The organism is Rhodococcus chondri (genome assembly GCF_036327435.1).
Taxonomy (GTDB): domain Bacteria; phylum Actinomycetota; class Actinomycetes; order Mycobacteriales; family Mycobacteriaceae; genus Rhodococcus; species Rhodococcus chondri.
In genome coordinates, this window is the sequence record NZ_JAUZMZ010000017.1 from 1 (window position 1) to 46859 (window position 46859).

Sequence of the window (46859 nt, forward strand, 5' to 3'; positions counted from 1 at the left end):
TTCATGGTGTGCTCGGCCGCGGTGACCCCGGTGCGGCGGCCCAGGAAACCGAGGATCGTCTCCCCGGCGACGCGTTCGGGTTCCTGCGCGAGGTAACCCACCGTCGCGTCGGGCGGGCTCAGGCTGACGGTGCCGGTGACATCGGCGCTGCCCACGCCGGCCAGGGTCGTGAGGAGCGTCGACTTACCGGCGCCGTTCGCACCCACCAAACCGATGACGTCGCCCGGGGCGACGGTCAGATCGAGGCACTCGAACAGGGTGCGTTCGCCGCGGGACGCGGACAGGCCGCTGATACGTAGTGTTGCGCTCACCTCACGATTATCGCTGTCGTGACGACGTCGCCCTCCGGCCCGGGTCCGTACAGGTCAGGAGGTAGCTGTGAGCGCACCGATTCCCAGCCCTGTATCCACCACCATCCGGATGCCACGCGGATACCCCGGCCACCCGGCGGCCACTACGTCGGCACCTGTTCCACGGTGACGTCGAGGGGATGCTCGAGTTCGTCCCGCGGCATCCGCGCCGCGACGATCGCGGCGGCGGCCAGCACGATCGGGAGTGTCCCGGCAAGCAGGAACGCGGGAGCGAGCCCGACGGCCAGCGCAACCGGTCCTGCGATCGCCATCGACACCGGCATGAACACCAGCGACACGAAGAAGTCCAGGCTCGACACCCGTCCCAGCAGGTGCGGCGGGACACGGCGCTGCAGCAGCGTCCCCCAGATGACGGTGGGTGCCGAGAACAGCGCACCGACGACGAACACGGCTCCCGCCATCACCGCTATCGATCCGGTGACGCCCACGATCGCCAGGGGTGCACACCCGACACCCCACATCAGGATCATCACCGTCAGGTACCGCCTCGGCAGGCGCCGGGAAGCCATCGCCAGCGAACCGACCGCACCTCCCACCCCGAAGGCGGCGAGGACGACAGCGTGATCGGTGGGACCGCCACCGGGGATCTGCTTGATCGCGAAGGGAATCAGAACCTCGATGGGTCCCATCAGAAGGAGCACCGTCATCGATCCGAACAGCAGAGTGGTCAGCAACCACGGTGTGCGCACCATGTACCGGAAGCCCTCGGCAACATCGACTACGGCCGCATGCAACGGGTGACGGCTCTCGACCGTCAGGTCGCGCCGGACCGGGGTGGGTCGCAACGCGAGCAGGCACAGCACCGCTCCCGCTTCGAGCACGGCGACGAGTCCGAGTGCCACGCCGGGGGACCATACGGCGACCACCGCGCCCGCCAGAGCCGGTCCGGCGGCCTGCATGCACATCGGCCGCAGCACGCCTTCGATACCGTTCGCGGCCAGCAGATCCCGCGGCGGCACAATGGACGGAAGCAGCGCGCTGTACGCGGGGTAGTGGAATCCGTTCGCCAGACCCACGGCGCATCCCACGAGCGCGAGATGCCAGAACGCGACGTGCCCGGTCACCGCCAGCAGCGCGGCGAAGGCCACCAGCGCGGCCCGGGCGCCGAACACCACGAGCAGGATGCTGCGCTGCGGAATCCGATCGGCGAGTACGCCCCCCGCCAGGCTCGTGAGCACGATCCCGACCGCCGGACCGGCCGCGACGAGCGACAGTTGTGCCGGACCGCCGCCGATTTCGATGACCTGCCACACGAGCGCGACGAGCCACACCCCGGCGGCGAGCAGCCCGAGGGTCAGCGACCCGGCGAGCAGGCGGTACTGCGCGAACCGGAACGGACGGATCGGTCCGCGCACCCAGCCACGCCGGGCCTCGGACCGTGCGGTCGCGGTGTCGTTCTGCATGATCTCTCCGGTGTCGGTGTCGCCCTGCTGTCATCCGATTGCGATCATCCGACCTCGAGCGGACTCGAGGTCAAGTGTCACGACGGCGAACCGAACCGGCAACCGATTTTCTTCGCGGCGGACTCCGGGCCCGGGTCACCGCGCGGGGCCGGCGCCGAGTGTGACGTCGGCGCCGTGCGACCGGCCGATCCCGTCCCGCCATTCGACGTACACCGTGTCGCCGGGACGCCGGTGCAGCAGCAGCCGTTCCAGCTCGGTGGTCGACTTCACCGGTTGCCGATCGAAAGCGACTACCACGTCACCGATTTCGAGCCCGGCATCGTATGCCGGCGTCCCGTACGACACCCACAGCACCTCCACGCCGCTCTCTACCGCGCCGGAGTCCGCGCCGGACCGGGAGGTGGTGACGCTGACGCCGAGCTGCGGGGTGGGACCGACATGGACCGTGCCGTCACTCACGCCCGTCTCGACCTGTGCGAGCACAGCGAGTGCGTCGACGATCGGTACCGCGTAGGCCTCGGGGCGGCGATCGGCGGCCTGGACGTCTCGGTCGACGGTACCGGCGGTGTTCACTCCCACCACGAGGCCGAACTCGTCGACGAGCGGTCCGCCCGAATCACCCGGCCGGATCGCCGCGTCGGTCTCGAGCATGCCGCTCAGCCGGTCGCGCGAACCGTCGGTGGAGTCGCGCACCACCACATTGCGGTTCACCGCGACAACGGTTCCGGGCGCCGAGACCACCGCGCCCCCACCGTCGGCGTTTCCGAATGCCGTCACCCGAGTGCCCACCGGGGGCGCGGATTCGGCGAGCACTGCGACGGGGAGCTCGCTCGCCGACCCGAGTTGCAGCACCGCGATGTCGCGGGTGCACTGTTCCGTCGGGGGACAGGACGATCCCCGTGCCCGCGACGCCGGTCCACCCGTGCCTGGCATCGATGGTGACGACCACCGGCACCGCCCGGACGGCGAGTTCCTCGGGGGAGAGTGCGGGCGGCGGAGGTGCCACCACGGGTACGACCGGTGGCAGTGCGGAGATGCCGACGGTGACGTCGACGGTGGCAGGGGCCGATACCAGCACGCTCGCGGCCGTGGCGAGCGCAACCAGTAGCAACGATCCGCTGCGCCCCCTCACCTCGAATTTGCCTCCGCGGACAGATAATCGATGATTTCGCGGGCCGCCGCTCGGCCGGCGCGGTTGGCGCCGATCGTGGAGGCGGACGGGCCGTACCCCACGAGGTGGATACGCGGATCGCCCTCCACCTGGGTCGCGAGTCGGCCGGTCAGCGTGATGCCGCCGCCGGCGTTGCGCAGCTCGAGCGGTGCCAGGTGGTCGAGCGAACTGCGGAACCCTGTGCACCACAAGATGACGTCGACGTCGAGGATGGATCCGTCGGCCCACTGCACGCCGGTCTCGGTGATCTCGCTGAACATGGGTAACCGGCGCATCACCCCGCGGTCGCGTGCCGCGCGGATCGCGGGCGTGATCGGCAGTCCGGTCACCGAGGTCACCGAGCCGGGCGGCAGGCCCTGCCGCACCCGCTCTTCGACCTGCGCTACCGCCGAACGTCCGAGTTCCGGCGTGAATTCCTCTTCGCGCCAAGCAGGTTCGCGTCGGGTGACCCAGGTGGTCGCGGTGACCTGTGAGATCTCGTCGAGGAGTTGCACCGCGGAGATGCCACCGCCGACGACGAGGACATGTTGCCCCGCCAGTTCGCCGGCGTTGCGATAGTCTTTCGTGTGCATCTGCCTGCCGCGGAAGCGCACGGTTCCCGGATACCACGGTACGAAGGGGTGCTCCCATGTTCCGGTCGCGTTGATGAGTCCACGTGCCGCGTACACGCCGGCGTCGGATTCGACCCGAAGGTGATCGCCGCGGTCGCATACCACGCTGACCTGTACCGGCCGGTGCACCGGCAACTCGAACCTCTTCTCGTAGTCGGCGTAGTACTCGGGCACGGCCGCTGCCGCGGGCACCTCTCCCGAGGTGGAGCCCACCACCTCCGCGAGCGACGAGCCGGGCAGGTCGTGGATACCGTTGACGGTGCTCAATGTCAGTGAGGGCCACCGGTGCTGCCACGCCCCGCCGGGGCCGAAAGACCGGTCCAGCACCACGAATCCGGCTTCGGGGCGCAGTCCGAATTTGCGCAGGTAGTAGGCGGCGGACAGCCCTGCCTGGCCCGCGCCGATCACCACCACGTCGACGGGCGTCGCGGCGGCGGCTGTGCCGAACCTCGCCATCGTGTACCTCCCGTCGGGCCGATGTAACTCATGATGCCCTGTGGCGGCGGGATGTACGTCGCGAACGGTGTCACGGCTCGCTCCACGGGCGGCAGCCTCAAAAATGTGATATCACTTTAATATCGTATTGGTATCCGACAAGGGTCGGAACCCGGGAGGGGAGTCGTGAACACACCTGAATCGACCACCAGCAGCGAGCGGCCGGGCCGTTCGTTCAACGGATGGGCTGTCCTCGGCGCGGGACTCGTCGTCGAGGTCGCAGCGATTGCGCTGATCGTGTGGGGTGCGCTCGAAATCAACGTGCCGCTGATCGTCGTCGGGGCGGTGGTGTCCGTCATCGCCGCTGTCGGTCTGGCCGGCCTGGTTCTGGTGGAGCCCAACGAAGCCCGCGTGCTGCAACTGCTCGGAGGTTCGTACTCCGGCACCCTCCGCGAACCCGGTCTCCGGTGGATGAACCCGCTCAACTCGCGCCGCAAGATCACCACCCGTATCCGTAACCACGAGACGGGCCGGGCCAAGGTCAACGACGCCGACGGCAATCCCATCGAGATCTCCGCGATCATCGTGTGGCAGGTCGAGGACACCGCCCGTGCGGTGTTCGACGTCGACGACTTCGAAGAGTTCGTGTCCGTGCAGACCGAAGCGGCCGTCCGCCACATTGCCGGCAGTTACCCGTACGACGGCGCTCCGACGGTGATGTCGCTGCGGCAGAACGCCGACGAGATCACCACGAAGCTGTCGGAGGAGGTCCACGATCGAGTGCGGTCGGCCGGGGTGCGGGTGATCGAGACGCGGCTCAACCAGCTGGCCTACGCGCCGGAGATCGCCCAGGCGATGCTGCGGCGTCAGCAGGCCGGCGCCGTCATCGCGGCCCGCGAGCAGATCGTCCAGGGCGCCGTGTCCATGGTCGGCACCGCACTGGAGCGGCTCGAGGCCGAGCACACCGTCGAACTCGACGAGGAACGCAAAGCCGTGATGGTCTCGAATCTCCTGGTCGTCCTGTGTGGCGATCAGAGCGCCCAGCCCGTCCTCAATACGGGCTCGCTCTACCAGTAGGGAACCGATCGGCATGGCCGAACGTAAGAAGGTGCTGCTGCGGCTCGACCCGGCGGTCCACGACGCGCTCGCGCGGTGGGCCGCCGACGAGCTGCGCAGCACGAACGCACAGATCGAGTTCGTGCTGCGGCGCGCGCTGACAGAGGCCGGACGGATGCCGCGGGATGCGGGCCGGATCCGCGGCCCCGGCCGCCCCCGCGTCGACGACGAGTGAGTCGAGGGTCCGGCGCCGGTCCCTCATCGGATCGACGAAGCCCAGCTGTCGATGTCCTGCCAATCCCTGGCGTCGCCGTATTTTCCACCCATCAACCTGAAGACGATTTTCCCCTTGCCGGGCCAGTCTCCCGGAGCGATCGCACCCGCGAAGAAGCGATGGCCCCGCATATCGGCGACGGTCCGCAATATCTCGACCGCTTCGGGCTCGGGAGTCACTTTCCTCAGGAGGCGTGCGATCGCGGGAGATACGATCGCGCTGCTCGCGCCGATCGAGGACACGGAGAAGGTCCACACGGCTTTGCCCGCGAGCCGGGTGCGGCACCGCTCGATCGCCGACACCGCCTCCGGGAGCCACTGCCCGTTGTGGACAGCGCTTCCGATGATCACCGCGTCGTAGGCGCTCGGATCCACGAACTCGTCGACCGGCATCGACTCGACCGTGTCGCCGGAGTTCTTCCGCTGTGCGGCAATGCGTTCGGCGACGCCCCGGGTGGATCCGTGTGCGGTGGCATATGCGACGAGAGTTTTCAAGCGACAACTCCTGTTCGGTCAGCGCTCCGGGATGCCGGGGCGAGGATTTCAGGGCAGGCGCGATTTTCCGGGCGTGCGCGGGTCCACCGACAGCACTGCATCTGTCGGAAGGCGAGGTGTGGCCTGCGGTCTGCCTTCGGACTCCACCTTGCCGATCCGGATCAGCGCCTGCGGGTAGCCCTCCTCGGGCAGCAGGTGGGCGATCATGTTCCGGCTGCTCTTCAGTTCGGTGACGTGTGTGAGCGGGCACGTCGCCAGCCCTTCGACCGTGGCAGCGAGTAGAAGCGCGGACAGCGTTTCGCCGGCGGCCAGCCAATCCGGCCGCTCGTCGGTGTCGGTGCTGATCACCAGAACCGTCGACCGATCGGCGTCCGGCATCGGTGTATCGGCGGCGCCCTTGCTCCCCGCCGGGAAGAGCCGGCCGACATCGACCCGGCGGCGCAGGTCCGCCGGGATCAGGGCTTCGCGTGGAATTCCGGAAGTCGTGGTGGAATGACCTGTCCACCAATGTAATTCATCTTGATATGCGGTGTCGTATCGACGCGACGCCGCGGAGAGTTCGGTTGCCGCTGCGAGAACGGCGCGCCCGTCCTGGGGAACCGTCGTCACCTGCACGTGGGGAGGCGCGACCGCGGCGGCCACGACGCGCTCGATTTCCGCCGCGGGACCGAAGGGACGACGGTCGGAGTAGCGGCGCCTGATCGACGAGAGCAGATCGAAATCGTGCGATGCGGGTCGTGCGTCGCGCCCGAAACCGATCGTCGCGAGAGTCTCCGAATGCAGTCCCTCCGGCAACCGGTCGATCCGCGTGGACCATTTGAGAGCGGTGAAGGCCACGCGGAGATGGTCGAGGGCGGCGCCGCAACTGATCACCAGTTGCCGGCCCGACGGATCCATCATGGGCAGGACCCGGCTGCGGTCGCCGGAGAGCTCGAGCCGGCCGTTGGTGTAGTGCCAGCGCCACGGCTGGCTGTTGTGCACGGACGGCGCCCGGCACGCAAGTGTCACGGCCACCCGCACGGACTCGATGTCGGGATTGCGTGGTGTGCCCATGATCGGTGTGCTCATGATCGCTCCCGGGAGTGGTTCTCGGCCGCCTCGGTGGAGATAGTGATCCGTCCCTCTCATTGTTCGCCGAGTCGATACGCTGTGCCAGTGCCGATGGTCCCATGGGAGGATGGTTCGGGCGGTCCTCTTGCGCGTTCCCGCCGCAGCCGATGGGATGATTCGGCGCAGGGAACGACAGGGAAGGCATTCATGATCGGGATCAGCCGCGACGGGAACGTCGTCACATTGGAATTGCGCCGTGAGGAGCGACGGAACGCGCTCAACTCGCAACTGTGCGTGGAGATTCGTGAGGCGGTCGAGCAGGCCGTGGACGACGATGCGCGCGTAGTGGTGATCACCGGTCGCGGTACCACCTTCTGTGCCGGGGCGGACCTGTCGGGTGACGTGTATGCGGAGGGATTCCTCGACAATCTCGGCGAAATGCTCCTCGCCATCGAGTCCGCACCCCTCCCGGTGATCGCTGCCGTCAACGGCCCGGCGATCGGCGCCGGTACCCAGCTGGCACTTGCCTCGGACCTTCGCGTCGTGGCGCCCGAAGGTAGATTCGGCGTTCCCGCTGCGCGACTTGGGATCTCGGTAGACCGGTGGACCGTCCGCCGGCTTGCCTCGCTTGCCGGAGGCGGTCCTGCCCGAACGGTTCTGCTGGCGGCCGAAGCCATCGAGGCGGACGAAGCGCTGTCACGGGGACTGGCCAACCGGCTCGGCGATCTGGCCACCGCCCAGGAATGGGCGCACGAGATCGCGAAACTCGCACCGCTGTCGCTGTATGCCCACAAACTGTTCCTCAACGACGACGGCACCCGCGACGAACCCGATGCGGCGCAAACGTCTGCGCTCGCCGCGGCGTGGCTCAGTGAGGACGCGCAGGAGGCACGCGCAGCGCGCAGAGAACGCCGCGATCCCGTCTTCCGGGGACGATGAGAGTGACAGTGCGATGGGAGTGACAGAGCCGATGGGAGTGACAGGCCGAATCACCCGGATCACGTCGTCGGCGCTGGCGGGAGCCGGGGCGATGTGGGTCGCGCGGGCTGCGCAGGGACTGCCCACCTCGCTCGGTGCATCGGTGTCCGATATCCGCCCGTACGCGGCCGGGTCACCGCGATACCGCGACGGCCGGTTCCACAACACCGATCCGGCGCACGTGCTCGGACCGGAGAGCGGAGGCGGTCTTTTCAAGGAGATGCTCACGCGCGGCTCCCGCGGAACTCCCCGGGCCGAGGTGCCGTTGGCGCCACACATCGCACCCGTCGACGCCGCCGAACTCGCCGCGACCTGGTACGGGCATTCGAGCGTGCTCGTCGAGATCGACGGCTACCGAGTGCTCGCCGATCCCGTGTGGAGCGAGCGGGTGTCCCCGTCGCGGACGGTGGGCCCCGCGCGCATGCACCCGACACCGGCGGCGCTCGCGGCGCTTCCCCGCATCGATGCCGTCGTGATCTCACACGACCACTACGACCACCTCGATCGCGTCACCGTCGAAACCCTCGCCGCCCTGCAACCGCACGTGCGTTTCCTGGCGCCGATCGGCGTGGGTGCCCACCTGCGGAAGTGGCGGATCGCCGAGGACCGCATCGTCGAACTCGACTGGGATCAGCACACCGAGGTCGGAGCCCTGACCATCACCTGCACCGAGGCCCGGCACTTTTCCGGGCGGGGATTGCAGCGCAACCTCACATTGTGGTCGTCGTGGGTGATCACCGGTCCCACCCGCAACGTGTTCTTCGGTGGTGACAGCGGCTACACCCGGCGCTTCGCCGACCTGGGGGAGAAGTACGGGCCCTTCGACCTGACGCTGCTCCCGGTCGGGGCATACGACCAGCGCTGGCCGGACGTGCACATGAATCCCGAGGAAGCCGTGCGCACCCACCTCGACCTCGGCGGTGTCGAACGCCGCGACAGCCTGCTCGTCCCGGTTCACTGGGGCACCTTCAACCTCGCGTTCCACGCATGGTCCGAACCCATCGCCCGGCTCCTTCCCGCCGCGCAGCACGAGGATGTGACGACCGCGGTTCCCATGCCCGGACAGCGCATCGACGTACTGCGGCCCCCTGCTCTGCAGCCATGGTGGGTACCGCTCGGCTGACGCACCGAACATCCGACGCGGCACTGGCTTAACCTTGTCTCCCATGGCAGTCGAAGAGCCCACCACGGTGGTCGAGACCGTGCCCGGGTTCGTACCCGATCCCGGCTATATCGCAAACGGTTTGTCCACCGATCAGGTGGCCGAACGTGTCGCGCGCGGCGAGACCAACGACGTGCCCGACCGTGCCTCGCGGTCGATCCGAGACATCGTCCGAGCTAACGTGTTCACCAGGATCAATGCGATTCTCAGTGTGCTGCTGCTCATCGTGCTGGCGACCGGCTCGATCGTCGACGGCATCTTCGGCCTGCTGATCATCGCGAACAGCGGGATCGGCATCATCCAGGAGGTCCGCGCCAAACGGACCCTCGACAAACTCGCGATCGTCGGCCAGGCGAAACCGGTGGTGCGCCGCGACGGTACCGGTGCCGAACTGTCACCGAAGAATGTGGTGCTCGACGACATCATCGAACTCGGTCCGGGCGACCAGCTCGTCGTCGACGGCATCGTCCTGGAGTCCGAGGCCCTCGAACTCGACGAATCCCTTCTGACCGGTGAAGCCGATCCGGTCGACAAGTCGCCGGGCACAGCGGTGATGTCGGGGAGCTTCGTGTCGGCAGGCGCCGGGTCCTATCGGGCGACGAAGGTCGGCCGGGACGCGTACGCGGCCCGCCTCGCAGAGGAGGCCAGCAAGTTCACGCTCGTGCATTCGGAACTCAACGCCGGCATCAACAAGATCCTCAGGTTCATCACGTATCTGATGATTCCGGCGGGGCTGCTCATCATCTACAACCAGCTGTTCTCGAGTGGCCAGGCCCTCGGTCCGGCACTGAGCGGCATGGTCGCGGCGCTCGTTCCGATGGTCCCCGAAGGACTCGTGCTGATGACGTCGATCGCGTTCGCGGTCGGTGTGATCCGGCTCGGCCGGCGGCAGTGCCTCGTGCAGGAGCTTCCGGCAATCGAGGGGCTGGCCCGCGTCGACGTGGTCTGCGCCGACAAGACCGGCACGCTCACCGAGAACGGCATGCGATTGGCCGAGCTCGAACTTGTCGGCACCGGGGACGGAGAGCCCGAGCGCGCGGCGCTGGCGACGATGGCCGCCGACGATCCCCGACCGAACGCGAGTGTCGCGGCGATTGCCGAGGCGTTCCCCGGCGTGCCCGGCTGGGGCGAGCCGACCGCGATCGCGCCGTTCTCGTCGGCGAAGAAGTGGAGTGGGCAGTCCTACGGCGAGCACGGCAACTGGTTGCTCGGCGCGCCCGATGTGCTCCTGGATCCGAACTCGGCTACGGCCCGGCGCGCCGAGGAGATCGGTGCCCGCGGCCTGCGGATACTCCTGCTCGCGCGCAGCGACCGCCCCGTCGACGACGCGCTGGCCCCGGGCGTCGTCACACCCGAAGCGCTGGTCGTGCTCGAGCAGCGCATCCGTCCCGACGCGAAACCCACGCTCGAATACTTCGCGAGCCAGAAGGTCGACGTCAAGGTCATTTCCGGGGACAACGCGGTGTCGGTAGGGGCGGTCGCGTCGTCGCTGGGGCTGCCGCGCGGCGACGCGCCGATCGATGCCCGCACATTGCCCGAGGACCTGTCGCAACTCGCCGAGGTGGTCGAATCGTCGACGACGTTCGGCCGGGTGCGTCCCGACCAGAAACGCACGATGGTCGGGGCGCTGCAGTCGCGCGGGCACACGGTGGCGATGACCGGGGACGGCGTCAACGACGTGCTCGCACTCAAGGATGCCGACATCGGTGTCGCTATGGGGTCGGGCAGCCCCGCAACACGATCGGTCGCGCAAATCGTGCTGCTGAACAACACGTTCGCGACTCTTCCGTATGTGGTTGCGGAGGGGCGACGGGTGATCGGCAACATCGAGCGGGTCTCGAACCTGTTTCTCACCAAGACCGTCTACTCGGTGCTGCTCGCATTTCTCGTCGGGATCTCGGGGGTGCTGTCCCAGTTCTTCGACTTCGAGCCGCTGCCCTACCCCTTCCTGCCGCGGCACGTGACGATCGCCGCATGGTTCACCATCGGCATTCCCGCCTTTCTCCTGTCGTTGGCGCCCAACAACGAGCGTGCCCGATCGGGCTTCGTGTCGCGGGTGATGCGTCTGTCGATTCCGTCGGGTGTGATCATCGGTGTCGCCACATTTGTCTGCTACGTGCTGGTCTACGGCGGACCGGATCAGACCGAGGCGCAGAAGGTACAGGCCGGAACATCGGCTCTCATCACGCTCATCATGATCGCGCTTTGGGTGCTGGCGGTAGTGGCACGGCCGTACCAGTGGTGGAAGATCGCGCTGCTCGGCGGCTCGGTGCTGGGGTACGTAATTCTGTTCTCGCTGCCCTTCACCCGCGAGTTCTTCGCGCTCGACCCATCGAATGTCGCGTACTCGACGATCGCGCTGACCTGCGGAGCGATCGGGGTGGTGCTTGTAGAGATCTCATGGTGGGTGACGGGCAGACTGCACGGCGAACACCGCCGGCTCTTCGCTGCTCCGGAAGATCTGCTTCCGGGCGAGCACTGACGGACGTTCGACGCAGGTTTCTATCGGCGGCGCTCCGGGCATCCTGTCGACCGGACCACTCCACTCGAACGGAAGGAGCGGGAGATGGGCTTCATGGATTCGGTGAAGGGCCTCGTTCAAAAGGGTAAGGACTACGCCTCGAAGAATCCCGACAAGGCGAGCGGTGCCATCGACAAGGCCGGCAACGCGGTCGACCAGCGGACGGGCGGCAAGTATTCCCAGCATGTCGACAAAGCTCAGGACGCCGCGCGCCGTCACCTCGGCACCACGCACAATCCGGCACCGGGCGCGCAGCCCGGACCCGGCGGCGCGCCGGGACCGGAAACGAACCCGGGACCCGAGGCTCAGCCCGGTCCACGGACTCCGTGACGCCTGGTAACTCGTAACGCTGGGCACTCTGTAACTCCAGACCCAGAACGCCACGCACCCCGGCAACCCGCCGCGGTGCGTGGCGTCGCGCGTCCATGTTGCTGTGGCAAACTTCGTTCGCTCGATACACGAACGAAAGGACACACAGTGGGCTTCATGGATCAGGTCAAAGGTCTCGTCGACAAGGGCAAGGAACTCGCCGCGGAACATCCGGACCAGGTGAACCAGGCGATCGACAAGGTCGGCGACGTGGCCGACCAGAAGACCGGCGGAAAGTTCTCGGACAAGGTCGATACCGCTCAGGACGCCGCGAAGAACGCGCTCGGCACCAACTGAGTCTTTCTCTCGAGCGCCCGATTTCGGACGCCCGAATGTTCAGGGCACCGGGCGACCGGTGAGCAGCGCGGAGAGCGCCTGGGTTGCCGAGGGGTGTCCCTCGGTCGGTGTGGTGTAGCAGATCCGCCGATGGATCCGGTGTCGCTTCGGCCGGTGTTGCTGTGCTGCCGCGGCGGCTCCGGTGAGCAGCTCGTGCGGGTGGTGCCGGTGGTTGCGGCGCCGGGTGCGGGTCGGGTCGAGCAGGTGCGGCGCGGTCCACCGGGGCCGGCCGCCGTGCGGGTCGGCGGTGGTGGTCCATCCCGCGTCGGTGCCGGTGATGCGGGCGTGGTCGGCGTCGCACACCAGCGCGAGGTTGTCGAGGTCGGTGGCGCCGCCGTCGCGCCACTCACGTAGGTGGTGCACCGCGCAGTGCGCGGCGGGCACGTCGCAGCCCGGTCGGGTGCAGCCGCGCTGCCACGCGGTGAGCAGCAGCCGCTGGTCCCGGCTTGCGAGGCGTTTGCCGCGACCGAGGTGCAGCGGCACACCGGTGTGATCGAACAGTGCGAGCAGCGGATGGATCTTCTCGGCCATCGCCAGGGCATCCGCCACCGGCACGACCCCGCCGGTGGCGGTGGTCGCGACACCGGTGCCGGTTTCGAGTTGCTCGAGGGTCATGGTCACGATCACCGTCACCGGCAGACCACGGTGCTGCCCGAGCGCACCCGACGACAGGGCCAGGGTGCAGAGCGCGTCGAATGCATCGTGCAGACGCTGGTCGGGTGCATGTAGATCCCGCTTCGCGGCCTGCTCGATCGCCATCGGGTCCAACTCGGGCCGATCGATGCTGCCGCGCGGTGAGTCGGGGTCGTCGGGATTGTTCATGCCCGGCCTCGCCCATTTGGCCAGGATCGCCTCGAGTTTCGCGCGGGTGGCCGGGTGCAGATCCCCGCGCAACGACGACATCAGATCCGCCCCCTGCGGTCCCACCCGCAGTGATCGGCGCGCCTTTCGATCCCGCTCGTCCGGGAGCGCCCCGTCCGGATCCAACCGCGCCAGCAACGCGATCCCTGCGGTGGTGATGTCTTCGGGGGTCGACGACCGCGCGAGGATGCCCAGAATTTCGTCGATCTGCTCGCGCGCGTCGGAGTCGAACCGGCCCGGGATCTTCTCGACGACTTTGCGCACCGCCTCCCCGTGCGCGGCCGACGCCCGCCCGTCGGCGAGGGCGCGGGCGGTGACCGGCAGGATCGGGTCGAGCCTCGCGCCGCTGGGCACGATCCGCGGCGCGAGCACCCGGGCGGCGTGCACCCGCCGGGTCGCCTCACCCCGCGACAGGCGCAGCAGATCGATCAGATACTTCTGCGGAGTGGACAGTGTCACCGCCTCGTGCAGGCCCCGCTCCTGCACCTGGGCCACGACACGGGCATCGAGGCCGTCCAACCGGCGCCGCACCGTCTCGGCGGTCTGCAGCACCCGCGTGATCTGCTCGTCGGACAGCGCGGTGAGATCGAGGGCGCAGAATGCGTCGGTGGCCGCGACGATGCCGTCGACCTGCTCGAACCCCCCAGTCGAACTCATATTCGAATGATAGTCGGAATCGAACGTATGTGCGGTAAAATGGAGATCTTCGTAGCCTTACCCCCTCAGCCGGTACAGCCCGAGATGTCCAGGGCGCGAACGCGAGCGACAACTACCTCGCGGTATCGTCCGAGGAGTTCGGTGACGATCTCATCACCCTCATGTCCGCTCCCGCGTGTTCTTCCCCGCGTGTTCGGCGGTGGACGTCCCGACACACCAATCCGTCGAGGATCGAGGACGTCTCGTGGAACTGATCGCTTCCCTACCTGCCGACACACCGTTGAAAGATGTGGCTGGGCACGCGCGCCGCGCGGAGACACTCGGGTTCGACGTGCTGCACGTGCCGGAGACGATTCACGACCCGTTCGTGACGAGCGTGCTCGCTCTCGAGCACACCACGACGCTGGCCGTGCGCACCAGCATGGTGGTGGCCTTCCCTCGAAGTCCCATGGTCACCGCGTACGCCGCATGGGATCTGTCCCGGTACTCGAACGGGCGCTTCCAACTCGGCCTCGCCTCGCAGGTCAGGGGCAACATCGTGGGCCGCTATTCGACGGCGTGGACCGACCCGGTCGGTCGGCTCCGGGACTACATCGGATCGGTTCGCGCGATCTTCCGTGCCTTCCAGGAAGGCTCCGGCCTCCATCACGAAGGACCGCACTACCGATTCGACCGGCTCCAGCCGTATTTCGATCCCGGGCCGATCGATTGTGCGCCACCGAGCTTCTGGACCGGCGGTGTGAATCGCGGGATGTGTGAACTCGCCGGCGAGGTGTCGGACGGCTTCGTCTGCCACCCCGCAGCTTCGCACCCGCGGTACCTGGAGGCCCGGATTCGTCCTGCCCTCCAGGCCGGGGCGGCCGCAGCCGGGCGCACGGACAGCGGGCCCCGAATCGTGGTCAACGTTCGGCCACTGGTCGGCCGGACTCGCGATGAAGTGGATGCGTGCCGCGACGAGCGTCGCCGCGAACTCGCCTTCCTCTACAGCACACCCGCGTACCACCGCCAGCTCGAACTCCTGGACCTGCCCGATCTCGGACCGGAACTCACCGAAATGGTCGCGGCCGGAGAATGGTCCTCGCTGCCAAGTCTTCTCACGAACGACGTGCTCGACCGTCTCCTACCGGCGGGCACCTGGGACGAGCTTCCCGGCCTACTCGGCGAGTGGTACGCAAACCACTGCGACGGAATAAGTCTCGGCCTCTCCGGTGATCCCGCCGAAGACGGCAGGATGGAACGCTTCGTACACGAGGCGAAAACGATTCCGCCGCTCCACAGCCCGTAGACGAACATTCCCCGCGGCGACCCGGCCGATGCCGGGCGCCGCGGGGAATGCCGGGCGCCGCGGGGAATGCCGGGGTGGTTCGGGTCAGGCGGCGCCGAGAATCAGGCCGCTCGTGGGAACCGCGGTTCCCGCCGTGACGATGACGTTGTCGACACCCTCGGGCTGGTTGGTGGAGGTGCCGCGCAGCAGGCGGACGGCTTCGGCGATGCCGTTGACGCCGTGCAGATACGCCTCACCGACCTGGCCGCCGTGCGTGTTGCTCGGAAGCTTGCCGCCGATCTCCAGGTTGCCCTCGCGGATGAAGTCCTTGGCCTCGCCCGGGCGGCAGAAACCGAGTTCCTCGAGCTGCGGGAGCACCAGCGGAGTGAAGTGGTCGTAGAGGATCGCGGCGTTGATGTCGTCCGGCGTCAGGCCCGCCTGCGCGTAGAGCTGACGACCGACCAGCCCCATCTCCGGGATGCCGGAGATGTCGGGGCGGTAGTAGCTCGTCATCATGTGCTGGTCCTTGCCGCTGCCCTGTGCGGCGCCCTTGATGATCGCGGGCTTGTTGCGCAGGTCCTTGGCGCGCTCGGCCGAGACGATGACGAGGGCCTGGCCACCGTCGGTCTCCTGGCAGCAGTCGAGCAGGTGCAGCGGCTCGGCGATCCACCGGGAGTTCTGGTGGTCCTCGAGCGTGATGGGCTTGCCGTAGAACCATGCGGCGGGATTGTTGGCGGCGTGCTTACGCGCCACGACCGCAACCCGGCCGAAATCCTCACTCGTCGCGCCGTATTGGTGCATGTACCGCCGGGCGAACATCGCGACCCACTGGGCGGGTGTCGACAGGCCCTGCGGGGTCAGCCACGCGTAGGCCGCACGGTCCGCGGTGGAGTCCATCGGACGGTCGTGCTGCCCGGCACCGAAGCGCATCCCGGAGCGTTCGTTGAACGCACGGTAGACCACCACGACGTCGGCGATGCCGGTCGCCACGGCCATCGCGGCCTGCTGCACCGATGCGCACGCCGCACCGCCGCCGTAGCCGACCCGGGAGAAGAACTTCAGTTCCCCGAGCCCGCAATTGCGGGCGACGAGGATTTCACCGTTGGTCTCCATCGTGAAGGTCGTCAGACCGTCGACCTCGGACGGGTCGATGCCGGCGTCGGCGAGGGCCGCGGTCACGGCCTCACACGCGAGCTGCAGTTCCGAGCGGCCGGACTTCTTCGAGAACTCGGTGGCGCCGATGCCGACGATCGCGGCGGCGCCCGAGAGCGGGCTGACAGCCATCAGGCGTCCTTCCCTTCACTTGCGGCGGGGTACGCGACGGTGACGGTGCCGGAGAGATGGTTGCCGAGGCTGTTCGCGCCCTGCACCTTCACCTCGACGAGACCGTTCTCCTTGGAAACCACCTCGCCGGTCATCGTCATGGTGTCGCCCGGGTAGTTGGGGGCACCGAGGCGGATCTTCACGCGGCGCACCGACACGGCAGGCCCGGCCCAGTCCGTCACGAATCGTCCGGCCAGGCCGTTGCTGGTGAGGATGTTCATGAACACGTCCTCGGACCCGCGCTCCCGCGCCAGATCGGGATCGTGATGCACGTCCTGGAAGTCGCGTGTCGCGAGCGCGGTGGCCACGATCAGCGTGCGGGTCAACGGGATCGCCAGTTCGGGAAGCACCTCGCCGACCGCGATGTCGTCGTAGCTGCGCCCGTTCAGCGCAGGCGTGGTGGCGGTGGCGGTCATGCGACCACCTCGACACCGGCGGCGAGCTGTGCACCCAGGCGGGCGAGGTCGGACGCCGAGCCGCCGAGGGTTGCGCCGATCTGCTTGCCCCACAGTAGGTGCCGGTGTACGGGGTAGTCGGTGTCGACTCCCATGCCGCCGTGGACGTGCGTGGTGCGGTGGACGACGCGCTGGCCGCCGTCGGTGGCCCACCACTTCGCGACGAGCACCGACGTGCCCGGCTCCTGCCCTTCGGCGAGCAGCCACGCGGCCTGCCAGAGCGTCACACGCATCGCCTGGAGGTCGATGTAGCAGTCGGCCAGTTGGTGGTTGACCGCCTGGAACGTCGCGAGGGGGCGCCCGAACTGGTGTCGGCCGTTGAGGTAGGTGACGGCGTGTTGCACGGCGCCGTCTCCGACACCGAGCGCCATCGCGGCGAGCGCGAGTTCGACCCGGTCCAGCAGCCACTGCGCCGTGGTGCCGTCGGCGGGGCCGAGCAGCTCCGCGGGAGCGGACTCCAACGTGACGTTGCCGCAGATCTCCCAGTTGGTCGACTGCGTCTGCTCCACCGACACGCCGTCGGCGGCGAGGTCGACGAGGAACAGCGCTGCGCCGGTCGGTGTGGTCGCCGAGACGATCGCGCGGTCCGCGACGTGGGTGATCGGGACGACGGCCTTGGCTCCGGTCAGAGTCCACCGGCCACCGGCTTCGACGGCCGCGGTCTGCGGGTCGCCCGCGGCGTACGGGCCGAACTCTTCGAGTCCGATCGTCAGGAACCGGCTGCCGTCGGCGACGCCCGGGACCAGCGCGGTGCGCTGCTCGTCGGTGCCGAACTCGGCGATCGTGAGTGCGGCGAGCGTTGCCTGCCAGATCGGCACGGGTGCGACGTGGCGACCCTGCTGCTCGAGCAATACGTACAGCTCGGACAGGCCCAGTCCCCCGCCGCCGAGGTTCTCCGGCAGCGCGATGCCGAGCAGTCCCGTGGTCGCGAGTTCACGCCACAGGTCGCGGTCGATGCGCTCGTCGCTCAGCTCGACCTGCTTGATCCGATCGATGTCGGCCCTGCTGGTGAAAACCTCGTCGGCGAGAGTGCGGATCGCCTCTTGCTCTTCGCTGAAGTTGAAGTCCATCAGTGTTCCTCCCGTGCAGCCGGCCGGAACGCGGGCAGCGTCAGATCCGGGTCGGCATCGATCCAGTCCAGTTCCACCGGCATGTCGATCTCGACCTCGTCCGGCGTCACGCCGGTCATGTTCGCGACCAGTCGGGTGCCCTCTTCGAGTTCGATGGTCGCCACGACGAGCGGGTAGTCGAATCCGGGGATCCGAGGATGGTGGTTGACGACAAAGCTGTAGACGGTGCCGCGGCCCGAGGCTTCGACGGTGTCCCATTCGAGCGACCGGCACGCCCCGCACATGGGCCCGGTGGGATGACGCAGCGTGCCGCAGGTGCTGCACCGCTGGATCACGAGTCGATGTTCCTTGGCAGCTTCGAACCAGAAGGCGTTGTCGGCGTTGAGCGCCGGACGCGGACGCAGGCCCTTCGGCTTCTCCGCAGGCTTGGGGGCGAAACGCAGCGTGCGCCACCGTTGGGTCGCGACGACCTCGTCGTCACCGTTGCGGTACGTCTTCAGAGTCGTGACGAAGTGCCCGACGCCGAGGCCGGTCTTCTTCTCTTCCGAGATCGACTCGATCACCTCGGTGAGCGACACCCGGTCGCCCGGACGCAGCTCCACGAAGAACTCGAAATCCGAGTCGGTGGCGACGACCGACGTGAAACCCTCACCGTCGAGCGTCGCGATCAGGTCCGTCCACACCTGCGACGGATCGTTGTTCGCCATCTTGTCGGTGAAGGTGCGCATGGTCCACACCTGCGCCATCAACGCGGGGGCCACTGCGCCGTCGCGCCCGGTGGCACGGGCGGCCTCGTCGTCGAGGTAGACGGGATTGGTGTCCCCCATCGTCTCGACCCAGTGCCGGATCATCGGGATGTTGACCTCGTCCGGTCCCCACGTGGTGGGAGTCAGCGTCCGGCCTTCGAATGCCTTCAGTTCGGTGAGGAATGCGCTCACTTGACCCTCTTCTCACGCACGAGACCCAGGCCCATCGTGCCGACCATGTCGCGCAGCACCTCGTTGACACCGCCACCGAACGTGTTGACCATTCCCTGGCGGGAGATCTGCTCGATCTGGCCTGCCAGCAGCGCGCCCGGCGACTCGGGACGAATCCGGCCGGAGGCGCCGAGGATCGCGAGCAGCGTGCGGTAGACGTCGATGTGGGTCTCGGTGCCGTACGCCTTGGTGGCGCCGGCATCCGCCCCGGACAGCGTGTCCGCGGCGACAGCCGCCGTCATCTTCCAGTTCAGCAGACGCATCGCCTCGAGCTTCGCGTGCGTACGGGCGAATTCCTGTTGCACCCATGGGATTTCGATTGCGCCGTTGTCCTTGGCCCAATCCAGAACCTGATGCCACAGGCCGTACGTGCGGCCGCCGATCGCGGCGAGGCCGACGCGCTCGTGGTTGAGCTGGGCTGCGATCAGCTGCCAGCCGCCGTTGACGTCACCGATGACGTTTTCCTGCGGAACCCGGATGCCGCTGTAGTACGTCGAGGTCACCATCAGGCCACCGACGGTATTGATCGGGGACCACGAGAAGCCGGGATCGTCGGTGGGCACGACCAGGATGGAGATGCCCTTGTGCTTGGGCGCCTCGGGGTCGGTGCGGCACGCGAGCCAGACGTAGTCGGCGGTGTTGGCGCCGGAGGTGAAGATCTTGTTGCCGTCGACCACCCACTCATCGCCATCGGCAACCGCGCGGGTCTTGAGCGACGCGAGGTCGGTACCGGCCTCGGGTTCGGTGTAGCCGATCGCGAAGACGATGTCGCCCGCGAGTATGCCCGGCAGGTAGCGTTCCTTCTGCTCCTGCGTGCCGTACTTCATCAGCGTCGGACCGACCGTGTTCACGGTGACGAACGGGAACGGGAGACCCGCGCGCTGCACCTCGTCGAAGAACACGAACTGCTCTTCGATGGAGCGGCCCTGACCGCCGTACTCCTCGGGCCATCCGATGCCGAGCCAGCCGTCCTGGCCGAGAAGCTTGACGACCTCACGGAAGTGCTCGCCGCCCACGCCCTGCTCGCCCGCTCTGCGGCGCTTCTCCTCCGGCAGCAGGCTCGCGAAGTACGCGCGCAGTTCCCTTCGCAGCTCCAGCTGCGCCGGCGACTCCCTCAACTCCATCGTTGCTCTCCCATTCGTCGCTATACGCGAATTCGGACGCTACGGACCGATTCGCATCCAGGCTTGTCCGGTCTCGCTGAGCGGTAGTTTTCGCGCTACGACCCTGTCGCGCGAATGAAATGCCGGATTCCGCTCAGCGGGCTTTCGTGGTCGACGGCAGTCCTGCCGACCGCATACTCGTGGCCATGAATGATCCTTCCGACCTTGCGGCCCGGTACGCGGTCGCGGTGGACTTACGAGACCCTGCTGCCTTGGCCGCCCTGTTCACGGCCGATGCCGAATTCGTGCAGCCACCCGCCGTGACCCGCGGAACCGAGAAGGTGGTCACGGTCGGTGGGGACGCGATCGTCACGGTCGTGCTGGGCGGCACCGCGCACCTGCACGCGACGCATCACGCCGTGCACCAGCAGGTGATCGATATCGACGGTGACGGTGACACTGCCGGCGGGTGGGTGTACTGCCTTGCCCATCACCTGTACCGGAGCCGCGACGGGATGCGCGACAACGCGATCACCATCCGCTACCGCGACGGCTACCGGCGTGTGGACGGCAGCTGGCTGATCGCACGCCGGGAACTGATCGTCGACTTCATCGAGGACAGCGCCGTCACGGTGCCTGGCGCCTGACCACGCGAGTGCCGCCGGTTCGACGGAGCTAGACCAGAGACATACGTTCCGAGCACGCCGCCATCTCGTCGAGGACGGCCTCGAAGGTGGTGGCGTGTCGGGACGCGGACAGCAGAATCCGGTCCGAACCGAGCGAGCGCGCCCATTCGACCTTCGACTCGTCCATCTTCGGCAGGATGTGACCCAGTACCAGTGCCACGTCGGACGGGTCGCGGTCGGCATCCGATGCCGCGGACCGCATCGTCGCGATCGCCCCGGCCAGATCCTCACCGCCGAGTCCGAGGGGCTGGAACCCGTCGCCGAGTCGCCCGGCCCGCCGCGCGGCGGCCTTGCTATGACCACCGATGTAGAGCGGAACTCCGCTTTCGCGGAACGGTTTCGGGAACGAGTACGCACCGGCGAAGGAGTTGAACTCGCCATCGAAGTCGACGCCGTCGGACCCTCCGGCCCACAACGCGCGCATCACGGCGATCGCCTCGTCGGTCGCCTTGCCGCGACGGGTGAAGTCACCGCCGCAGGCCTCGATCTCCTCGCGCATCCAGCCGACGCCGAGGCAGATGCGAGCACGGCCACCGGACAGCGAATCGAGGGTGGCGAGCCGCTTGGCCAGCACAACCGGATTGTGATTGGGCGCCACCAGGACTCCGGTGGACAACCCGAGACGGGTGGTGGCTCCGGCCACGAACGACAGCAGCTCGAGCGGATCCGGCAGCGGGCAGTCGTCGGGCAGATGCGACTTTCCGGTCGGCGAGTACGGGTACTCGCTCGCGGTATTCGCGATCACCACCGCGTGCTCGACAGCGGAGATCTCATCGAACCCGAGGGATTCTGCGGCCTGTGCGAACTCCAGGACCGACTTCGGATCGCCGGCCGTACCCAGTTCGACCGGCATAACCACACCGAGCTTCACACGCCACCCGCTTCCTGTCGTCCCGCAGCCCGTTGTTCCACAGCCTGTTGTTCCGCAGCGCGGATCACGCTGTGATTGCCTCTACCAGTTTCGGGGCCCACACGACTTTGCCGAGGAACCGGTCGGCTCCCGGATCGGTCGCCAGCCAGACCGCGGCGTCCGCGGGAACCGTCGCGGGCACGGCGTCGAATCCCTGGCCGACGATCTTGTCGGTGCCGCCGCGGGCCGCACCCGACTCGGTGACCACGAACCCGGGGCTGAGGTTGAACGCCCGCAATCCCCGCGGCCGATACTCCGCGTTGACCGCGCCTGCGAGCCTGCTGAACGCCGCCTTCGATGCCGCGTACGACAGTCCCCAGCCGCCCTCACCGGGCGCGGCGGGCGGGTCCGTCGTCGCCGAACCCGACACCATGTTGATGAGAACCCCGGCGCCTCGCTCGACCATCGTGGGCGCCACCCGCTGGATCAGCGCGAGCTGATGCAGGTAGTTGCCACGCAACATCGCGGTGGCGTCGTCGAGGTCGATGTCGAGCACCCGGTCCATGTTGCCGGCGGTCTGCGCGTAGGCATTGTTGACGAGAACATCGACCCGGCCCCAGGTTTCGAGTACCTGATCCGCTGCGGACAGCACCGAGGCCGCGTCGAGCAGGTCCATCGGGACGGGCAAGGCCTCGACACCGAGCGCTCGGACCTCCCCGGCAGTGGTCTCCAGGCTGCCCGGCACGGGAATCGGCTCACCGTGGGTGCGCGGCGCCACGCGTCCGTCACCCTCCCGCACTGTCCTGGCGGTGAGGGCGACGTCGAATCCGCTTCGCGCGAATGCGAGCGCGATCTCCCGGCCGATGCCTCGGCTCGCACCGGTCACGAGGGCGACCGGGCGACCACTGGGCAGTCCCGTGTCAGACATCGAGGAACCGCTGCCGGCCCGACGCCACGAACTGCGCCTCGAGCTCACGCTTGTCCTCGTCGGACATCAGGACGTACTCCGGCGCGCCGCGTCCCTCCCAGCGGTACACCGGCTCGTCGCACCGCCACAGCTGGGCCTGCAGTTCCCGCTTGAGCACCTTGTTCGATCCCGTGACCGGGAGGTTGGTCGACACCCGAACGAAGCGCGGTGCGGACTTGGTACCCAGATCGCCCTGGACGGCGAGGAAACCCGCGAACTCCTCGGGATCGAAATCGGTCAGGTCGGATACCTCGATCGCGGCCATCACCTGATCGCCCGAGCGCGGGTCCGGCACGGCGTACACCCCGGTGGCGATGACCTTCGGGTGCCGGCGCACGATCCGCTCGATCATCAGGGCAGAGGTGTTTTCACCGTCGACGCGGATCCAGTCGCCCTTGCGGCCCGCGAAGTAGATGAACCCGTCCTCGTCGATGTAGCCGAGGTCGCCGGTCCAGTACCAGCCGTGCTTGATCCGGTCGGCGATGGCCTGTTCGTTCTTGTAGTACCCCTCGAACCGCTTCGCGCCACCCTTGTCGATCATCTCGCCGATGGCCTCGTCCGGGTTCAGGACGCGGCCGTGCTCGTCGAGCTTCGCTCGCGCGCACTCGACCAGGGTGTCCGGGTCGACGACGGCGATCTCGTCATGGGCGGGCCGACCGAGCGCCCCCGCGGGAGCCTCGGGATCGAGCTTCACCGAACCGGCGCCCTCCGAGGAGCCGTAGCCCTCGAACAATTCGGCGCCGAAGCGGCGGACGAATTCGGCCTTGTCCTCCGGAGACGCTTCGGTGCCGAATCCGCGGACCAGGGAGTTGTCGATGTCGCCCGGCTGCTCGGGCGTCGCCATCAGGTACGACAGCGCCTTTCCGACGTACGTGAAGAACGTCGCGCCGAAGAACTTCACGTCCGGCAGGAATCCGGACGCGGAGAACTTGCGTGCCTCCGGCAGGCAGACGGTGGCGCCGTTCGCCAGCGCGGGTGCCCACAGCGCCATGAGCGCATTGCCGTGGAACAGCGGCATGCAGCAGTAGTCGACGTCTTCGCGGACGTGCCCGTACTTCACCGTATTCGCGTACGCCAGCCGGGCGAGCCGTCCCTGGCTGCAGCGCACCGCCTTCGACATACCGGTGGTACCGGAGGTGAACAGCAGGAGGAACAGCGAGGAGTCGTCGATCGCCGGGTCCATGGCGGGCTCGGCGACAGCGTGCTCGGCGACCCGGTCCGCGTAGGACGGATCGTCGACGAGCACGAACCGATCCTCGGCCAGACCGAGGTCGAGTCCCCGCAACTTCTCCATGCCCTCCGCATCGGTGACGATGAGCTGGCAGTCCACGTATCGGAGCTCGGCCTCGAGTTCGGCGCCGCGACGCGTCGGGTTGATACCGACGATCGTCGCCCCGTTCAGTGCGGCACCACCGAGCCAGAACAGGAACTCGGGAACATTTTCGAGCAGCACGCCGATGTGGAACGGGCCGTCCTGCCGCAGCGAGGTGGCCAGCGCCCCGCGCGCGGCACTTTCACGGACCGTTTCGTCCCATGTCCAGTCCCTGTCCCGGGTCCGGGTGCCGGGGTGCACATCCCCGAGCCGGTCGAGCAACATCTCGGCGATCGTGGCGCGTTCCAACTTCACTCCTGAGTTCGAATTCCGTAACCGCGGCGGTCACAACGCATCCACCTGCGGGATCTCGGGATGCAGACCCGGCACCCGGCGAGTGTCACCGTTGATACGGCATGCGCACTGGCTGCGCAAAAGGGTTGTGCCGCACACTAACCAGGACGCCCGATACACACGGGGCGAGTCCCGGTCAGTGGAAGAACCCGCGTCTTCAGCGACTGGCCGCCAGCACCACGTCGACGAGTGCCCGGACCGCCCGGTCACAGTCCTGACGGTCGTATCCCAGGAGCCGCACCTGCTCGGCGACAGGCTCGTACGCCAGCGTGTTGCCACGCCCCTGGACGATAGCGGCGTCCGACAACAGCGGGTGCTGTTCGTCCCGCGCCTCGATGACGCGCGTACCACCTGCGGCGTCGACCATCATCTGGAAGAACTCCTTGTACTGCAGGTTCTGATCGCCGACCATGTAGGCCGTCCCGGATTCGGCGTTCTGCAGGGCGCCACGGATCGCCTGGGCAAGTGACTGGGCGGACATGTAGTTGGTGCCGCCGGTCGGGGCGAAGTCCCGAATGGAGGGTTCGTTCCCGGCAGCCCACGAGACCATCTTCCGGTAGCGGCGGGCAGATGCGCCGGGCACGGCACCGATGATCGACGGCGGGTTGAGCGTGCAGACGTTGAACGACTCGTCGGCCAGTGCGCGGGCGCCCTCGTCCGCGGCCTTCCGGGCTGCGATATACGCGTTGCCGGCCGCGAGCTCCGGACGCAGCTGGTGGTAGTAGCTTCCGACCTGCACGAAGCGGCCCACACCGGCCTGCTTGGCGAGCTCGGCGAATCGGGGCACGCCGACGATCTGCGTCTTCTCCCAGAATGCCTGATCCTCGTCGCCGGGCTTCTTGTGTCGCGGGTCCTGTCCGGCGGCGAAGACGATGCCGTCGAAGCGCGACAGCTCCTCGCGAGTGAAGGACGGAACTGTGTAATCGCCTGCCAGAACAGGGAAGTCGGCGACCGGCGAATCCTCCGGCATCTCGCCGCGAGCGGCCACGGTGACGTCGTCGCCCTGCTCGCGCAGGAGCAGTGCGGCGTGAGCGCCGATCATGCCGGTACCGCCGATGATCAAGACCTTCATAACTGTGCGCCCTTCGTTATGTCGTGGATCGGTATGTGGCAGATCTGTATGTCGCAGATCAGGGATTGCGGGGACGGTTGGTCCAGCCGCCGGTGCGGCGAGGTACCCAGCCGCCCGAAGAGTGGGTGCCGCCGTCGACGTGGATGGTGCCGCCGGTGACGAATCGGGACAGGTCGGACGCCAGGAACAGCGCTGCACCTGCCACGTCCTCCGGTTGTCCGGGACCTCCGAGCGGCGACCAGTTCGGCCACAGCGGCAGGTCTTCCTCGGGGACGAGCGTCGCGTAGGGCACCTGGACCGACTCGATGAGGTCCGGGGCGATGGCGTTCACTCGTATGCCGGACGGGCCGACCTCCGCGGCCAGCGATCGCGTGAACTGGGTCAGCGCCGCTTTGTATGCGGAATAGACGGTGTGGCCGGGAATCGCGCGGTGCGCTTCGACCGTCGTGAGGTTGATGATCGAACCGGTGCGGCGCTCGGCCATGCCCGGCACGAGCGTCTGCGTCAGCCGCAGGACGTGCGCGAAGTTGATCTCGTGCAACTCGTCCCACAGGGACGGCGCGTTGGTCTCGAACGTGTGCGGAGGCTGCACGTAGTGTCCGACGTTGTTGACCAGGATGTCCGGCCGGTGCTCGACGAGGTCGGACGGGCACGCCGTCTCGCGCACATCCCATTCGATCGATGTGATCGAGCCGCCTGCGGTCGCGTCGAATTCGAGAGCGCCGATCGTTTCGTTGTCCGCGACAAGGACGTCGGCGCCGTGCACGGCGAATGCACGCGCTACGGCGGCACCGATACCCTGAGCCCCGCCGGTGACCACCGCGCGGCGGCCGGTGAGCATCGCGCCGGGGGCGGAAGCAAATAGATCTGGCATGTACGCAGTACACCGCACACCCGCGTCCACCGACAGCCGTGTTTCCGGTGGGCGGAACTATCGCCGGCAGCGCCGATACGGTGTGTTACCTATTGCAGGAGACGAGGGAGAGGCCAACAGATGCAGCTGCACAGCTCTGCCGAGAGTCCGACGGGAACCCTGCAACGCGTGGCACTGATCCTCGACGCGTTCACCGGCGCGGAGACATTGAACCTGTCGCAGATCGTCGCCGCCACCGGACTGCCTCGAACGTCCGTGCACCGCGCGTTGGAGCAGCTGGTCCTGCTTCGATGGGTGCACCGTCACGGCATGGACTACCAGCTCGGGATGCGCATGATCGAGTTGGGTGCCGTGGCCGCGCAACAGAATTCACTTCGCAGAATCGCGCTTCCCAGCTTGCGTCGGCTGCACCGGGAAACCGGATGCATCGTGCACCTGGGCGTGCTCGACGGGCCGGACGCGGTGTACCTCGAAAAGGTCGGTGGAGATCTCGTTCCCAGCATCCGATCCGGGGCCGGTTACCGTCTGCCTGCGAAGTCGTCGACGATCGGGAAGGCGCTCCTGGCCGTCGAGGGATCCGGAGGCGTGGACACACCGGACACCGACCGAGTGCGTGAACTGCGAATCGCGTACGGCCAGGAGCGATGCATGAAGGGCTTCAGCTGCGTGGCGGTACCCATCGGCCCGATGGAGCGCACCGAATCTGCCGCTGCACTATCGGTGTTCGGCCCGGCCGGAAAGATCGCCGACAAACATCTTCGAGTATCGGCGCAGCTCGCGGCGACCGAAATCTGCCGGCGGATGAGGGATCGGCACCAGCGGGTGGGTGCGTAGCGGCGGCCTGTTCCCGGCCGCGGCGAGTCAGCCCCCGGCAGCCATGCGCGCCCGGACCTCGGGTCGTCTGAGCGGCGGGACCGTCGGCGGCGGTTGCCGGCGTTGTGGCAGTTCGGCGAGCAGCCGGGCGGTCGTCTCGGTGACCTCCGCGACCGCGCGTTCGAACGGTTCCCGGTTGGCGTCGGACAGTTTGTGGATTCCGCTGACCTTACGGACGTACTGGCGGGCGGCCGCCTCGATCTCCTCGGCGGTCGCTGCCGGTTCGAGTCCGCGCAGCTCTGTGATGTTCCGGCACATGATTCGAAGGGTAGTCCCCAACGGCCCAGCCGACCGGTCCGCCCAAGATACGGACGTATGCCGCACATCCCCGTAGGGTCGGTCCATCCCACTGCGATCCATCCGCACTGCAAGGAGCCGAATGAGAGTCCGTTACGTGAGCGCTGCCGCGGCCGTGTTGTCCACCGCGGCCGTCTTCCTGACCATTCCCGGTGTCGCAGGTGCCGCGGCGACGGCGGATGTCGTCCCGGGACGTACTCGGGTGATGGTGACCGTGCACGGCGTGCCGGTTCATCCGGAAAGCTGCCGGGTCGACCCTGATGTAGAAGGCAATACCCGGAGTCTGCCGTTGGAGCCGTCGGGCACGATGGTCGCGCACAACGTCGCGCCCGGTCCCCGCCGGGTTCGGGTGTGGTGCCCCGACGGCGGCGTCATCTTCGAGCGCATCGTCGACGTGCTTCCCGCGGACCCGCTGGCGGACGCGGCCGACACCGTGTTCCGGACTGCCGGCAGCAGCGACCGCGTCACCGATCCGACGCTTCGGTAGTGCCGCATGCGGTATCCGTCCCGGCCACGTCCGGGACGGATACCGGTGTCGTCAGGCTTCGATGCGCTCGATGATCGTCACGTTCGCGGTGCCGCCACCTTCGCAGATGGTGAGCAGGCCGTAGCGGCCACCGGTGCGCTCGAGTTCGTTGAGCAGCGTGGCCATCAGCTTCGTGCCGGTCGCGCCCAGCGGATGACCGAGTGCGATGGCGCCGCCGTTGACGTTGACCTTGGCCGGGTCGGCGCCGATCTCCTTGATCCAGGCGAGCACGACCGGCGCGAAGGCCTCGTTGATCTCGACCAGGTCGATATCGTCGATGGTCAGGCCGGCCTTCTCGAGCGCGTACTGCGTCGCCGGGATGGGTGCGGTGAGCATGAAGATCGGATCGTCGCCGCGGGCACTGAGGTGATGGATGCGGGCGCGCGGCTTCAGGCCGTGCTTCTTCACGGCTTCGCCGGAGGCCAGCAGCACCGCAGACGCGCCGTCGGAGATCTGGCTCGCGACCGCGGCGGTGATACGACCACCCTCGACGAGCGGCTGCAGCGTCGCCATCTTCTCGAGGCTGGTGTCCCGGGGGCCCTCGTCGACGGTCGCGTCGCCGAGCGGCACGATCTCGTTGTCGAAGCGGCCCGCGGCGATCGCGGCCTTGGCGCGCTCGTGGCTCTGCAGCGCCCACTTCTCGAGTTCCTCGCGGCTGACGTCCCACTTCTCGGCGATCATCTCGGCGCCCTTGAACTGCGACACCTCGTCGCTGCCGTAGCGCTCGGTCCAGCCCTTCGACCCGCCGAACGGGGAGTCGAAGCCGTACTGCTGTCCGACGATCATCGCGGCCGAGATCGGGATCTGCGACATGTTCTGCACGCCGCCGGCGACGATGAGGTCGGCGGTGCCGGACAGGATCGCCTGCGCGCCGAAGTGGATCGCCTGCTGGCTCGACCCGCACTGCCGGTCGACGGTGACGCCGGGAACATGCTGCGGGTAGCCGGCGGCCAGCCACGCGGTGCGGGCGATGTTGCCGGCCTGACCACCGATGGCGTCGACACATCCGAAGATCACGTCGTCGACGTCGGCGGGGTCGATGGCGGTGCGGCCGACGACGGCCTTGATGACGTGCGCTCCGAGATCAGCGGGGTGGACGTCGGACAGCCCGCCCTTCTTCTTCCCGATGGGTGTGCGCACCGCGTCGATGATGTAGGCCTCGGTCATGTTTACTCCTCAATCAGTTTCGGGGCTGGAGAGCCCGTCGAGAACGATGGAAAGATACTGCTGCGCAACGTGTTCTGCGGTGATGGTGCCGCCGGGGCGGTACCAGCGCACGGCAACCCACACGGTGTCGCGCAGGAACCGGAAGGCGAGTTCGACGTCGATGTCGGGCCGGAAACTGCCGTCGCCGACCCCGCGTTCGATCACGCCGACCCACAATTGACGGAATTCGATGTTGAGCTCGCCGATGTACGAGAAGCGGCCGCTGCCGTCGAGGTGCTTGGCCTCGTCCTGATAGATCGCGACGGCCGCGTGGGATCGGTCGATCGACTCGTACGATGCGGTGACGAGCGCCTCGAGTGTGGCGCGCGAGTCGAGGCCGGACGCGACGATCTTGCGGTAGCGGTCGAACAGATCGTCGAGGAATCCGTGCAGGATTTCGTCGACCATCGACTCCTTGGAGTCGAAGTGGTGGTAGAGGCTGCCCGACAGGATTCCGGCGGCGTCGGCGATGTCGCGGACGGTGGTTGCCCGCACACCGCGCGACGCGAACAGCTCGGCAGCGATGCCGAGCAGCTCGGCCCGCCGGCCGGACTTTCCGGCAGAGTCGTCACGAGACGGAGACATGCACAAGCCTTTCGAGTACTACGCCCGCTGGGAGGAAACCGACACGACTTCGCCGGTCAGGTAGGTGGTGTAGTCGCTCGCCAGCATTGCGATGGTCGCTGCGACCTCCCACACTTCGGCAGCTCGACCGTACGCCTCGCCGGACGCGAGCCGGTCGAGCAAGTCCTCGCTCGTGACCTTGGCGAGGAACGCGTGCCGCGCGATCGACGGAGCAACGGCGTTGATGCGCACCCCGTACTCGGCGGCCTCGATCGCGGAGCAGCGGGTCAGTGCCATGACGCCGGCCTTCGCCGCCGCATAATGGGCCTGGGAGTGCTGTGCGCGCCATCCGAGCACCGAGGCGTTGTTGACGAGCACGCCGCCGTGATCGACCGACCGGAAGTACCGAAGCGCCGCGCGAGTGGCCCGGAAGGTGCTGGTGAGCGTGATGTCGAGGACACGGTCCCACTGCTCGTCGGTCATCTCCACGACGGGGGTTTCGCCACCGAGGCCGGCGTTGTTGATCAGCACGTCGATGCGGCCGAGCTGCTCGGCGGCACCGGCGATGAGTGCGTCGACCTGTTCGGTGGACGACACGTCGCAGACGATCGACGCGACCCGCTGCTCCGGGAACTCCGCGGCGAGCTTGTCCGCCGCCTCGCCGAGCCGTCGTTCGTGGAAGTCGGAGAGCAATACGTCGGCGCCTTCGAGCAGGGAGCGGCGGGCCGACGAGAAGCCGATTCCGGTGCCGGCCGCCGCCGTGACGACGACCTTCTTACCCGTGAGCAGCCCGTGGCCGGGTGTTTCGACGGGCGGGGTGGCGAGCGGTGATGGGGTCTGGGGTGTAGCGGTCACGGACGTGCCTCCCGGGGAAGGCCGAGCACACGCTCGGCGATGATGTTGCGCTGGATCTCGTTGGATCCGCCGTAGATGGTGTCGGCGCGGGTGAACAGGAACAGTCGCTGCCACTCGGCGAGCTCGAGGTGTTCGGGGTCGGTGATCTGCGACGGCGTTCCGGCGTGGTCGTGGTCGGGTCCGACCAGTGATGCGGCTCCCTGCACTTCCATCGCCAGCTTGCCGAGATCGCGATGCCAGTTGGCCCACAACAGCTTCGCGACCGAGGCCTGGCCGGGGTCGGCGTCGTCGAGGGTACGGACGGCGTGCGCGCGCATGACCCGCAGCCCGATGCGCGCACGGGCGATCTTCTCCGCGATGTTCGGGTCTTCGAGGGCACCGTTGGCGGCGGCGAGGTCGACGACCTCCTGCAACTCGCGCGCGAATCCGATCTGCTGCCCGAGGGTGGACACGCCACGCTCGAAGGTCAGCAGGCCCATGGCGACCTTCCATCCGTCGCCCGGCGCACCGACGACGAGGTCGGCGTCGGTGACCGCGTCGTCGAAGAACACCTCGTTGAATTCCGATGTGCCGGTGAGCTGCTGGATGGGCCGCACCGTGACACCGGGCTGATCGAGCGGGACCAGCAGGAAGCTCAGGCCGTGGTGCCGGGACGAGCCGGGTTCGGTCCGCGCGACGACGAACGCCCACTGCGCCACGTGCGCGAGCGACGTCCACACCTTCTGTCCGTTGATGATCCACTTGTCGCCGTCGAGACGCGCGGTGGTCGAGACGTTGGCGAGGTCCGATCCGGCGCCCGGTTCGGAATAGCCCTGCGCCCACAGTTCGGTGACGTTGCGGATACCGGGCAGGAAGCGCCGCTTCTGCTCCTCGGTTCCGAACGCGATGAGGGTGGGGCCCAGGAGCTCCTCACCGAGGTGGTTGACGCGGGCAGGCGCGTCGGCCTTCGCGTATTCCTCGTGGAAGATCACCCGTTGTTCGAGGGTGGCGCCGCGGCCGCCGTGTTCGGTGGGCCAGCCGATGCAGGTCCAGCCGGAGGCAGCGAGGTGCCGGTCCCATTCCAGGCGCTGCTCGAAGAATTCGTGCTCGCTGCCGGGCCCACCTTTACCCCTGAGCTCGGCAAATTCGCCGGTCAGGTTCTCGTCGAGCCACTGCCGGACGGTGGCTGCAAACTCGGCATTGTTCAGGCTCTCGCTCTCATGCACATCTGTACGATAACCTACCAAGCAATTGCTAGGTAGGGAGCTCCGTGAACACGCAACAGAGAACCACCCCGGCCGCCGTCGTCCATGCCGCAGAGAGCTGGAGCGACCGGCTCGCAGTCGCCGACGGCGACACCCGACTGACCTTCGCACAACTTCACACACGTGTCCGGGACTTCGCCGCCGCACTCGTCGGACGCGGCATCGAACCGGGCGCGCGAGTCGCGATCTGGTCGCCGAACACCTTCCACTGGGAAATCGCTGCTCTCGGCGTGCATTGGGCCGGCGGCACCGTCGTCCCGGTGAACACCCGATACACCGGCACCGAGGCCGCGGACATCGTCGAGCGGGTACACGCGGCGGCGCTCGTCGTCGCCGGCGACTTTCTCGGCAGCGACCGCTATGCGGATCTGTGCGCGGCCGCACCGGACCTCGAGATTTCGACTGTCATCCGAATCCCACTGGGCGGGAACGACACCGATCTCGACAACGTGATCGGCTGGGACGAGTTCCTCGCCGGCGCAACCGACGACCTGCGGAACGAGGCGGACGCCCGCGCGGAGGCGGTCGGGCCCGACGACGTCGCCGACATCCTCTTCACCTCCGGCACCACGGGCCGCAGTAAAGGCGTGCTCAGCGCCCAGCGACAGCTCATCGGCGTCGCACAGGCATGGGCCGACTGCGCCGACCTCTCGGTCGACGACAACTACCTGATCATCAACCCGTTCTTCCACAGCTTCGGCTACAAGGCCGGGTTCGTCGCCGCACTGCTCGCCGGTTCCACCGTGGTGCCGATGGCCGTGTTCGACGTCGAAAAGGTCATGGCGATCGTGTCCGAGGAGAAGATCAGCGTGCTGCCCGGCCCGCCGACGATCTACCAGAGCATCCTCGACCACCCCCGTCGCGACGCGTACGACCTGTCCAACCTGCGCATCGCGGTCACCGGTGCCGCCCCCGTGCCCGTGTCACTGGTCGAACGGATGCAGAGCGAACTCAACTTCGACGCCGTGCTCACCGCGTACGGGCAGACCGAGGCCGTGGTCGCGACCATGTGCCGCACCGACGACGATCCCGTCACCGTGTCCAAGTCGTCCGGTCGCGCGACGGCAGAGTTCGAGGTCCGCATCGGCGAGAAGGACGAGATCCTGCTGCGCGGGCCGAACGTCATGCTCGGTTACCTCGACGATCCCGAAGCCACCGCGAAGACCATCGACGCGGACGGGTGGCTCCACACCGGCGACGTCGGTGTCCTCGACGACCGCGGCTACCTCGACATCACCGACCGCCTCAAGGACATGTACATCAGCGGAGGCTTCAACGTGTATCCCGCCGAGGTCGAGGCGGCACTGTTGCGCGTACCCGGCGTCCACGAGGTCGCGGTGATCGGTGTTCCCGACGACCGGATGGGCGAAGTGGGGCGCGCGTTCATCGTTCCACTGGACGGGAGCGGCCTCACCGAGGACGACGTCGTCGCGTATGCCATAGAGAAGCTGGCCAAATTCAAGGTTCCCCGGTCGGTGCGGTTCGTCGACTCGCTGCCCCGTAACCCTTCCGGCAAAGTTTTGAAAAACGTTCTGCGTGAGGAGAAGTCATGACCGTACCGTTCGAGCCCGATGTCGTCACCTACGAGGTGCGTGACGGTGTCGCAATCGTCACCCTCAATCGACCCGATTACCGCAACGCCCAGAACTCGGTGATGACCTACGCCCTCGACGCAGCGTTCGAGAAGGCCGTCGAGGACGACGAGGTGAAGGTGATCGTGCTCGCCGGCAACGGCAAGCACTTCTCCGCGGGCCACGATCTCGGCACCCCGGGCCGCGACCACCACGTGCACTACGACAACAAGGCCGTCATGTGGTGGGACCACGTGGACAAGCCGGGCGGCGACCAGCGCTACGCGCGTGAGATGGAGGTGTACCTGGGGATGTGCCGCCGCTGGCGCGAGATCCCCAAGCCCACCATCGCGTCGGTGCAGGGCGCCTGCATCGCCGGCGGTCTCATGCTCGCATGGGTGTGCGATCTCATCGTCGCCTCCGACGACGCGTTCTTCTCCGACCCGGTGGTGCGCATGGGCATCCCGGGCGTCGAGTACTTCGCCCATCCGTGGATTCTCGGAACCCGCTTCGCGAAGGAAATCCTCTACACCGGCGACCGGTTCAGCGCACAGCGTGCGTACGAGGTGGGCATGGTCAGCCGCGTGGTCGCGCGCGACGATCTCGAGTCCGAAACGCTTGCTCTCGCAGGACGGATCGCCGAGATGCCCCGCTTCGGCCTGGCGCTCACCAAGCGCGCGGTCAACCAGTGCGAAGATCAGATGGGTATGCGCAACGGCATGGACTCGGTGTTCGGCCTGCACCACTTCGCGCACGCACACAACGCGGAGGTCGGCACCGACTCGCTCGGTGGCATGAACGCCAAGTCGATGGCCGCGAGCGCGCGACCCGCCGAAGGTGGTGCGAAGTAGTGGATCTCGCACTCGACGACGCCACCCTCGCATTCCGCGACGAGGTACGCGCCTTCCTCGCGGAGAACGTCCCCCGCACCCCACTGAAGTCGATGGACACCGCCGAGGGCTTCGAGGAACACCGGCAGTGGGAACGGCTGATGGCCGACGCACGCATGTCGGTGGTCTCGTGGCCGGCCGAACTCGGTGGCCGCGACGCCACGCTGCAGCAGTGGGTGGTGTTCGAGGAGGAGTACTACCGGTCCGGTGCGCCCGGTCGCGTGAGCCAGAACGGCATCTTCCTGCTCGCCCCGACCCTGTTCGAGCACGCGCACCCCGAGCAGCTCGCCCGCATCATGCCGCGGATGGCCCGCTCCGAAGACATCTGGGCGCAGGCGTGGTCGGAACCCGAATCCGGCAGCGACCTCGCTTCGCTGCGCTCGACGGCCACGAAGGTCGACGGCGGCTGGCTGCTCAACGGCCAGAAGACCTGGAGCTCGCGCGCGAGCTTCGCCGACTGCGGCTTCGGGCTCTTCCGCAGCGACCCGGATGCCCAGCGGCACAAGGGAATCACCTACTTCATGTTCGACCTGCGGGCGAACGGCGTCACGGTGCGCCCGATTGCGCAGCTCGACGGCGAACCCGGATTCGCGGAGATCTTCCTCGAAGACGTGTTCGTCCCCGACGATCCCGACCATCCCGGCGATTCGGGAGTCATCGGTGCCGTGAACGAGGGCTGGCGGGTCGCGATGAGCACCGCCTCGAACGAGCGTGGCCTGTCGCTGCGCGCCCCCGGCCGCTTCCTCGCGACCACCGACCGGCTGCTGCGCGCGTACCGCGAGTCCGACCGCCGCGACGATGCCACCATGCGCAACCGGGTCGCCGACGCCTGGATCGGTGCCCGCGCCTACGAACTCTCGACGTGGGGCACCGTCACACGGCTGCAGAACGGCGGACAGCTCGGCGCCGAATCGTCGATCAACAAGGTCTTCTGGTCCGAATGGGACATCGCCACGCACGAGACGGCACTGGAGCTGCAGGGACCGGAGGCCGAGCTCGTCGACTCGTGGACGGACGGTTACCTGTTCTCACTGTCGGGCCCGATCTACGCCGGCACCAACGAGATCCAGAAGAACGTCATCGCCGAGCGTCTGCTCGGCCTACCGAAGGGCGACCGATGAGATTCGCGCTCGATTCGTCCCACGAGGACTTCGCGTCCAGCATCGACGCGCTGCTCACCAAATCCGACATGCCGGCCGTGATCCGCGCCTGGAACTCCGGTGACACCGGACCCGGCCTGAAAGTGTGGCAGCGACTCGCCGAGACCGGCGTCAACGGGCTCCTCATCGCCGAGGAACACGACGGCCTCGGCGCCGACGCGGTGGACCTCGTCGTCGCCGTCGAACAACTCGGTCGCCACGCCGTGCCGGGACCGGTCGTCGAGACCGTGGCCGTCGCACCCGCCTTGCTGTCCGCAGTGGCCCCGGAGCGGCTCGCCGCACTCGCGGAAGGGTCGCTGGCTACGGTCGCGGCGACCCCGCACGCACCGTTCGCTGTCGACGCCGACGCGGCCGACCTGGTGCTGCTCGTCGACGGCGACACCGTGTCGCTGGGCACCGCCGGAGAGGCGCGCAACTCGGTGGACCAGTCGCGCCGGCTGTACCCGGTGACGGCCGCCGAGCAGCTCGGCACCGTCGGCTTCGAGGCGGCCTTCGATCTCGGCGCCCTCGCGACCGCGGCGCAACTGCAGGGGCTCGGCCGGACACTGCTCGACAGCACCGTCGAATATGCCCAGCAGCGCAAGCAGTTCGGTCGGGCGATCGGTTCGTTCCAGGCGATCAAGCACCACCTCGCCGAGGTGGCCGTGGCACTCGAAATGGCGCGGCCGTTGCTGCACGGAGCCGCACTGTCCGTGCGGGACGGGTCGCCGACGGCATCGCGTGACGTGTCGGCGGCGCAGGTGGCGTGCGGCGACGCCGCATACCTGGCCGCCCGGGTCGCGCTGCAGGTCCACGGGGCGATCGGATACACCCAGGAACACGACCTGTCGCTGTGGCTGACGAAGGTGCGTGCACTCGTCACCGCGTGGGGCACGCCGGATGTCCACCGCGCCCGGGTGGTCGCCTCTCTCGAAAGCGGGGCAGCGTCGTGACGTTCGAGAACGAAGACCGCGCGGCACTGCGCGAATCGGTGCGCAACCTCCTCGCGAAGCATTCCGATTCGGCCGCGGTCCGCAAGGCCATCTCCTCCCCCGACGGCTACGACCGCGAACTGTGGTCGCGGCTCGTCGAACAGGTCGGAGTCGCGGCGCTCGCCGTCCCCGAGGAGTACGACGGCGTCGGCGCATCGCTGGCCGAAACCCATGTGGTGCTCGAAGAACTGGGCCGGTCCCTGACCCCGTCACCGTTCCTCGGCTCCGCGGTGCTCGCCGCGCAGGCCCTGCTCCTGTCCGGCGACACCGACGCCGCGCCGCGCCTGCTTCCCGGTATCGCCGCCGGTGACGTCGTCGCGTTGTGCTGGGCGTCGGAAGCCGGCTGGCACACCCCGGGTGTGAGGGTGGACGGCGACGTCCTGACCGGCACGGCGAACTACGTGCTCGGCGGCGATGTCGCGTCGAGCCTGCTCGTTCTCGCGACAGAGGGCGACACGATCGCGCTGTTCGAGGTGGATCCGGAAGCCGACGGTGTCGCGCGGCGCCGCGTCCCCACGATGGATCCCACCCGCACCCTGTCCGAGGTGTCGTTCTCCGCGGTGGCGGCGCGTCGTCTGTCCTCCCCCGACGACCTGGCGGACCGCCTGCGCACGGTCGCGCTGATCGCCGTGTCTGCGGAACAGGTGGGTGCAGCCCAGGCAGCGCTGGATCTCACCGTCGAATACGCGAAGAACCGCAAGCAGTTCGGTCGGGTCATCGGGTCGTTCCAGGCGCTCAAGCACCGGATGGCCGACATGTATGCCCTGGTGGAAACAGCCCGGTCGATGTCGCACGCGGCGGCGCTGTCGCAGGACCCGCAGGACGCGTACGCGGCAAAGATCTATTGTTCCGAGGCATTCGAGCAGGTCGCGGCCGAAACCGTCCAGTTGCACGGCGGAATCGCGATCACGTGGGAGCACGATGCGCAGCTGTTCTTCAAACGGGCGCACGGCACGGCGCAGTTGTTCGGTCAGCCCCGCGAATATCTGCACGCGGTCGCGGGCTGACAGCCGGGCCCGGACGACCCGCAAAGGGTATACCCGCCGAGCGGGGCGCAGCGACAAGAACTCGCGCAGCGTCCCGCTCGGCCGGTGGGTAGTCGTTAGCCTTGAGGCATGACAGCTCCCGACATCACGCTGAATTCCGGAACCACCATCCCGCAGCTCGGCCTGGGAGTGTGGCAGGCCACCAACGACGAGACCGAGCGTGCAGTACGGTCCGCGCTCGACGATGCCGGTTACCGGCACATCGACACCGCCGCGGCGTACGGCAACGAGGAAGGCGTGGGGCGTGCGCTCGCCGGATCGCCGGTGCCGCGCGAGGATGTCTTCCTCACCACCAAGCTGTGGAACTCCGATCAGGGCTACGAACCCGCGCTGAAGGCGTTCGATGCGAGCCTGCAACGGCTCGGCACCGATTACGTCGACCTGTACCTGATCCACTGGCCGCTGCAGAACGACGAGCGTCTGCTGCGCACCTGGGACGCACTCGAGAAGATCGCCGAGTCGGGTAGGGCGAAGGCGATCGGCGTGTGCAACTTCGAGCCGCGTCACCTGCAGTTGCTCGTCGACCGCGGCGGCATGCTGCCGGCCGTCGACCAGGTGGAACTTCACCCGCATCTGCCTCAGCACGCGATCCGCTCGTTCGCGGCCGACCACGGCATCGCCGTCGAATCGTGGAGCCCGCTGGGGGGTACCAGCAACTCGGGATGGGGTCCGAATTCGAAGCCCAACACGTTGCTCGTCGATCCGATCATCACGCGAATCGCGGACCGTCACAGCAAGTCGGCAGCTCAGGTGCTGATTCGCTGGCATCTGCAGAACGGGTTGATCGTCATCCCGAAGTCGGTCCACGAAGACCGCATCGCCCAGAACATCGACGTGTTCGATTTCGAGCTCACCGACCTCGACATCAGCGAGATCGAGACCTTGGACGACGGCACGCGGGTCGGCGCGCACCCGGACGAGCTGAATATCGGTGCCCCCGACTGACCGACGGGATCGCGTTCGATACTCGCAATCCGTGACTGGAACGTGTTCTCATATTGGTGCCGCACTGTCGATGCATCGAAAGGCCACCATGAAGGACACGACCACCCACATGGTGCTGGGCACACCCGTCGAGATGCCGGTACAGATCCGTACCGCCACGGCGTTCATGGCGATGTTCTCGGTACCCATCGGCCGGGCGCAGTCGCTGATCGCCGACACGGGACTCGAGATCCTGCAATACCGGCCGGGGCGCGGGCTGTGCACCGTCGTGTTCGTCGACTACGTCGACGGAGATCTCGGCCCCTACAACGAGTTCGGCGTGTGCTTCCTGGTCCGCGACCACACCCGTCGCGGCGGCACGGTGGCGCAGGACCTGCGGGCACTGGTCGCGGGCCGCGCAGGCGCGCTGATTCATCGGCTGCCGGTGGACGGCGAGTTCACCCTCGCCGCCGGACGCGGCATCTGGGGATTCCCGAAGACGCTGGCCGAATTCGATGCCGATCACCACAGCGATATCAGGCGCGGAGCGGTGACCGTCGACGATCGCCTGATCGCCGAGTTGTCCGTCGCGCCGGGTATCCCGGTGCCGGGCAACGGCATGGCCGCGTCGCTGGCCGCGTACTCGCACCTCGACGGAGTGACGCGGCGTACGACGTGGGAAATGAATCCCAGTGGCGTCCGGACCCGTATCGGCGGGGCGACCCTGAAACTCGGCACCCATCCGATAGCCGAGGAACTGAAGTCGCTGGGATTGCCGAAGCGCGCATTGATCTCGTCGTCCATACCGGACCTGAAGATGACGTTCGGCGATGCCGCCATCATCTGACCAGACATGATCCGACGAGCCGTGGTCCGGCGACCGGTCAGGCGGTGACCGGGCCGTCCACGTCCTGCATGGCGCGGAGCCGGTCCACCGCGTCGTGGAGGTGTTCGACGAGAAGCGCCCGCACCACGTCCGGTTCCGCCGATCGGATGGCCTCGCGCAACGCGACGTGTTCGTCGACCTGTTCGTGGAGGTCGGGGTAAGTGGTCTGCAGCGCCCCCAGACACATCCTGGTTTCGACCAGCAGGGTGCGTGCCGCCCGGACGAGGCGCGGGCTCGACGAGCTCGCCACGAGGATCTCGTGGAAGCGCTGATCGCCGTCGGAGACCCCTGCGGCATCGCCCCGGTCCGCGGCGGCGCGCATCGCGGCGACCGCCGGCTCGAGGTCTTGCCACGCCTGCTCGCGGCGGCCGTCGATCACCAGGTCGAGCGCTCCCCCTTCGATCACGTGACGGCTGCGGTAGATGTCGACGACATCGTCGAACGTCAGTTCCGTGACGAAGATGCCGCGGTTCCGGATGCTGTAGAGCAGCCCTTCGGACACGAGCCGCTGCATGGCTTCGCGAAGGGGACCGCGCGACACGGCGAAATGCGCGGCCAATTCGGCTTCCCCGAGCTGGGTGCCGGGTTCGAGGATGCCACGGACGATCGCCGACCGTAGTTGCTCGGCGATCAACTCTGCCGTCGACATCCGGGCGACGGGCGGGAACCCGTCGAGATCACCGAGCGCCATGATCGATTTCCTCCTCGAACAGTGTGCCCAGCTCCGGGCGCACCACCTTAACTCCGGCGAGCCGGAGACCTTCCCACACGGTCACCTGGTTGGCGGTGAGAACGGGCTTACCGACGTGCTTTTCGAGTTCCCGCAGAAACCGCAGGGTGTGCATCGCCGTGTCGGGTACGACGAGTGCCTGCGCATCGGGATGGTCGGCGGCGGCGGCGAGATCGAGGACTTCGCCGGAGGTGAGGGTTCCGACCTGCGCGGCCGTTTCGATCCCGGCGCCGGTGAACGACACGGCATCGACTCCGGCCGCAGCCAGAAATTCGACGAACAGTGCACTGACGTCCTGCGGGTAACTGGCCGCCACGGCGACCCGGGTGGTTCGAAGTACCCGCAGCGCCTGGACGAATGCGAAGCTCGTGCTCGAGGTGGGGACAGCCCCGGCCGCGGCGGAGAGTTGCTCGACCTGGCGGCGAGCGCCGTCCGGTCCGTACACGAAGCTGCCCGACGTACACGCCCAGACGAGCGCGTCGGGTTTCGCGGTCGCAAGGTGCGCCGCGCCCCCCGCGAGTTTGCCGGGGCTGCCGAGGTCGAGGAGTTCGGGCACCGCGTGCAGGTCGGTGCCGTAGATGTGGGCGACGGGAAACTCGACACCGAGAAGCCCGGCGGCGAACGCATAGTCGTCCTCTGCAGCATGGTCGGGATAGATGATTCCCACCGTGTGTCTTGTCATCAGGTGTCTTGTCATCAGGTGTCTTGTCATCAGAAGACGCCCCGCAGCCATTTTCCGGGTCCGACCATCGGCAGTCTCATCCGTCCGAGGCAGGCCCAGATGGTGAGTTGGTTGGCGGTGAGTACCGGTTTGCCGAGTTCACGTTCGATGGGTGCGATCAGGTCGTAGGTCGGCAGGTTGGTGCAGCTGACGAAGATCGCCTCGGCGTCCGGCGTGTCTGCGCCGATGATGTGTTCGGCGATGGTGCGATAGTTGACCTTCCAGATCCCACCGCCGAGACCCAGGTGAGTGGACCGCACCACTTCGGTTCCGGCCTCGGCGAGGAAGCTGTGCAGCAGATACGTCAGTTCCTCGTCGTACGGCGTGATCACCGAGATCTTGGTGAGATTCAGTTCGCGCGCCGCCTCGAGCAGGGCGCCGGACGTGGTCACCGCGCACGGTGCGCCGGCCTCGCAGATCGCGTCGCGCAGTTCCTTCTCGTAGGCCACGCCCTTGATGAAGCTGCCGGACGTACACAGGTAGGCCACGACCTCCGGTTCGACGTGCAGGACGTCGCGGGTTGCCGCCATGAGGTGACGGCGGTCGGAGACCAGTTCGGCCATCGCTCTGCTGACCGGGACCGGCTCGTACGGGGTGCGGGCGAGGTGCAGGCTCACCTCGAGCGGAGTCCATCGCCACAGTTCCCGCTCGAGCGCGAGGTCGAACGGAGCGATTACACCGACTCCCCGCTGAGCCAGGGGCCCCTCGAACTCGGGGATGTTCAGTTCCATACGCCCCCACCGATTCAGTCCAGGAGACCCAAGCAGATTGCAAGATTGTTGACAATAATACGAGGCACTCATACGGTGTCAACGTGAGAGCGAATCCGGTTGTGGCGGTACTGCATGCCGAGGCCGTGCCCGACACCGTACACATGGCGCCGGTGGCCGCACGCGCAGACATCCGCTACACCGACGCCGCCGGCCTGGCCGCGGCTCTCGACGGAGCCGACGTCCTGTTCGTCTACGACTTCCTCACCGACGCACTGCCCCGAGCATGGCACGCCGCACGGACCGTGGACTGGATCCACGTAGCCGCAGCGGGTGTCGACCCGCTGATGTTCCCCGAACTGCGCGACAGCGACGTCACGGTCACCAACTCGAGCGGCGTGTTCGACGAAGCAATCGCCGAATACGTTCTGGCCCAGATCCTCTCGTTCGCAAAAGACATACCGGAATCACTACGTCTGCAGCGCGACCACACGTGGCTGCATCGGGAATCCGAACGTATCGCCGGTCGCACCGTGCTCGTCGTCGGCACAGGACCCATCGGCCGCGCCATCGCACGCCTGCTGACCGCGGTCGGCATGCGGGTGCGGGGGTCGGGCAGACGCGCCCGCGTCAGCGATCCCGACTTCGGTACCGTCACGCCCACCGAGGACCTCCCTGCGGCGCTCGCCGGCGCGGACTTCGTGGTGGTCGCCGCGCCGTTGACCGAACAGACCCGCAACCTGTTCGACGCCGGTATGTTCGGTGCGATGAAACCGGGCGCCCGTTTCGTCAACGTCGGTCGCGGCGATCTCGTACGCACCGGCGACCTCGTCGACGCCCTCCGGACGGGCACCATCGCGGGCGCGGCCCTCGACGTCGTCGACACCGAACCGCTCCCCGACGGCCATCCGCTCTGGGACATGCCGAATGTTGTGATCACACCGCACAACTCCGGAGATTTCGTCGGCTGGCGCGAGGCCCTGATCGACGTGTTCGTCGAGAACTTCCAGCGCTGGCAGGTCGGCATGCCGCTCGACAACATCGTCGACAAACACCTCGGTTACGTACCGAGTTCCTGAGGTCCGATCCCGGTCGAAACCAAGGAGAACGCCATGAAGCCCACCGACATGACCGCGGTCGAACTCGTGACCGCCTTCTCCTCGGGTGAGCTGTCCCCGGTGGAATCGGCCAGAGCAGTCCTCGACGGAATCGCCGAACTCGACCGTGACATCAATGCGTTCTGTCTGGTCGACGAGGAACGAACCCTGGCACAGGCACGGGAATCGGAGGAGCGCTGGCGCACCGGCTACGCGAAGGGCCTACTGGACGGCGTACCGATCTCCATCAAGGACATCTTCCTCACCAAGGGTTGGCCGACGCTGCGCGGCTCGCAGGCCGTGGACCCCGGCCAGCGGTGGGACGTGGACAGTCCGGTCACCGCACGCCTGCGCGAGGACGGCATGGTGTTCGTCGGGAAGACCACCACACCGGAGATCGCCTGGAAGGCCGTGACCGACTCGGCGCTGTCCGGGGTCACTCGCAACCCGGTGGACCCGAGCAGGACCGCCGGCGGATCGTCCGGGGGCAGCGCCGCGGCAGTGGCCGCGGGTCTCGGGCCGTGTTCGGTGGGCACCGACGGTGGCGGAAGCATCCGCATTCCTGCCTCGTTCTGCGGCGTCGTCGGATTCAAGCCGACACACGGACGCATCCCGCTGTTCCCCGCGTCTCCGTTCGGGCCTCTCGCACACGCCGGTCCGATCACCCGGACCGTCGAGGACGCGGCGCTGCTGACCGACATCCTCTCACTGCCGGATCCTCGCGACCCGACGGCGCTGGCCCCACCGGCCATCACGTTCCGGGAAGCGCTGAATCGCGATCTGATCGGGCTCGGGATCGCATATTCGAAAACACTCGGCTACGTCACCGTCGATCCGGAGGTCGGCGACATCGTCGATCACGCGGTCCGCAGGCTCGACGAGGCCGGCCTGCCCGTGACCGAAGCGGACCCCGGATTCGGCGATCCACTCGACGCTTTCGAAGTGCTGTGGGCGTCCGGTGCCGCCGCCATGCTCAGGTCGTTCCCGGAGGGCACACGCGACAAGGTCGATCCCGGTTTGCGTGAGGTATGGGAGCGGGGTGAGCAGCTCGGCGCCGTCGACTACCTCGACGCGCGCGCGGTGGCCGCAGCTGTCGGTATCACGATGGGCGTGTTCCATCAGACCCACAACGTGCTGCTGACTCCGACGACGCCGATCACGGCGTTCGAAGCGGGCTACGACGTGCCACCCGGTTCGTCGGCGACGAGCTGGCCGCAGTGGACCCCGTTCTCGTACCCGTTCAACCTGTCGCAGCAGCCGGCGATCAGCATCCCGGTGGGACGAACCGCGGCCGGACTGCCGGTTGGGTTGCAGATCGTGGGGCCCCGGCATTCCGACGATCTGGTCCTCGCTGTCGCGAAATTCGCCGAATACGCTCTCGCCTGAGTCCGCGCGTTTCGCCAGGCCGGGGGCACGCGGAAGCCGAGAGAGATGAAAAGAGACCGCACCCGGCAGGGTGCGGTCTCTCTTTATGCGTCGCTGATCAGAGAGCGCGCACGTTGGTGGCCTGCGGGCCCTTCTGACCCTGGCCGACCTCGAACTCCACCTGCTGTCCCTCGTCGAGGGACTTGAAGCCGCTGCCCTGAATTTCCGAGAAGTGAACGAAAACATCCGGGGTGCCGTCGTCAGGAGCGATGAAACCAAAGCCCTTTTCGCCGTTGAACCACTTCACGATGCCCTGTGCCATACCGATACTCCCTACAACCTCGATCCGGGTCCTCACATCGAAGTCCCGATCTCGATACGTTGATTCTGCCACCTTGCGCGCCGCGGCGCCCGGCAGGGCACCTTTTCGGCCTCCGACCACGGTGCCGGTCAGTGTTCGGGAGCACGGGCGAAGCTCAGTGTCTCCCCCGCCGCGCCCTGCATCCACAGGTCGTTGCACGCGGCGGCCAGCTCCGTCAGGCCCTCGTCGATCGTGGCGAATACGTTTCCCGGCACCCATCCGACGTCGCCGTTGATGAGCAGGTTGTTGCGCCCGTAGAACAACGCCAGATCGGTGGCGCCCTGCTCCGCGTGCGCCTCGGATCCCGGCTCGTAACCGTACGCGGGGTTCCCGATCTCCCAGGGTTCGAAATCGAACAGGCACACGTCCCCGGGAACAGGCGTCACCGTGGGGTTCTCGCGGTGTGGGGCCGCGGTGATGCGCGGTACGAGCGTATAGACCTCGTTGCGTGCGTACTTGGCATGGAACGCCGCACCGCTTTGCGGCAACGCGTTCCATACCGCCTCACAGGTCAGCGGCGCTTCGTCGTCGAGCATCCTTGCACGGCAAGATATTCCACGTTTATCGAGGGCGATGGTGATGTATCTGGCCACAGAACCTCCCGTGTCGGGGTGCGGGCACGATCAGACCTCGGCGAGAACGTCGGACCAGATGCCGAGCGCCTCCTCGATCTGCTCCGAGGTCACGATCAACGGTGGGATCATCCGTACCACGTTCATGTACGCACCGCAGGTCAGGAGCAGCAATCCCTTGCGGGCGGCGAGTTGCTGCGCGGCGGTGGCCCGGTCTCGGTCGGGCGTACCGTCGGCCGCGGTGAATTCGCTGCCCACCATCAGGCCCAGACCGCGGACGTCACCCACGGCGTCGGTGGCCCGCGAGCGCGTGCCCTCGAGCAGTTCCGCCCCACGCACCGCCGCGTTCTCGACCAGACCCTCCTTCTCGATGACCTCGAGGGTTGCGACGGCCGCCGCGCAGGAGACCGCGTTGGCGCCGTACGTGCCACCCTGCGACCCCGGCCATGCACGGGCCATGAGCTCTTCGGATGCGGCGATGCCCGAGAGCGGGAATCCGCTCGCGAGCCCCTTCGCGATTGTGATCACGTCAGGGTCGGTGTCGAAGTGCTGATGCCCGAAGAACTTTCCGGTGCGGCCGAATCCGGTTTGGATCTCGTCGAATACCAGCAGGATGCCGTGCTCGTCGGCGCGCCGGCGCAGGCCCTGGAAGAAGACGGTGTTCCCGGGCACGTATCCACCCTCACCGAGAACGGGCTCGACCAGGAACGCAGCGGTCTCGCTCGGTGCGGTGACCGTCGCGAACAGGTAGTCCAGCTCGCGCAACGCGAAGTCGGTGGCGTGTTCTTCGGTCCATCCGTACCGGAAGGCGGTGGGGAACGGAGCGATGTGCACGCCCCCCATGAGGGGACCGAATCCCGCCGAGAAACGGGTTCCGGAGGTGGTCATGGACGCGGCCGCCACGGTGCGGCCGTGGAAGCCGCCGTGGAAGACGATGACGTTTGGGCGGCCGGTGGCCTGTCGCACCAGGCGCAGGGCGGCCTCGACGGCTTCGCTGCCGGAGTTGGCGAAGAACAGCGAGTCGAGCCCGTCGGGCAGGACCGCGCCGAGACGCTCGGTGAGCTCGAGCAGGGGGCGATGCATGACGGTCGTGTATTGCCCGTGGATGAGCGACCCGATTTGCCGGCGGGCAGCTTCGACGACGTGCGGATGACAGTGCCCGGTGCCGGTCACCCCGATTCCGGCGGTGAAGTCGAGGTACCGCCGGCCGTCGGTGCCGTGCACGTAGCAACCGGCAGCGTGGTCGACAGTGACGGGCGTGGCCTGCCGGAGCAGTGGTGACAGTCGAGTCATGGGGGCACCTCCCGGGTGCAACGGACGACCGATACTCGCGGACCGAAACTATTGTTGGATTGTTGACAATATGCATAACATGGGCAGAGGCCTGAGGCAACGGATGAAAGGCACGCCATGCTCGAGCACTCGGCGCTCAGCCGCACCGAAGAGTCCGTCGTCCGGAGCGTCCCCACCGGACTGTTCATCGACGGAAGATGGCAGGACACCGACCGTTCCTTTCCGGTCGTCGACCCCTCCACCGGCCGGGACCTGCGCTCGGTGGCCGATGCCGGTCCCGACGACGGCATGCGCGCGCTCGACGCCGCCGTGGCCGCGCAACCCGCGTGGGCAGCGACCACGCCGCGCGAGCGCGCAACCGTGCTGTCGAACGCCCATCGGCTCATGCTCGAACAGATCGATCGGCTGGCTCTGATCACCACCCTGGAGATGGGCAAACCCCTTGCCGAAGCACGTGGCGAAATCGCCTACGCCGCCGAGTTCTTCCGCTGGTTCTCCGAAGAGGCCGTCCGCATCGACGGTGGGTACATGCCGGCCCCGGGTGGCGGTTCGCGTTTTCTCGTGAGCCGGCAGCCGGTGGGTCCGAGCCTGCTCGTCACGCCCTGGAACTTCCCCATGGCGATGGGTACACGCAAGATCGGTCCCGCCCTCGCCGCCGGCTGCACCAGTGTCGTCAAACCCGCAAAGCAGACCCCGCTGTCACTGCTCGCCCTCGCCGACCTGCTCTCCGAAGCCGGAGTCCCTCCCGGGGTGGTCAATGTCATCACCACCTCGAAGGCGGACGAGGTGATGGCACCGCTCATCCTCGACCACCGGTCGCGCAAACTCTCGTTCACCGGATCCACCGCCGTCGGTGCCGCGGCCGACCGGCAGTGCCGCCATGCGTTCGGCGAGGCGGGTGCCGAATTCGTCTGCGATGCCCCGCTGGACGAGGAACCGGT

General features: G+C 67.6%; 48 protein-coding genes and 1 pseudogene. 21 read left to right on the top strand and 28 right to left on the bottom strand.

Features of this window, described 5'->3' with window-relative positions; genetic code table 11:
- The 4 genes and pseudogenes from Q8814_RS04955 to Q8814_RS04970 all read right to left on the bottom strand — a co-directional run.
- Positions 1-311 (bottom strand): ATP-binding cassette domain-containing protein (locus Q8814_RS04955; RefSeq protein WP_330150907.1); only part of this gene is annotated, 311 nt, incomplete at its 3' end.
- A 143-nt stretch (positions 312-454) separates the two neighbouring features.
- Positions 455-1774, bottom strand: a complete 1320-nt coding sequence (locus Q8814_RS04960) for an MFS transporter (RefSeq protein WP_330150908.1) — start codon at positions 1772-1774, stop codon at positions 455-457.
- A gap of 135 nt (positions 1775-1909) precedes the next feature.
- Positions 1910-2906 (bottom strand): annotated as a pseudogene (locus tag Q8814_RS04965) (S1C family serine protease).
- Positions 2903-4012, bottom strand: coding sequence for an NAD(P)-binding domain-containing protein (locus Q8814_RS04970; RefSeq protein ID WP_330150910.1), 1110 nt, complete (start codon positions 4010-4012; stop codon positions 2903-2905). Before Q8814_RS04970 ends, Q8814_RS04965 begins: the two are co-directional and overlap by 4 nt.
- 165 nt (positions 4013-4177) lie before the next feature.
- Between Q8814_RS04970 and Q8814_RS04975 the strand changes: the two genes are divergently transcribed.
- Positions 4178-5068, top strand: a complete 891-nt coding sequence (locus Q8814_RS04975) for an SPFH domain-containing protein (protein ID WP_330150911.1) — start codon at positions 4178-4180, stop codon at positions 5066-5068.
- 13 nt (positions 5069-5081) lie between these two features.
- Positions 5082-5282 carry a hypothetical protein gene (locus Q8814_RS04980; protein WP_330150912.1) on the top strand — a complete coding sequence of 67 codons (201 nt, stop codon included), beginning with the start codon at positions 5082-5084 and terminating at the stop codon, positions 5280-5282.
- A 23-nt stretch (positions 5283-5305) separates the two neighbouring features.
- Here the strand turns inward: Q8814_RS04980 and Q8814_RS04985 are convergent, their stop codons facing one another.
- Both Q8814_RS04985 and Q8814_RS04990 read right to left on the bottom strand, forming a co-directional pair.
- Positions 5306-5815, bottom strand: a complete 510-nt coding sequence (locus tag Q8814_RS04985) for a flavodoxin domain-containing protein (RefSeq protein WP_330150913.1) — start codon at positions 5813-5815, stop codon at positions 5306-5308.
- Positions 5816-5863: 48 nt separating this feature from the next.
- Positions 5864-6883, bottom strand: a complete 1020-nt coding sequence (locus tag Q8814_RS04990) for an Acg family FMN-binding oxidoreductase (protein WP_330150914.1) — start codon at positions 6881-6883, stop codon at positions 5864-5866.
- 189 nt (positions 6884-7072) lie between these two features.
- On the opposite strand from Q8814_RS04990, the gene Q8814_RS04995 reads away from it, so the two are divergent.
- The 5 genes from Q8814_RS04995 (at position 7073) to Q8814_RS05015 (ending at position 12192) form a co-directional block, all read left to right on the top strand.
- Positions 7073-7804, top strand: a complete 732-nt coding sequence (locus Q8814_RS04995; RefSeq protein WP_330150915.1) for an enoyl-CoA hydratase — start codon at positions 7073-7075, stop codon at positions 7802-7804.
- Between the two features lie 13 nt (positions 7805-7817).
- The gene (locus Q8814_RS05000) at positions 7818-8966 is read left to right on the top strand and encodes an MBL fold metallo-hydrolase (protein ID WP_408015836.1); all 1149 of its coding nucleotides are present in this window, start codon (positions 7818-7820) and stop codon (positions 8964-8966) included.
- A 43-nt stretch (positions 8967-9009) separates the two neighbouring features.
- Positions 9010-11487 carry an HAD-IC family P-type ATPase gene (locus tag Q8814_RS05005; protein ID WP_330150916.1) on the top strand — a complete coding sequence of 826 codons (2478 nt, stop codon included), beginning with the start codon at positions 9010-9012 and terminating at the stop codon, positions 11485-11487.
- A gap of 84 nt (positions 11488-11571) precedes the next feature.
- Positions 11572-11856, top strand: a complete 285-nt coding sequence (locus tag Q8814_RS05010) for an antitoxin (RefSeq protein WP_330150917.1) — start codon at positions 11572-11574, stop codon at positions 11854-11856.
- Between the two features lie 156 nt (positions 11857-12012).
- Positions 12013-12192, top strand: coding sequence for an antitoxin (locus tag Q8814_RS05015; RefSeq protein ID WP_408015837.1), 180 nt, complete (start codon positions 12013-12015; stop codon positions 12190-12192).
- A gap of 39 nt (positions 12193-12231) precedes the next feature.
- Here the strand turns inward: Q8814_RS05015 and Q8814_RS05020 are convergent, their stop codons facing one another.
- On the bottom strand, positions 12232-13749 hold the full coding sequence (locus Q8814_RS05020; protein ID WP_330150919.1) for an HNH endonuclease signature motif containing protein: 1518 nt from the start codon (positions 13747-13749) through the stop codon (positions 12232-12234).
- A 244-nt stretch (positions 13750-13993) separates the two neighbouring features.
- Here Q8814_RS05020 and Q8814_RS05025 point away from each other — a divergent pair, with 244 nt between their 5' ends.
- Positions 13994-15034, top strand: coding sequence for a TIGR03617 family F420-dependent LLM class oxidoreductase (locus Q8814_RS05025; protein WP_330150920.1), 1041 nt, complete (start codon positions 13994-13996; stop codon positions 15032-15034).
- 84 nt (positions 15035-15118) lie between these two features.
- Here Q8814_RS05025 and Q8814_RS05030 read toward each other — a convergent pair whose 3' ends face one another.
- Genes Q8814_RS05030 through Q8814_RS05050 form a run of 5 tightly spaced genes read right to left on the bottom strand, consistent with a single transcriptional unit; the run spans position 15119 to position 19962 of the window.
- Entirely contained in the window at positions 15119-16297 is a 1179-nt protein-coding gene (locus tag Q8814_RS05030; protein WP_330150921.1) for a lipid-transfer protein, read from the bottom strand.
- Positions 16297-16752 carry a MaoC family dehydratase gene (locus Q8814_RS05035; protein WP_330150922.1) on the bottom strand — a complete coding sequence of 152 codons (456 nt, stop codon included), beginning with the start codon at positions 16750-16752 and terminating at the stop codon, positions 16297-16299. Before Q8814_RS05035 ends, Q8814_RS05030 begins: the two co-directional genes overlap by 1 nt.
- Positions 16749-17861 carry an acyl-CoA dehydrogenase family protein gene (locus Q8814_RS05040; protein ID WP_330150923.1) on the bottom strand — a complete coding sequence of 371 codons (1113 nt, stop codon included), beginning with the start codon at positions 17859-17861 and terminating at the stop codon, positions 16749-16751. The genes Q8814_RS05035 and Q8814_RS05040 overlap by 4 nt, the downstream gene beginning before the upstream one ends.
- On the bottom strand, positions 17861-18799 hold the full coding sequence (locus tag Q8814_RS05045; protein ID WP_330150924.1) for a bifunctional MaoC family dehydratase N-terminal/OB-fold nucleic acid binding domain-containing protein: 939 nt from the start codon (positions 18797-18799) through the stop codon (positions 17861-17863). Before Q8814_RS05045 ends, Q8814_RS05040 begins: the two co-directional genes overlap by 1 nt.
- On the bottom strand, positions 18796-19962 hold the full coding sequence (locus Q8814_RS05050) for an acyl-CoA dehydrogenase family protein (protein ID WP_330150925.1): 1167 nt from the start codon (positions 19960-19962) through the stop codon (positions 18796-18798). Before Q8814_RS05050 ends, Q8814_RS05045 begins: the two co-directional genes overlap by 4 nt.
- Before the next feature lie 185 nt (positions 19963-20147).
- Here Q8814_RS05050 and Q8814_RS05055 point away from each other — a divergent pair, with 185 nt between their 5' ends.
- Entirely contained in the window at positions 20148-20588 is a 441-nt protein-coding gene (locus Q8814_RS05055; RefSeq protein WP_330150926.1) for a nuclear transport factor 2 family protein, read from the top strand.
- A gap of 28 nt (positions 20589-20616) precedes the next feature.
- Here the strand turns inward: Q8814_RS05055 and Q8814_RS05060 are convergent, their stop codons facing one another.
- The 5 genes from Q8814_RS05060 to Q8814_RS05080 all read right to left on the bottom strand — a co-directional run bounded on the left by Q8814_RS05060 (position 20617) and on the right by Q8814_RS05080 (position 26056).
- Positions 20617-21498 (bottom strand): LLM class F420-dependent oxidoreductase, encoded by an 882-nt coding sequence (locus Q8814_RS05060; RefSeq protein WP_330150927.1) that lies wholly within the window; start codon positions 21496-21498, stop codon positions 20617-20619.
- Between the two features lie 64 nt (positions 21499-21562).
- Positions 21563-22405, bottom strand: coding sequence for an SDR family oxidoreductase (locus tag Q8814_RS05065; RefSeq protein ID WP_330150928.1), 843 nt, complete (start codon positions 22403-22405; stop codon positions 21563-21565).
- Positions 22398-24071, bottom strand: a complete 1674-nt coding sequence (locus tag Q8814_RS05070) for an AMP-binding protein (RefSeq protein WP_330150929.1) — start codon at positions 24069-24071, stop codon at positions 22398-22400. Before Q8814_RS05070 ends, Q8814_RS05065 begins: the two co-directional genes overlap by 8 nt.
- Before the next feature lie 196 nt (positions 24072-24267).
- Positions 24268-25182: an NAD-dependent epimerase/dehydratase family protein gene (locus Q8814_RS05075; protein ID WP_330150930.1), complete on the bottom strand. Its 915-nt coding sequence runs from the start codon at positions 25180-25182 to the stop codon at positions 24268-24270.
- 58 nt (positions 25183-25240) lie between these two features.
- On the bottom strand, positions 25241-26056 hold the full coding sequence (locus tag Q8814_RS05080; RefSeq protein ID WP_330150931.1) for an SDR family NAD(P)-dependent oxidoreductase: 816 nt from the start codon (positions 26054-26056) through the stop codon (positions 25241-25243).
- Between the two features lie 120 nt (positions 26057-26176).
- Here Q8814_RS05080 and Q8814_RS05085 point away from each other — a divergent pair, with 120 nt between their 5' ends.
- Complete coding sequence (locus tag Q8814_RS05085; protein ID WP_330150932.1) at positions 26177-26890, top strand: IclR family transcriptional regulator; 714 nt, start codon at positions 26177-26179, stop codon at positions 26888-26890.
- Positions 26891-26917: 27 nt separating this feature from the next.
- Here Q8814_RS05085 and Q8814_RS05090 read toward each other — a convergent pair whose 3' ends face one another.
- On the bottom strand, positions 26918-27187 hold the full coding sequence (locus tag Q8814_RS05090; RefSeq protein WP_330150933.1) for a DUF2277 domain-containing protein: 270 nt from the start codon (positions 27185-27187) through the stop codon (positions 26918-26920).
- Positions 27188-27308: 121 nt separating this feature from the next.
- Between Q8814_RS05090 and Q8814_RS05095 the strand changes: the two genes are divergently transcribed.
- Positions 27309-27713 carry a hypothetical protein gene (locus tag Q8814_RS05095; protein ID WP_330150934.1) on the top strand — a complete coding sequence of 135 codons (405 nt, stop codon included), beginning with the start codon at positions 27309-27311 and terminating at the stop codon, positions 27711-27713.
- Between the two features lie 51 nt (positions 27714-27764).
- On the opposite strand, the gene Q8814_RS05100 is transcribed toward Q8814_RS05095, so the two are convergent.
- From Q8814_RS05100 to Q8814_RS05115, 4 genes are read right to left on the bottom strand one after another with little or no spacing between them, the layout of a single operon-like run.
- Positions 27765-28919 (bottom strand): acetyl-CoA C-acetyltransferase, encoded by a 1155-nt coding sequence (locus tag Q8814_RS05100; protein ID WP_330150935.1) that lies wholly within the window; start codon positions 28917-28919, stop codon positions 27765-27767.
- A 9-nt stretch (positions 28920-28928) separates the two neighbouring features.
- Positions 28929-29543, bottom strand: coding sequence for a TetR/AcrR family transcriptional regulator (locus tag Q8814_RS05105; protein ID WP_330150936.1), 615 nt, complete (start codon positions 29541-29543; stop codon positions 28929-28931).
- Between the two features lie 18 nt (positions 29544-29561).
- Positions 29562-30377 (bottom strand): SDR family oxidoreductase, encoded by an 816-nt coding sequence (locus Q8814_RS05110; protein WP_330150937.1) that lies wholly within the window; start codon positions 30375-30377, stop codon positions 29562-29564.
- Entirely contained in the window at positions 30374-31582 is a 1209-nt protein-coding gene (locus tag Q8814_RS05115) for an acyl-CoA dehydrogenase family protein (RefSeq protein ID WP_330150938.1), read from the bottom strand. Before Q8814_RS05115 ends, Q8814_RS05110 begins: the two co-directional genes overlap by 4 nt.
- 44 nt (positions 31583-31626) lie before the next feature.
- Between Q8814_RS05115 and Q8814_RS05120 the strand changes: the two genes are divergently transcribed.
- The 7 genes from Q8814_RS05120 to Q8814_RS05150 all read left to right on the top strand — a co-directional run bounded on the left by Q8814_RS05120 (position 31627) and on the right by Q8814_RS05150 (position 39030).
- Positions 31627-33174 (top strand): FadD3 family acyl-CoA ligase, encoded by a 1548-nt coding sequence (locus Q8814_RS05120; RefSeq protein WP_330150939.1) that lies wholly within the window; start codon positions 31627-31629, stop codon positions 33172-33174.
- A complete protein-coding gene (locus tag Q8814_RS05125; protein WP_330150940.1) occupies positions 33171-34043 on the top strand; it encodes an enoyl-CoA hydratase in 873 nt (290 codons plus the stop codon). Before Q8814_RS05120 ends, Q8814_RS05125 begins: the two co-directional genes overlap by 4 nt.
- The gene (locus tag Q8814_RS05130) at positions 34043-35203 is read left to right on the top strand and encodes an acyl-CoA dehydrogenase family protein (protein WP_330150941.1); all 1161 of its coding nucleotides are present in this window, start codon (positions 34043-34045) and stop codon (positions 35201-35203) included. Before Q8814_RS05125 ends, Q8814_RS05130 begins: the two co-directional genes overlap by 1 nt.
- Entirely contained in the window at positions 35200-36174 is a 975-nt protein-coding gene (locus Q8814_RS05135) for an acyl-CoA dehydrogenase family protein (RefSeq protein ID WP_330150942.1), read from the top strand. Before Q8814_RS05130 ends, Q8814_RS05135 begins: the two co-directional genes overlap by 4 nt.
- Positions 36171-37220: an acyl-CoA dehydrogenase family protein gene (locus Q8814_RS05140; protein WP_330150943.1), complete on the top strand. Its 1050-nt coding sequence runs from the start codon at positions 36171-36173 to the stop codon at positions 37218-37220. The genes Q8814_RS05135 and Q8814_RS05140 overlap by 4 nt, the downstream gene beginning before the upstream one ends.
- Before the next feature lie 108 nt (positions 37221-37328).
- Positions 37329-38204 (top strand): aldo/keto reductase, encoded by an 876-nt coding sequence (locus tag Q8814_RS05145; RefSeq protein WP_330150944.1) that lies wholly within the window; start codon positions 37329-37331, stop codon positions 38202-38204.
- Positions 38205-38292: 88 nt separating this feature from the next.
- Positions 38293-39030 (top strand): acetoacetate decarboxylase family protein, encoded by a 738-nt coding sequence (locus tag Q8814_RS05150; RefSeq protein ID WP_330150945.1) that lies wholly within the window; start codon positions 38293-38295, stop codon positions 39028-39030.
- 37 nt (positions 39031-39067) lie between these two features.
- Here Q8814_RS05150 and Q8814_RS05155 read toward each other — a convergent pair whose 3' ends face one another.
- The 3 genes from Q8814_RS05155 to Q8814_RS05165 are packed head-to-tail and all read right to left on the bottom strand — an operon-like array spanning position 39068 to position 41251.
- Positions 39068-39760: a GntR family transcriptional regulator gene (locus Q8814_RS05155; protein ID WP_330150946.1), complete on the bottom strand. Its 693-nt coding sequence runs from the start codon at positions 39758-39760 to the stop codon at positions 39068-39070.
- Positions 39747-40481 (bottom strand): maleate cis-trans isomerase family protein, encoded by a 735-nt coding sequence (locus Q8814_RS05160; RefSeq protein ID WP_330150947.1) that lies wholly within the window; start codon positions 40479-40481, stop codon positions 39747-39749. Before Q8814_RS05160 ends, Q8814_RS05155 begins: the two co-directional genes overlap by 14 nt.
- A gap of 29 nt (positions 40482-40510) precedes the next feature.
- A complete protein-coding gene (locus tag Q8814_RS05165) occupies positions 40511-41251 on the bottom strand; it encodes a maleate cis-trans isomerase family protein (RefSeq protein ID WP_330150948.1) in 741 nt (246 codons plus the stop codon).
- An 83-nt stretch (positions 41252-41334) separates the two neighbouring features.
- Between Q8814_RS05165 and Q8814_RS05170 the strand changes: the two genes are divergently transcribed.
- Complete coding sequence (locus Q8814_RS05170; protein ID WP_330150949.1) at positions 41335-42309, top strand: D-2-hydroxyacid dehydrogenase; 975 nt, start codon at positions 41335-41337, stop codon at positions 42307-42309.
- Between the two features lie 33 nt (positions 42310-42342).
- Positions 42343-43713: an amidase gene (locus tag Q8814_RS05175; RefSeq protein WP_330150950.1), complete on the top strand. Its 1371-nt coding sequence runs from the start codon at positions 42343-42345 to the stop codon at positions 43711-43713.
- A 97-nt stretch (positions 43714-43810) separates the two neighbouring features.
- On the opposite strand, the gene Q8814_RS05180 is transcribed toward Q8814_RS05175, so the two are convergent.
- From Q8814_RS05180 to Q8814_RS05190, 3 genes are all read right to left on the bottom strand, one after another.
- Entirely contained in the window at positions 43811-44014 is a 204-nt protein-coding gene (locus tag Q8814_RS05180; protein WP_330150951.1) for a cold-shock protein, read from the bottom strand.
- 128 nt (positions 44015-44142) lie between these two features.
- On the bottom strand, positions 44143-44646 hold the full coding sequence (locus Q8814_RS05185; protein ID WP_330150952.1) for a DUF3830 family protein: 504 nt from the start codon (positions 44644-44646) through the stop codon (positions 44143-44145).
- A gap of 30 nt (positions 44647-44676) precedes the next feature.
- Positions 44677-45918 carry an aspartate aminotransferase family protein gene (locus tag Q8814_RS05190; RefSeq protein WP_330150953.1) on the bottom strand — a complete coding sequence of 414 codons (1242 nt, stop codon included), beginning with the start codon at positions 45916-45918 and terminating at the stop codon, positions 44677-44679.
- Positions 45919-46035: 117 nt separating this feature from the next.
- Here Q8814_RS05190 and Q8814_RS05195 point away from each other — a divergent pair.
- The coding region (locus Q8814_RS05195) for an aldehyde dehydrogenase family protein (protein WP_330150954.1) at positions 46036-46859 on the top strand (824 nt) is incomplete at its 3' end.

Bases quoted from the DNA above. Each gene is read 5' to 3' on its own strand.
- Q8814_RS04960 (WP_330150908.1), bottom strand. From the start codon at position 1,774: ATGCAGAACGACACCGCGACCGCACGGTCCGAGGCCCGGCGTGGCTGG.
- Q8814_RS04970 (WP_330150910.1), bottom strand. From the start codon at position 4,012: ATGGCGAGGTTCGGCACAGCCGCCGCCGCGACGCCCGTCGACGTGGTG.
- Q8814_RS04980 (WP_330150912.1), top strand. From the start codon at position 5,082: ATGGCCGAACGTAAGAAGGTGCTGCTGCGGCTCGACCCGGCGGTCCAC.
- Q8814_RS04990 (WP_330150914.1), bottom strand. From the start codon at position 6,883: ATGAGCACACCGATCATGGGCACACCACGCAATCCCGACATCGAGTCC.
- Q8814_RS04995 (WP_330150915.1), top strand. From the start codon at position 7,073: ATGATCGGGATCAGCCGCGACGGGAACGTCGTCACATTGGAATTGCGC.
- Q8814_RS05000 (WP_408015836.1), top strand. From the start codon at position 7,818: ATGGGAGTGACAGAGCCGATGGGAGTGACAGGCCGAATCACCCGGATC.
- Q8814_RS05005 (WP_330150916.1), top strand. From the start codon at position 9,010: ATGGCAGTCGAAGAGCCCACCACGGTGGTCGAGACCGTGCCCGGGTTC.
- Q8814_RS05010 (WP_330150917.1), top strand. From the start codon at position 11,572: ATGGGCTTCATGGATTCGGTGAAGGGCCTCGTTCAAAAGGGTAAGGAC.
- Q8814_RS05015 (WP_408015837.1), top strand. From the start codon at position 12,013: ATGGATCAGGTCAAAGGTCTCGTCGACAAGGGCAAGGAACTCGCCGCG.
- Q8814_RS05020 (WP_330150919.1), bottom strand. From the start codon at position 13,749: ATGAGTTCGACTGGGGGGTTCGAGCAGGTCGACGGCATCGTCGCGGCC.
- Q8814_RS05030 (WP_330150921.1), bottom strand. From the start codon at position 16,297: ATGGCTGTCAGCCCGCTCTCGGGCGCCGCCGCGATCGTCGGCATCGGC.
- Q8814_RS05035 (WP_330150922.1), bottom strand. From the start codon at position 16,752: ATGACCGCCACCGCCACCACGCCTGCGCTGAACGGGCGCAGCTACGAC.
- Q8814_RS05040 (WP_330150923.1), bottom strand. From the start codon at position 17,861: ATGGACTTCAACTTCAGCGAAGAGCAAGAGGCGATCCGCACTCTCGCC.
- Q8814_RS05050 (WP_330150925.1), bottom strand. From the start codon at position 19,962: ATGGAGTTGAGGGAGTCGCCGGCGCAGCTGGAGCTGCGAAGGGAACTG.
- Q8814_RS05055 (WP_330150926.1), top strand. From the start codon at position 20,148: ATGAATGATCCTTCCGACCTTGCGGCCCGGTACGCGGTCGCGGTGGAC.
- Q8814_RS05065 (WP_330150928.1), bottom strand. From the start codon at position 22,405: ATGTCTGACACGGGACTGCCCAGTGGTCGCCCGGTCGCCCTCGTGACC.
- Q8814_RS05075 (WP_330150930.1), bottom strand. From the start codon at position 25,182: ATGAAGGTCTTGATCATCGGCGGTACCGGCATGATCGGCGCTCACGCC.
- Q8814_RS05080 (WP_330150931.1), bottom strand. From the start codon at position 26,056: ATGCCAGATCTATTTGCTTCCGCCCCCGGCGCGATGCTCACCGGCCGC.
- Q8814_RS05085 (WP_330150932.1), top strand. From the start codon at position 26,177: ATGCAGCTGCACAGCTCTGCCGAGAGTCCGACGGGAACCCTGCAACGC.
- Q8814_RS05090 (WP_330150933.1), bottom strand. From the start codon at position 27,187: ATGTGCCGGAACATCACAGAGCTGCGCGGACTCGAACCGGCAGCGACC.
- Q8814_RS05095 (WP_330150934.1), top strand. From the start codon at position 27,309: ATGAGAGTCCGTTACGTGAGCGCTGCCGCGGCCGTGTTGTCCACCGCG.
- Q8814_RS05100 (WP_330150935.1), bottom strand. From the start codon at position 28,919: ATGACCGAGGCCTACATCATCGACGCGGTGCGCACACCCATCGGGAAG.
- Q8814_RS05105 (WP_330150936.1), bottom strand. From the start codon at position 29,543: ATGTCTCCGTCTCGTGACGACTCTGCCGGAAAGTCCGGCCGGCGGGCC.
- Q8814_RS05125 (WP_330150940.1), top strand. From the start codon at position 33,171: ATGACCGTACCGTTCGAGCCCGATGTCGTCACCTACGAGGTGCGTGAC.
- Q8814_RS05135 (WP_330150942.1), top strand. From the start codon at position 35,200: ATGAGATTCGCGCTCGATTCGTCCCACGAGGACTTCGCGTCCAGCATC.
- Q8814_RS05145 (WP_330150944.1), top strand. From the start codon at position 37,329: ATGACAGCTCCCGACATCACGCTGAATTCCGGAACCACCATCCCGCAG.
- Q8814_RS05150 (WP_330150945.1), top strand. From the start codon at position 38,293: ATGAAGGACACGACCACCCACATGGTGCTGGGCACACCCGTCGAGATG.
- Q8814_RS05155 (WP_330150946.1), bottom strand. From the start codon at position 39,760: ATGGCGCTCGGTGATCTCGACGGGTTCCCGCCCGTCGCCCGGATGTCG.
- Q8814_RS05160 (WP_330150947.1), bottom strand. From the start codon at position 40,481: ATGACAAGACACACGGTGGGAATCATCTATCCCGACCATGCTGCAGAG.
- Q8814_RS05165 (WP_330150948.1), bottom strand. From the start codon at position 41,251: ATGGAACTGAACATCCCCGAGTTCGAGGGGCCCCTGGCTCAGCGGGGA.
- Q8814_RS05175 (WP_330150950.1), top strand. From the start codon at position 42,343: ATGAAGCCCACCGACATGACCGCGGTCGAACTCGTGACCGCCTTCTCC.
- Q8814_RS05180 (WP_330150951.1), bottom strand. From the start codon at position 44,014: ATGGCACAGGGCATCGTGAAGTGGTTCAACGGCGAAAAGGGCTTTGGT.
- Q8814_RS05190 (WP_330150953.1), bottom strand. From the start codon at position 45,918: ATGACTCGACTGTCACCACTGCTCCGGCAGGCCACGCCCGTCACTGTC.